Annotated in this window: 45 protein-coding genes and 1 pseudogene; 27 read left to right on the forward strand and 19 right to left on the reverse strand. The window is 38.5% G+C overall.

All coding sequences use genetic code 11. The annotated features are described in order from the left end of the window. Positions 1–561 (reverse strand): hypothetical protein (locus SGI74_03805; GenBank protein ID MDZ4676613.1); only part of this gene is annotated, 561 nt, incomplete at its 3' end. Here SGI74_03805 and SGI74_03810 point away from each other — a divergent pair. From SGI74_03810 to SGI74_03845, 8 genes are read left to right on the forward strand one after another with little or no spacing between them, the layout of a single operon-like run. Further along, positions 560–1,393, forward strand: a complete 834-nt coding sequence (locus SGI74_03810; protein ID MDZ4676614.1) for a glycosyltransferase family 2 protein — start codon at positions 560–562, stop codon at positions 1,391–1,393. The genes SGI74_03805 and SGI74_03810 overlap by 2 nt on opposite strands. A gap of 18 nt (positions 1,394–1,411) precedes the next feature. Further along, the gene (locus tag SGI74_03815; GenBank protein ID MDZ4676615.1) at positions 1,412–3,265 is read left to right on the forward strand and encodes a YgiQ family radical SAM protein; all 1,854 of its coding nucleotides are present in this window, start codon (positions 1,412–1,414) and stop codon (positions 3,263–3,265) included. Between the two features lie 25 nt (positions 3,266–3,290). Next, on the forward strand, positions 3,291–5,093 hold the full coding sequence (gene mutL / locus SGI74_03820; protein ID MDZ4676616.1) for a DNA mismatch repair endonuclease MutL: 1,803 nt from the start codon (positions 3,291–3,293) through the stop codon (positions 5,091–5,093). Beyond that, a complete protein-coding gene (gene miaA, locus SGI74_03825) occupies positions 5,090–6,010 on the forward strand; it encodes a tRNA (adenosine(37)-N6)-dimethylallyltransferase MiaA (GenBank protein ID MDZ4676617.1) in 921 nt (306 codons plus the stop codon). Before mutL ends, miaA begins: the two co-directional genes overlap by 4 nt. Before the next feature lie 38 nt (positions 6,011–6,048). After that, complete coding sequence (locus SGI74_03830) at positions 6,049–6,930, forward strand: YicC/YloC family endoribonuclease (protein ID MDZ4676618.1); 882 nt, start codon at positions 6,049–6,051, stop codon at positions 6,928–6,930. After that, the gene (gene gmk, locus SGI74_03835) at positions 6,931–7,545 is read left to right on the forward strand and encodes a guanylate kinase (GenBank protein ID MDZ4676619.1); all 615 of its coding nucleotides are present in this window, start codon (positions 6,931–6,933) and stop codon (positions 7,543–7,545) included. Positions 7,546–7,579: 34 nt separating this feature from the next. Then, positions 7,580–7,813 carry a DNA-directed RNA polymerase subunit omega gene (gene rpoZ / locus SGI74_03840; protein MDZ4676620.1) on the forward strand — a complete coding sequence of 78 codons (234 nt, stop codon included), beginning with the start codon at positions 7,580–7,582 and terminating at the stop codon, positions 7,811–7,813. Between the two features lie 38 nt (positions 7,814–7,851). Next, complete coding sequence (locus tag SGI74_03845) at positions 7,852–10,068, forward strand: bifunctional (p)ppGpp synthetase/guanosine-3',5'-bis(diphosphate) 3'-pyrophosphohydrolase (GenBank protein MDZ4676621.1); 2,217 nt, start codon at positions 7,852–7,854, stop codon at positions 10,066–10,068. Between the two features lie 13 nt (positions 10,069–10,081). Here the strand turns inward: SGI74_03845 and SGI74_03850 are convergent, their stop codons facing one another. Further along, on the reverse strand, positions 10,082–10,780 hold the full coding sequence (locus SGI74_03850; protein ID MDZ4676622.1) for a coenzyme F420-0:L-glutamate ligase: 699 nt from the start codon (positions 10,778–10,780) through the stop codon (positions 10,082–10,084). A gap of 78 nt (positions 10,781–10,858) precedes the next feature. Between SGI74_03850 and SGI74_03855 the strand changes: the two genes are divergently transcribed. Beyond that, positions 10,859–11,974: a hypothetical protein gene (locus tag SGI74_03855; GenBank protein ID MDZ4676623.1), complete on the forward strand. Its 1,116-nt coding sequence runs from the start codon at positions 10,859–10,861 to the stop codon at positions 11,972–11,974. Here SGI74_03855 and SGI74_03860 read toward each other — a convergent pair. The 14 genes from SGI74_03860 to SGI74_03925 all read right to left on the reverse strand — a co-directional run bounded on the left by SGI74_03860 (position 11,964) and on the right by SGI74_03925 (position 22,233). Further along, positions 11,964–12,314: a phage holin family protein gene (locus tag SGI74_03860; protein MDZ4676624.1), complete on the reverse strand. Its 351-nt coding sequence runs from the start codon at positions 12,312–12,314 to the stop codon at positions 11,964–11,966. The genes SGI74_03855 and SGI74_03860 overlap by 11 nt on opposite strands. A gap of 9 nt (positions 12,315–12,323) precedes the next feature. Continuing rightward, positions 12,324–13,154, reverse strand: coding sequence for a hypothetical protein (locus SGI74_03865; GenBank protein ID MDZ4676625.1), 831 nt, complete (start codon positions 13,152–13,154; stop codon positions 12,324–12,326). Next, the gene (locus SGI74_03870) at positions 13,151–13,639 is read right to left on the reverse strand and encodes a M23 family metallopeptidase (protein MDZ4676626.1); all 489 of its coding nucleotides are present in this window, start codon (positions 13,637–13,639) and stop codon (positions 13,151–13,153) included. Before SGI74_03870 ends, SGI74_03865 begins: the two co-directional genes overlap by 4 nt. Then, the gene (surE, locus tag SGI74_03875; GenBank protein MDZ4676627.1) at positions 13,615–14,382 is read right to left on the reverse strand and encodes a 5'/3'-nucleotidase SurE; all 768 of its coding nucleotides are present in this window, start codon (positions 14,380–14,382) and stop codon (positions 13,615–13,617) included. Before surE ends, SGI74_03870 begins: the two co-directional genes overlap by 25 nt. Before the next feature lie 148 nt (positions 14,383–14,530). Continuing rightward, positions 14,531–15,766 carry a serine hydroxymethyltransferase gene (glyA, locus tag SGI74_03880; GenBank protein MDZ4676628.1) on the reverse strand — a complete coding sequence of 412 codons (1,236 nt, stop codon included), beginning with the start codon at positions 15,764–15,766 and terminating at the stop codon, positions 14,531–14,533. A 2-nt stretch (positions 15,767–15,768) separates the two neighbouring features. Next, on the reverse strand, positions 15,769–16,200 hold the full coding sequence (gene rpiB, locus SGI74_03885) for a ribose 5-phosphate isomerase B (protein MDZ4676629.1): 432 nt from the start codon (positions 16,198–16,200) through the stop codon (positions 15,769–15,771). After that, entirely contained in the window at positions 16,201–17,448 is a 1,248-nt protein-coding gene (fabF, locus tag SGI74_03890) for a beta-ketoacyl-ACP synthase II (protein ID MDZ4676630.1), read from the reverse strand. Positions 17,449–17,456: 8 nt separating this feature from the next. Next, the gene (locus SGI74_03895; GenBank protein ID MDZ4676631.1) at positions 17,457–17,693 is read right to left on the reverse strand and encodes an acyl carrier protein; all 237 of its coding nucleotides are present in this window, start codon (positions 17,691–17,693) and stop codon (positions 17,457–17,459) included. A 45-nt stretch (positions 17,694–17,738) separates the two neighbouring features. Further along, positions 17,739–18,485 (reverse strand): 3-oxoacyl-[acyl-carrier-protein] reductase, encoded by a 747-nt coding sequence (gene fabG, locus SGI74_03900; protein MDZ4676632.1) that lies wholly within the window; start codon positions 18,483–18,485, stop codon positions 17,739–17,741. A gap of 3 nt (positions 18,486–18,488) precedes the next feature. Next, complete coding sequence (gene fabD / locus SGI74_03905) at positions 18,489–19,469, reverse strand: ACP S-malonyltransferase (protein ID MDZ4676633.1); 981 nt, start codon at positions 19,467–19,469, stop codon at positions 18,489–18,491. Position 19,470: 1 nt separating this feature from the next. Next, on the reverse strand, positions 19,471–20,460 hold the full coding sequence (locus SGI74_03910) for a beta-ketoacyl-ACP synthase III (protein ID MDZ4676634.1): 990 nt from the start codon (positions 20,458–20,460) through the stop codon (positions 19,471–19,473). Further along, the gene (gene plsX, locus SGI74_03915) at positions 20,457–21,488 is read right to left on the reverse strand and encodes a phosphate acyltransferase PlsX (protein ID MDZ4676635.1); all 1,032 of its coding nucleotides are present in this window, start codon (positions 21,486–21,488) and stop codon (positions 20,457–20,459) included. The genes SGI74_03910 and plsX overlap by 4 nt, the downstream gene beginning before the upstream one ends. Before the next feature lie 6 nt (positions 21,489–21,494). After that, positions 21,495–21,677, reverse strand: a complete 183-nt coding sequence (rpmF, locus tag SGI74_03920; GenBank protein ID MDZ4676636.1) for a 50S ribosomal protein L32 — start codon at positions 21,675–21,677, stop codon at positions 21,495–21,497. Between the two features lies 1 nt (position 21,678). Next, entirely contained in the window at positions 21,679–22,233 is a 555-nt protein-coding gene (locus tag SGI74_03925) for a DUF177 domain-containing protein (GenBank protein ID MDZ4676637.1), read from the reverse strand. 121 nt (positions 22,234–22,354) lie between these two features. Here SGI74_03925 and SGI74_03930 point away from each other — a divergent pair, with 121 nt between their 5' ends. Further along, positions 22,355–23,278 carry a hypothetical protein gene (locus SGI74_03930; GenBank protein MDZ4676638.1) on the forward strand — a complete coding sequence of 308 codons (924 nt, stop codon included), beginning with the start codon at positions 22,355–22,357 and terminating at the stop codon, positions 23,276–23,278. A 44-nt stretch (positions 23,279–23,322) separates the two neighbouring features. Next, positions 23,323–24,567, forward strand: coding sequence for a hypothetical protein (locus SGI74_03935; GenBank protein MDZ4676639.1), 1,245 nt, complete (start codon positions 23,323–23,325; stop codon positions 24,565–24,567). A gap of 25 nt (positions 24,568–24,592) precedes the next feature. Here SGI74_03935 and SGI74_03940 read toward each other — a convergent pair whose 3' ends face one another. Further along, the gene (locus SGI74_03940) at positions 24,593–25,867 is read right to left on the reverse strand and encodes a glycosyltransferase N-terminal domain-containing protein (protein MDZ4676640.1); all 1,275 of its coding nucleotides are present in this window, start codon (positions 25,865–25,867) and stop codon (positions 24,593–24,595) included. Continuing rightward, positions 25,864–26,877: a glycosyltransferase family 9 protein gene (locus tag SGI74_03945; protein MDZ4676641.1), complete on the reverse strand. Its 1,014-nt coding sequence runs from the start codon at positions 26,875–26,877 to the stop codon at positions 25,864–25,866. The genes SGI74_03940 and SGI74_03945 overlap by 4 nt, the downstream gene beginning before the upstream one ends. A gap of 526 nt (positions 26,878–27,403) precedes the next feature. On the opposite strand from SGI74_03945, the gene SGI74_03950 reads away from it, so the two are divergent. Beyond that, entirely contained in the window at positions 27,404–27,619 is a 216-nt protein-coding gene (locus tag SGI74_03950) for a hypothetical protein (GenBank protein ID MDZ4676642.1), read from the forward strand. Positions 27,620–27,719: 100 nt separating this feature from the next. Here SGI74_03950 and SGI74_03955 read toward each other — a convergent pair whose 3' ends face one another. Continuing rightward, positions 27,720–28,373, reverse strand: a complete 654-nt coding sequence (locus SGI74_03955) for an NAD-dependent epimerase/dehydratase family protein (protein ID MDZ4676643.1) — start codon at positions 28,371–28,373, stop codon at positions 27,720–27,722. 131 nt (positions 28,374–28,504) lie between these two features. Between SGI74_03955 and purM the strand changes: the two genes are divergently transcribed. The 15 genes and pseudogenes from purM (at position 28,505) to SGI74_04030 (ending at position 45,270) form a co-directional block, all read left to right on the forward strand. Further along, complete coding sequence (gene purM, locus SGI74_03960; protein MDZ4676644.1) at positions 28,505–29,521, forward strand: phosphoribosylformylglycinamidine cyclo-ligase; 1,017 nt, start codon at positions 28,505–28,507, stop codon at positions 29,519–29,521. After that, positions 29,518–30,120 carry a formyltransferase family protein gene (locus SGI74_03965; GenBank protein MDZ4676645.1) on the forward strand — a complete coding sequence of 201 codons (603 nt, stop codon included), beginning with the start codon at positions 29,518–29,520 and terminating at the stop codon, positions 30,118–30,120. Before purM ends, SGI74_03965 begins: the two co-directional genes overlap by 4 nt. Beyond that, the gene (locus SGI74_03970) at positions 30,096–31,490 is read left to right on the forward strand and encodes a hypothetical protein (protein MDZ4676646.1); all 1,395 of its coding nucleotides are present in this window, start codon (positions 30,096–30,098) and stop codon (positions 31,488–31,490) included. The genes SGI74_03965 and SGI74_03970 overlap by 25 nt, the downstream gene beginning before the upstream one ends. Continuing rightward, entirely contained in the window at positions 31,429–32,718 is a 1,290-nt protein-coding gene (purB, locus tag SGI74_03975) for an adenylosuccinate lyase (protein ID MDZ4676647.1), read from the forward strand. The genes SGI74_03970 and purB overlap by 62 nt, the downstream gene beginning before the upstream one ends. After that, positions 32,715–33,440, forward strand: coding sequence for a phosphoribosylaminoimidazolesuccinocarboxamide synthase (gene purC / locus SGI74_03980; protein ID MDZ4676648.1), 726 nt, complete (start codon positions 32,715–32,717; stop codon positions 33,438–33,440). Before purB ends, purC begins: the two co-directional genes overlap by 4 nt. 1 nt (position 33,441) lies before the next feature. Next, positions 33,442–33,678 carry a phosphoribosylformylglycinamidine synthase subunit PurS gene (gene purS / locus SGI74_03985; GenBank protein ID MDZ4676649.1) on the forward strand — a complete coding sequence of 79 codons (237 nt, stop codon included), beginning with the start codon at positions 33,442–33,444 and terminating at the stop codon, positions 33,676–33,678. Next, complete coding sequence (purQ, locus tag SGI74_03990) at positions 33,675–34,334, forward strand: phosphoribosylformylglycinamidine synthase subunit PurQ (GenBank protein MDZ4676650.1); 660 nt, start codon at positions 33,675–33,677, stop codon at positions 34,332–34,334. Before purS ends, purQ begins: the two co-directional genes overlap by 4 nt. Then, positions 34,331–36,526: a phosphoribosylformylglycinamidine synthase subunit PurL gene (purL, locus tag SGI74_03995; GenBank protein MDZ4676651.1), complete on the forward strand. Its 2,196-nt coding sequence runs from the start codon at positions 34,331–34,333 to the stop codon at positions 36,524–36,526. The genes purQ and purL overlap by 4 nt, the downstream gene beginning before the upstream one ends. Then, on the forward strand, positions 36,510–37,901 hold the full coding sequence (gene purF / locus SGI74_04000; protein MDZ4676652.1) for an amidophosphoribosyltransferase: 1,392 nt from the start codon (positions 36,510–36,512) through the stop codon (positions 37,899–37,901). Before purL ends, purF begins: the two co-directional genes overlap by 17 nt. 37 nt (positions 37,902–37,938) lie before the next feature. Further along, the gene (locus SGI74_04005; GenBank protein ID MDZ4676653.1) at positions 37,939–38,859 is read left to right on the forward strand and encodes an LD-carboxypeptidase; all 921 of its coding nucleotides are present in this window, start codon (positions 37,939–37,941) and stop codon (positions 38,857–38,859) included. Continuing rightward, positions 38,852–39,901 (forward strand): serine hydrolase, encoded by a 1,050-nt coding sequence (locus tag SGI74_04010; protein ID MDZ4676654.1) that lies wholly within the window; start codon positions 38,852–38,854, stop codon positions 39,899–39,901. The genes SGI74_04005 and SGI74_04010 overlap by 8 nt, the downstream gene beginning before the upstream one ends. Further along, on the forward strand, positions 39,888–41,297 hold the full coding sequence (gene mpl / locus SGI74_04015) for a UDP-N-acetylmuramate:L-alanyl-gamma-D-glutamyl-meso-diaminopimelate ligase (GenBank protein ID MDZ4676655.1): 1,410 nt from the start codon (positions 39,888–39,890) through the stop codon (positions 41,295–41,297). Before SGI74_04010 ends, mpl begins: the two co-directional genes overlap by 14 nt. Positions 41,298–41,336: 39 nt before the next feature. Next, positions 41,337–41,432: pseudogene (locus tag SGI74_04020) on the forward strand (DNA-3-methyladenine glycosylase). A gap of 11 nt (positions 41,433–41,443) precedes the next feature. Beyond that, the gene (gene mutS, locus SGI74_04025) at positions 41,444–44,068 is read left to right on the forward strand and encodes a DNA mismatch repair protein MutS (protein ID MDZ4676656.1); all 2,625 of its coding nucleotides are present in this window, start codon (positions 41,444–41,446) and stop codon (positions 44,066–44,068) included. Continuing rightward, a complete protein-coding gene (locus SGI74_04030; protein MDZ4676657.1) occupies positions 44,065–45,270 on the forward strand; it encodes a class I SAM-dependent rRNA methyltransferase in 1,206 nt (401 codons plus the stop codon). Before mutS ends, SGI74_04030 begins: the two co-directional genes overlap by 4 nt. Positions 45,271–45,549 lie beyond the last annotated feature (279 nt).

Raw genomic sequence — 45,549 nt, forward strand, 5'->3', positions numbered from 1 at the left:
CTCATGCTCATGCTCATGCTCATGCTCATGCTCATGCTCATGCTCATGCTCATGCTCATGCTCATGCTCATGCTCATGCTCATGCAGAGGTTGATCTTCTTTTAAAATCAAATTCCCGAAGTTTGAGATTTCATTTAGCTCCATTTTGTATGCACCAAATGCAGCGTGCGAAGTTTCAAGAGTTTTATCAAACCAATTCAATAATTTCTCAGAACTAATGATCAAAGTATCAGGAAGCAAAACAAGATTTTTTTCTTCCCACTTTTCATGTGAAGCTAAAAGTGTCATGGGCCATTCTTGTTTTTCGATTGGCTTATGAATAATAAAATCAATTCTAAAATCAGTTTTATTTTTTAATTCAAACCCATCTGCCCAAGTTTTAAGCCGCGCTAGTTTTTCTTCGCGCGTTATGATGGTGACCTTAAACTCTGTATTTGTTTCTAAAAGATGTGTAAAAGAATTCTCTATAAGAGCTTTGCCCTCATGAATCATTAATTCTTTAATGGGCCAATCAGAGTTTCGTTTGCCAAAACCAGCGGCTGGGATTAGTACATTTAGCATGAAAACAATTCCAGTAATTTTAAGTTTTAATCATATTGAATTGACCAAGAGATGCGTAAACTCAGTACTTGGTCATTTTACAACAAGGCCAATCTATCTTGTTCACAACGGATCACAAACTGAAATCGTAAATGAACTTAAAGCTGAATTCCCGCAAGTGGAACACCTCGTTTTAGAAGTGAACCAAGGCTTCTCTGGTGGGGCTAATCACGGTTTACGAACGGCATTTAGCAGTAACGTAGAGCGTGTCTTATTTGTGACAAACGATACGACACTTGAAAAGTTATCATTTGATGAATGGCCAGGTTATGTAAGTGATAGTTATATAATGGCCCCTCGAATTGAGAGAAGAAAAACAGGTACGATTGATTCTTTGGGTGCCAAAGTTGATTTTTTCAAAGGTAAACTCATTCATCATAATTTAGAAAATCAAGCTGACGTGAATGATCCTGGATTCTACGTTCCGGGTACTGCGTTTTTGATTTCTAAAAAAGCCTGGGATAAAATAGGGGAATTTGACGCAAGTCTTGGCACCTATTGGGATGATGTGGATTATAGCCTTCGAGCCAGGGCCCAAGGTGTTAGTTTAGATCTCTTGCCCTCAATTGTTTTAAATCACGGTATAGGTAAAACCTGTCATGGCAATCCGCTATACACTCTCTATCATTTTCACCGTAACAGGAGGCGAGTGACCTGGCGCCATGCTAAAAAGGGCCATAAGCTTGTGTTTGGAGCAGTCTACGGATACGATATGGCGCGAAAAATTTTCAAATTTACTCTTAATCATGATCCCATTCGCTTGAAATTCGTACTTCGCGCCCTTCTTTCATGATATGGTGCGCTCATATTTATGAGCGAAAAATCTGAATTATTGCCTACAACAAAAGATGAGATGAATAAGCGTGGTTGGAATGAATTAGACATTCTTCTCATCACGGGTGATGCGTACATTGATCATCCCACATTTGGCATTCCTTTACTTGGTCGGGTATTAGAAAAAAAAGGTTATAGAGTCGGTATCATCGCGCAACCTGATTGGCGCAATTTTGATGATATCACCCGCATGGGAACACCAAAACTTTTTTGCGGTGTGAGTGCTGGTTCAATGGATAGCATGATTAATAAATACACAGCCCTTAAGCGTCTTCGCGATTACGATGCCTATACACCCGGGGGAAGTCCTGATCTAAGACCTGAAAGAGCAACAATCGTATTTACAAATTTAGCTAGAAAAGCATTTCCGGGGCTGCCAGTTATTATCGGTGGTATTGAAGCAAGTTTACGACGATTTACCCATTTTGATTATTGGGATAATAAAATACGTAGAAGTATTCTTTTTGATTCACGTGCTGATCTTCTTTGTCACGGAATGAGTGAAAAAACAATTTTAGAAATTGCCCATCATTTTAAATCTGGAGGAACCGTTGATAACATTCCTCCTTTTCGTGGTACTGCTCGCATTCATAAAAATATTGATTCGATTCCTGAAGACAAACGCATTGTTATGGCGAGTTTTGAAGAAATTCAAGCCCCACTTAATGGCACAGTAGAAGAAATAAATCTTAGTCATGCAAAATTTAATAAATCAGCTGTAACAATTGAGCGTGAGAGTAATCCCCATAACGCAAAAATTCTTATCGAACCATGCCAAGGGCGTTATGTCGTAGCTCAACTTCCTGTATTGCCACTTTCAACAAAAGAGCTTGATGATATCTACGAGCTGCCTTTTACTAAACGGCCCCATCCAATGTATGTGCAGCCCATACCAGCATATGAAGTTATAAAATTCTCAGTGCAAACAAATCGTGGATGTTTTGGTGGCTGTAGCTTTTGTGCGATCACTTTACAACAGGGGCGAGAGATTCAATCTCGAAGCCCGGATAGTCTTAAAAAAGAAGTCGAAAAATTAAAAAATATTCCCGGATGGGCAGGCACAATTACAGATCTTGGTGGGCCGAGTGCAAATATGTACAAGCTCACTGGTAAAGATGAAAGCATTTGTAAGTTGTGTAAAAAAATGTCGTGTTTATTTCCAAAGCCTTGTTTTAATTTAGACACCGATCAAACACCACAAATTGAAATGATGCGGATGATTCGTAAAACTCCAGGTGTTAAACATGTCTTTATCGCAAGTGGTATTCGCTATGATTTAGCACTTCAAACGCCAGAATATATAAAAGAGGTGACTCAACACCACACAGGTGGAGTGATGAGTGTAGCGCCTGAACATACCGACCCCATGGTTTTAAAACTTATGAAAAAACCACCCATTGAAGAATACAATAAATTTGTAGAGTATTTTAATCAATACAGCAAAGAAGCTGGCAAAAAACAGATGCTCTCGCCCTATTTTATTTCAAGCTTTCCTGGTTCAGATTTAAATAAAACTTCAAAAATGAGTGAGTATTTCAAGGCTAATAAAATGCGCCCTGAACAGATTCAAGATTTTATCCCATCGCCTATGACCTTAGCGACTGCCATGTATTATACAGAAAAAAATCCTCACACCAATGAACCCATTTATATTGAAAAAGCCATGTCTAAAAGAAAGCTTCAAAAACGAACGCTTCAATCTTTTTTGCCTCAAAACAGATTTATTAAGGCTCGTGATTTGCGTAAAAAAGGAAAATTTCCTCGCACCTACATTGCTTCTGAAACAGAAACACTCGATGGGAATAATAGCCCTTTAGATATAAACGGTTAGTTTTATTACAAATTGGGGTTAACAGATGCGTCCGATTGAAATCTTAGATTCTGAGACCATTAATAAAATTGCAGCCGGTGAAGTTATTGAAAGACCAGCAAGTGCATTAAAAGAGCTACTTGAAAATAGTGCTGATAGCGGAGCCACGCGCGTTGAAATAGATTTTGACGAAGGTGGTAAAACTGAAATTCGAGTACTTGATGATGGTCACGGTATGGATCTTAATGAACTGCCATTGTCATTAGAGAGACATGCAACAAGTAAAATTAAATCAATTGATGATTTAATGAGTTTAAATACATTCGGTTTTCGCGGCGAAGCCCTGGCATCTTTGGCGGCTGTTAGTGAACTCTCACTTCATAGCGGTAAAAAAGAATCACCATCGGGTTCAAAAATTATTTCTTACGGAGGAAAAACCGAGGGGCCGGTTCCTGCTGCGCCATTGTGCGGAACCCAAGTTGTAGTTAAAAATCTTTTTTTTAATGTTCCAGCAAGACAGAAATTTCTAAAATCTGATGCTGGTGAAACAGCGGCAATTAAAAAAACTGTACGATCATTTGCTTTAAGTCATCCTGAATTACAAGTCACATTAAGGCAATCTGGTCGTGTTATTTATCAATGGGGTAAACAAGATTTTTTTAAACGCGCATGCCAAGTTTTAAATGTCGAGCCAAATCAAGCTTTACTCATTGAGGCAGTCGAGTCGGGGCTTAAGCTTCAAGCTGTACTTGTATTGCCACAATGGAATTTAGCCACCCAACAAGGTATTTGGCTTTTTGTACAATCAAGACCTGTGGTTGATCGCATAATTCAACAAGCACTTTTTGAAGGTTATCGAAATCTCATGATGCAGCATCAATACCCACAAGCGGTATTAAAACTCAATGTGGATCCAGGTTCTGTAGATGTGAATGTGCATCCTACAAAAGCACAAGTAAAATTTCTTAACCCCTCAGCTGTTTTTAGATTTATTAGTAGAACTGTTAAAGAGGCATTAGAGAAAAAATTAGGTGCTCAGCAAAATAAATCAAGTGATGTTATCTATGATACTCATACACAGCAAAATCTCGTGCGTGATGCCGTAGTTCAATACAATCAAAGAGCATACACAGCGGCTCAAGAAGACGCAGTTGAGACATCTCGATTTTTAGCTCAATCTTCATTTCAAAACAATGCGCCTAAAGATAATTCAACTGATTTACTAAATGCCGTTATGCCTGAAGCAAAACCAAAAGGTGCATGGTCATCACTTCAACTTATTGGTCAGTACTCAAATACATATCTTGTGACTCAATCTGCAAAAGCATTGGTACTTATTGATCAACATGCGGCACATGAGAGAGTATTATTTGAGGGGCTAAAAAATAATTTTCAAAAAAATAATGTTGAAAAACAAGCAGCCCTTTTAGAAGAACTCATTGAACTTCCGGCTGAAGCTATTGAGGCAATTACTGAAGCTCGATATGAGAAAATATTTAATGAACTTGGTTTTGACTTAGCCCAAAGAGGTCCCACTACATTAAGTATAATAGCTAGGCCCGCATTTTTAATTGATGTAGGTTTAGCTCCACTTTTTGAGCGTCTAGGTGAGCAAATACTTGATTGCGGATCCAAAGGGGTAATCGATGACCTTTTGGGTGAAATATGGGCCTCAATGGCTTGTCACGGCGCAATCAGAGCGGGGAGAGTACTTAGCCAATCTGAGATGCAATCACTTTTAAATCAAATGGATGATTATTCTTTTTCAAGTTTTTGCCCACATGGAAGGCCTGTAAGTGTTCAATTAGGGCTGCATGAACTTGAGAAAATGTTTAAGAGAATTGTGTGAAAGTTGTAAGTATTTGCGGCGCTACTGCTACCGGAAAAACCGCTATCGCATTTCAATTAGCTCAAAAATTAAATACAGAAATTATAAGTTTTGACAGCTTACAAATTTATCAAGAATTAAACATCGGTACTGCTAAACCCCCACCCGAAATGCTTAATGCCATCAGACATCACCTTATTGATGAAATTAAACCCACAGAAGTTTTCACTGCAGGTGATTTTAGAAAACAGGCACTCCAGATTTTAAAAACATTAAGTGATTCAAAAGATTTTGCAATCTTGGTTGGCGGAACGGGTTTTTATCTTCAAGCTCTTTTAAAAGGAATGCATGATATTCCTGAGGTTTCAACTGAAGTGAAACATAAGTTAAAGGCAGATTTAAAAGCTCTCGGCAGCACAGAACTTTATGAGGAGCTTCAAATTTCTGACCCTCAATATGCGACAAAGATTCATCCCAACGATACATATAGAATTTTAAGAGGACTTGAACTTATTCGTTCAGGTAAAGGGCCAACACAAATTCGAAATGATTTTAATCCGCAAAAATTTCCTTACACATTAGTACAATTGGGACTTCGTCGTAAAAAAGAAGTTCTTAAAAATGCTATTGAAGTTCGAACGAATAATATGTTTGAGCAAGGGATACTTAATGAAACGCAAACACTTGTAAAAAAATACTCTAAAGACTTACGCCCATTACAAAGTGTAGGGTATAAAGAATGTGTAATGCATCTTGATGGGCAAATTTCAATAAAGCAGGCTCAAGATTTAATTACCCAAAATACTATGGCCTTGGCTAAAAGACAGAGCACTTGGTTTAAACGAGATAATACCATTCATTGGTTTGACCCCGATGATACAAACCAAAACATCATGGATGAGATAAACAAGGTATTAGATAATCAATACACAGCGTAAAGCTTGACAAAATTCTATAAATTTCAAATACTTCGCTCATGATAAGTAGCATGACCGGGTTTGGGACGTCTGCTTTTAAGAATGAGAAGATTTCCCTAAATATCCAAATTAAAAGTGTGAATGGTCGTTTTTTAGAAACACGCTTTCGTATGCCTCGTGAGTACTCAAGTCTTGAAGGTGAAATTAAGAAAAAAATCTCAAAATATATTCAGCGTGGCACACTCGATATTTCTATTTATCGCACTATTGAAACAAAAGACGCCAATATCGTTGTCACTCCCAACATCTCATTAGCAAAAGCGTGGGTGAAGGCCTGTCAAGAGTTAGCGTCGTTTACTAATCTCAACGACGATACAACATTTGCCTCGCTCTTACGTGTTCCCGATATGATGCAAATTTCCGGTAATGAAGAACTTCAAGACTGGGAAAAATCAGCCGTCTATGAAACCGTAGAAAAAACATTAGAAGCTTGCTTGGGCGAAAAACGTAGAGAAGGCGAAGCCCAATTCAAAACGTTTTCAGATCTATTAGATACACTTGAAAAATTCATTACTGATATTAAGAAGAAAAAAAAGATCATTGATAGCCAGCTTCTAGCAAAACTGGGTGAGCGTCTTAAAGCACTTGCTGATGGGATAGCAATTGATCCTCAACGGCTTGCTCAAGAAGCTGTTTTTCTAATGGATAAAGCCGATATCGAAGAAGAGCTCATTCGTGCAGAAACCCACATCAAGGCCTATAGACTTGCGTTGAATGAAAAAGTAAGTGTGGGCAAGAAGCTTGAGTTTTACACTCAAGAGCTCCATCGAGAAATCAATACCATGGGTTCAAAAACTCAGGCTCTTGAAGTAACTTTAGATGTTATTGAGGCAAAAACCTGCATCGAAAGACTGCGCGAACAGGTGCAGAATGTGGAGTAAATGAAAGCATTCCGTCATGGACGCATATTAAAGTTTGAAGGTGAGTCACGGCTCAAGCCTTGCCTTATCATCGTTTCAGCACCCAGTGGTGCCGGGAAATCCACCCTTTGTGCCCGCCTTGTTGAGGAATACCCAGAAATCATTGAAAATGTGAGTTTTACGACACGCCCGCCACGTAATAAAGAAGACGATGGTGTTGATTACTTCTTTGTAGATATGGCGGAGTTTGAGGAGAAGAAAAACAGGAGCTTTTTTGTAGAACATGCCATGGTTCATGACCACTGCTATGGAGTAAGCTTTGCCCAGATCGAAACGGCAATTAAATCAGGAAGGCCCATTATTTTAGATATTGACGTTCAGGGAGCTAAAACTCTTCTCAATAAGTTCCCAGATGCCCTCACGATCTTTGTTTTACCTCCTTCTATCGAGGAGTTAGAGCGAAGGCTTAAATCAAGGGATCAAGGAAAAACCAATAACTACATGCTCAGAATCAAAAATGCGGCATCTGAAATGGCTCAAGCCGTTCACTTTAAACACCAGCTCATTAATGAGAATCTAGAAGAAGCCTATGCACAGTTTAAGAAAGTAGTTGAAACTGCGCTCAGAAATAGCTAATTTGATTAGCTAAAGTAAAATAAAGGAGTGCTTCGTGGCTCGTATTACGGTTGAAGATTGTCTTACAAATGTTGCTAATCGTTTTGCATTGGTAATGTTAGTTTCTAAACGTGCTAAACAAATTATGCGCGGTTCTAAACCTTTGGTAAGTGTAAAAGATAATAAAGCTATTGTTACTGCACTTCGCGAAGTTGCAGCGAATAAAGTTTGGTATGATGTAGGTGATGGCACTGCTGAAGATCAAATTGAACAAGACTTGAATCGTTAATGTGCTTGCCCTCTTAATTCTTATTGCACGGAACTCAAATGAGTGAGTCCTTTAAAGACATTTCGAAGGGCGAAAAAAATATCACACCCACAAAAGCTCTTGCCCAGCTCAAAGATAAAATTACGTCTTATTTTCCGCTCGCCGATCTCGCTTTAGTAGATAAAGCATATAAATTTTCAGAAAAAGCACATTCTGGTCAACTCCGTAGATCTGGAGATCCGTACATACTTCATCCATTGGGTGTTGCCACCGCCCTTGCTGAAATGCACATGGATCTCGACACGATCATCACTGGCCTTTTACACGACACAGTAGAAGACACAGTTGCCACATTAGAAGATATTGAAAAACTATTTGGGCCGACAATCGCTAGTCTTGTAGATGGTGTGACTAAAATTTCTCAAATGTCGTTTCGTAATACCCACGAAAAACAATCAGAAAATATACGTAAAATGATTATCGCTATGGGGCGAGATATTCGAGTGATTTTAGTAAAACTCGCTGATCGCCTCCACAATATGCGAACTCTGAATCATATGCCCATCGATCGACAAGTGATTATTTCTCAAGAAACCCTAGATATCTATGCACCGCTGGCAAATAGACTTGGTATCAGCTGGTTAAAGATAGAACTTGAAGATTTAAGTTTACGGTATTTAAAACCTGAAATTTATCAAAAGCTTTCTCAAAAAGTTTCTAAGAAAAAAAATGAACGGGAAAAATACATTCTTGAAGTTATCTCGGTTTTGAAAAAAGAATTAACAAAAGAAAGTGTTAAAGCTGAAGTGCACGGCAGACCAAAACATTTTTATTCAATTTATAAAAAAATGGAAGCTAGCAGCATTGATTATGAACAAGTTTATGACATCTTAGCGTTTCGAGTTTTGGTTGATACAATGGTTGAGTGTTATGAGGTTTTAGGTGTTATTCATAATATTTGGAAGCCTATCCCTGGGCGTTTTAAAGATTTTATAGCTATGCCTAAAGCCAATAACTATCAAAGTTTGCATACAACAGTTATTGGCCCGGGTGGTGAGCGTGTTGAAATTCAAATTAGAACCCATGAAATGCATTTGATTGCAGAGCGTGGAATTGCTGCCCACTGGAAATACAAGGAAGGTGGGGGCATCGATAAAGAAACAGAAAAACGTTTTGAATGGCTCCATCAACTTTTGCAATGGCATCAACAGCTCAAAGACCCATCAGAATTTTTAGAGACAATTAAAACCGATCTATTTGCAGGTGATATTTACGTTTTTACTCCCCATGGCGATGTCATGGAGTTTCCGTTCGGAGCCACTGCACTTGATTTTGCCTACAGTGTGCATACAGACGTTGGAAATCATTGTGTTGCTACAAAAGTGAATGGGAAGATTGTTCCTTTTAAACATAAACTTAAAAACGGGGATAGTATCGAAGTTGTTACATCACCGAATCAAAAGCCAACAAAAGATTGGCTCAAGATGGTTTATTTAAGTCGCGCTAAAAATAAAATCAGAGCTTATATTAAAAGTGAAGAGCGTGCTCGAGCGATTAGTTTGGGTACTGAGATGATTGAAAAATTATTTAAAAAATATGATCTCAATTTTAATAATTTTTTAAAACCCATTCATACCGAAAAACTTCTTAAAGAATTAGCACTATCAGAATTAAACGATGTCATCGCACAAGTGGGTTATGGCAAGATTGCACCATTAAAAATTGTTGAAATTTTAGCTCCAGAAAAAACAAAAGAGCCACTTAAAGAACCTCCAGAGCCTGATACTTTTTTAAGAAAAGTTTTTAAAGCAGCAATTCAAAAATCATCTAAATCTAGATCAGCAATTCAGATTCACGGGATGAGTGATATTTTAGTGCGTTTTGGAAAATGCTGTAGTCCGATTCCAGGTGATCCGATCGTGGGTTTTATTACGAGGGGGCGAGGTATAACGGTTCATCTTGCAATTTGCCCAAAAGTTTATGACATGGATCAAGATCGCAGAGTCGATGTTGCCTGGAACCTTGATATGCAAACAGAGCGTGTGGCTAAACTTCGCATCGTCTGTGTGGATGAACCTGGGTTACTGCAAAAAATGTCTGAAGCTTTTGCTGAACAAGGGGTGAATATTCATACCGCCCAAGTTAGAACAACAAAAGATCAAAAAGCCATTAGTCTCTTTGAAGTGAGTGTTCATGACATAGCCCATCTTCAAAAGGTTATGAAAGAGCTTGAAAAAGTAAAAGGCGTTATTTCAGTTGAGCGTATGAAGGCATGATTCAATTGAAAGCTTAATTCATTTTTATTACTGGGCCAAATATATCTTGATCCGGCGGCATGATTAATTCTTTAGGATCCACTTCATCACAAAATTCAGCTTCAAAATTTTCAATCAATGCCAGTGGTTTTTGTTCATTTGACTCACCCATGACCAGTACCCCAGCAGCTGCGAGACCATCAACTATATTGGTGGTACTCATAACAATCGGTCGATTAAAGATATCGGGTTTTCCGATATGGCTATCTACACCTTTGAATCCCCAATAAGAGATACCAACGCCACTCACACCTTTACGTAAAGGTGTGCATCTTGAATCTGTTAGAATTATGCCTAGTTTTTTAATCTGATAATGAGTTTTGGTTGTTAACCAAAGGTCTTTTGCACTTTGGTAAGGATCTTTTGGCCAGAGAATATAAAATTTTCCTTCAGCATTTGATTCATCGATTCCGGCTGCGGGGATTAAAATATTATTTTTTATGGTGAGATATGTTTTATATGATTCGCATAAAACAATATCGGCTTCTTTTTTAACGAGATCTTTTTTTGAAGTCTCAGAATGATTTACGATTTGACCTTCAGCTAATGAGATAATCTTAGAGGTAACCAGCAAAATTGACCCTTCAGGCAACGATTTCACATGAGTCGTGATAAAACTGACTAAATCTTCGTTTAAATGAAAAATACGGGTCGAAATTGCAGTGATTTTCATGGGTGAAACATACATTGCGTCATAAAGGTCTTGCAAGTTTTGAGATCTTCATCAAATATTTAGATAGGAGAACTTACAATGAAGCGACGCATCATAATCTGCGCTTTTTTGATCGCAGGTTGTGCACAAAATCAAATTGTTACTGAAGAGAATACTGAAATAAGACCTGTGAAGCGTTTTAGATCTACTTCACGCACACCTTCTTCAGAAAACGCTAAAAAAATTAAGCCCGTAGAAAGTACATTGGCGCAAAAAGTAAACCAAACTTTCAAGAGCATTCTTACTAACGATGATAAAAAAGCAAAACTAGCATATGGTCGAAATTATAGACACATGCCTGATTTTATTCAGTTCGCTGTTGATCTGCGATTTAAAAATTACGACCATGCCATTATACTTTTAGAAAAATTGGAAATTACTCCACCAGAAAAAGAATTCTGGTTAAAAATTCTTAATACAAAACCAGCTCGTTTAGTGTCCCCAATTTGTGAAGCACTTAAGGCCGATACATCTCTTAATTTTACTGAATCCCAAGAGCAGGTGAGATGGAACAATGAAACCGATAAACTCATTGAATCATTGATATCAGCACAAGCTAAAAATGCTGAGCCTTCTGAATTAGATAAAATTATTGAACAAATAAATTGTAAGCATGTTGGTGAAGCATTGAGTTGCGAGCCCATTGAGCCTGCTTTAAGAGAGAAATTATTAAATGATGTTTTCTTTGACAAAATTCATAATCTTCAAGTACGCGATACAAATTTTATTAAATGGAATAATAAAAATTATATAAAAATAACTGAATATCAAAGGCATGTGACAATAGATTCTCTGCATAAGTTTTTTCATGCAATTCAAGCGACCCCCTATGATCGACAAGTTAAATTTTTGAAACGATACCGAGGCATCGGTCGAGATTTAAGATCTGAGAATATTGTCGGTCGAATATTTGGTGATCTTGTTTTAGGCGATGAAAAAGATATGGTTTTAGCTGAGCATATTCAAAGTTTTTTACAGGCGTATCCGATATTAAATCTTACTTTGGGTTTAGAATTTGAATTGGCAACTTGTGGTTTGCCAACTGAAATACCAGCGTTTAAACCACCTAAGCCAAATGCTAACACTTCAAGCTCAGCAGGCAAAAACCCTTCAGCGACTGCAACAGTGAGTCCTTCGCCAGTACCTAAACAATAATCGTATGAAGAATGGCATTTAAGATAGCTAGTACCACTGCGCCTAAAAATGCTGTGGACCAATTTTTTATACTAAAGTTAGGTAAAACAGCTGCGCAAAATCTTAAAATAACTCCGTTGATGATGATCATAAACAAGCCAAGGGTTATGATATTTAGAGGTAATGTCAGTAAGACTAATATCGGCTTAATAAAAAAATTTGCAAAACCAATGACAACTGAGATAACGAGTGCAGATAAAAAACCACCTACTTGAAATCCAGATAAAAAATATGATGTCGCCATAAGTGCAATTGCTGAAACAGCCCACTGCACTAATGTGATGATGAGTCCGTGATCCATTTGTTTATCCTATTCAAGTAAAGTCAGGTTTAAAAAAATACTTCTAGCTAACTGAAATTGGCTATTACGTGCAAGAAAGTCTTTATCTTCTAAATTGTTTTCATTTCCCTGCTGCCAATAACTAACGCCCATACGAACAACTTTTCCGAAAATATCTAGTTGGTAGTATATTTCACCTTGAATTTCAAATCCATAACCATATTGTACAACTTTAAGGCGAGAGGGGGTTTGTGCAGAAAAAATCTGGAGCAGATCAAATGCTGCGAGTACTCCAAGCTTTCTTGTAATAGGGATGCTTCTTTCTATAGCAAAAGAAATTCCTTTGTATTGGGTGATGAAAAGTTTGTCAGTTGTGTCCATCAGTTTAAAATTTGAATCACTTTGGTGATATAAAATTTTAAAAGCTAGGTTGTCATCAAGACGAGTATTGTCAAAGTAAAATGTGTAACGAGGGCCAATGTCGAGCCACGTCATATAGGCATCAGCTTTATTAGTTGATGCGACATCAGGCACAATGTTTTGTGCGTATATTCCCCGTGCTTCAATACCAAGATTGCCCCAGAAATTACTTACTGCTTCGCCGCCAATTGCATAGAGATTTCCATTTTGGCCTAATTTTACAGTGTCAGCGGTATTGGTAATCATTTGAACAAGACCTGTTTTAATTTTAAAACGATAATTGCGTGGAGGGTTTTGCTCTCTGATTTCATCAATAATGCTATTTACTTCATCCCATTTAAATTGAGGAAGATCGGCCTCAAATGATTGGCTTTGTGCTGGTGTCGGCGTTTGTGCCAACGTAACTTGTGAAATAAATAATAGTAAAAATAAAAATTTCACGGAAGGTACTCCAGCGGATCAACTGGTTTTTTATTCACGCGAATTTCAAAATGAAGATGTGGTGCAGTGGCGCGTCCTGTTTTACCAACGAGTCCGATGAGACTTCCGCGTTTAATGAGTTCTCCGGATTTCACTAGTAATTTATGACAGTGGCCATAGAGGGTAGCGGTTTTTGAATTGTGCTCAATAATAATCATTTTGCCATAGCCCGAAAATTTTTGGCCTGCATAAACTACTCGCCCGTCGGCTGGAGCATAGATGCGTGTTCCTTTAGGGGCTGCGATATCGATACCATCATGATGTGAGCCATCGTCTTCGGCAATAAATTCTTGCGAGACTTTGGGTTTAGCAATGGGCCAAACAAGATAGAGACCGTTTTTTTTATTTGGAATAGACGCAGGTTTACGATGTGGTGTCGATGAACAGTTGAGGTTAAGCATCGCAAAAATTATGAGTAGTGTTACCCGCCAAAACCGATTTCCCACTTTTTAAACTCCTCCATGAGTTCATAATTGGTACAGTCTAATTTTAGCGGTGTGATGCTGACGTATCCTTCATCGATATGATTGCAATCGCTGCCTTTTATATCATCAAAACCTTTGTATTCTCCACCGAGCCAATAATAGGGGCGATTACGCGGATCAAGGCGTGTTTCAATTTCATCAGAGTAGTATCTGCGACCTTGTTTTGAAATCTTAACACCTTTTACTTGATTCATCGGAAGATTGGGAATGTTCACATTGATAACATGATTAAGTGGGTATTTTTCTTTTATAGCCATGGGAACAAAAATCTTTGCAAAGGCCACTGCGGTTTCCCAGTGCATAGAAACCTTTTCGAGGTGATGACCCAATGATAAACTAAATGCTAATGCTTTGACTCCGAAGTAAGCTCCTTCGCGGGCTGCTGCTACGGTACCAGAATAATAAATATCATTTCCTAAATTTGCTCCACGATTAACACCACTCACAATTATGTCAGGCTTTTTCTTCATGATGTGTCGAGTGGCCATGTAAACACAATCAGCAGGGCTTCCACTAATTGCGTAATAATTTTTTTTAGTTTCAACACAGCGTAATGGTTTATGAAGAGTGAGGCTATGGCCACTGGTTGAACGTTCACGATGTGGAGCCACAACTGTTATGTCACCGAGTTTTTCAAGTGCTTCTGCGAGTAATAAAATTCCTGGAGATTCAATACCATCATCATTGGCAATTAAGATATTCATAGGTCCCATCCATGGCTGAAGAAAACAGTAGTTACCTATAATTATGCCAGTCCCACGGCGTCAACGAAAGGTGAGCTGATATTTCTCGCCTTTGGTCAAGTCGGGGTCTAATGGAAAAATGTATTTCTGTGACTTAAATTACTTTTGATTATTCTTTGAAAACTGGAAATCCTTGGCAAAGTTCTTTGATTTGGCCACGAACGGTTGATGTGACTTTTGATTCACCACCAGCTTTTAACACTTCGTGAATCCAAGAACCTACGATTTTCATCTCAGTCACACCCATACCTCTAGTTGTAAGAGCAGGTGTTCCGATACGAATTCCGCTAGTAATAAAAGGGCTTTTTGTTTCAAAGGGAACAGTGTTTTTATTTACGGTGATGCCAGCTTGGTCTAACCAATGTTCAGCATCTTTACCGGTAATATTTTTATTTGTTAAATCAATAAGCATTAAATGATTGTCAGTTCCGCCAGTGACAAGATCATAACCATGACCCATGAGTACTTCGGCTAATGTTTTGGCATTATCAATAACTCGCCTAGCATATTTTTTAAAGTTAGGTTTAAGGGCTTCTCCAAATGCTACGGCCTTTGCCGCAATGACGTGTTCAAGTGGGCCACCTTGAATGCCAGGAAATATTTTTGAGTTCACAGCTTTTCCAAGGGCTTCACTGCAAAGAATCATTCCACCGCGAGGACCACGAAGTGTTTTATGTGTGGTTGTTGTAACGTAATCTGCGTAGGGGATTGGTGAAGGTGAAAGATCAGCGGCAATAAGGCCTGCGATATGTGCCATATCTACAAAAAGTTTTGCGCCTACTTCATCGGCAATTTCTCGAAATTTTGCAAAATCTAGGGTGCGTGGGTAAGCCGAAAAACCCGCGATGATCATTTTTGGTTTTTCTGCAATTGCACGTTCGCGAATAATTCCATAATCAAGGCGTTTATCTTTTTGGCTCACACCATAGTGAGTGGCTCGATATAATATTCCACTAAACGAAACAGGTGAGCCGTGGGTGAGATGCCCGCCATGAGAGAGATCCATTCCTAAAACCGTGTCACCAGGTTTGAGTACGGCCATGTAAACGGCCATGTTGGCTTGTGAACCTGAGTGGGGTTGAACATTGGCGTGTGAACATTTAAAAAGTTCTTTTGCGCGATCAATTGCTATTTGCTCAATTTGATCTATGAATTCACAACCACCATAATAGCGTTTACCTGGATAACCTTCAGCGTATTTGTTTGTGAGCACACTTCCTTGAGCTTCAAGAACTTCGTTTGATACGTAATTCTCAGAGGCGATCATTTCAAGGCCTTCGAGTTGTCGAAGTTTTTCTTTTTCAATATATTCAAAAATTTTAGGATCTTGTTCTTTAATGCTCATTTTTAGCACTCCATTTTTTCTGTGCGCAATTTATGACGTCCACCTGCAAAAGGTGTTGAAAGCCAGGTACGAGCAATTTCGATTGCTAATCCAAATGGAATCAAACGAGCTCCCAAGCAAAGTACATTGGCATTATTATGTTCTCTTGATAATTTAGCGGAAGGTATATCCCAACATAATGCAGCCCTAATATTTTTATGCCGATTTGCACTCATGGCCATTCCTTGACCGCTGCCACAAATTAAAATTCCATAATCTGCTTTTTTATTTATTACTTCTTGGCATAATTTTTTGGCGTAATCAGGATAATCTACGGATTTTTCATCATGTGTACCTAGATCAATAAATTCAAAATTTAGATGCGATAGCTCTGAGATTAATTGTTTTTTAAGGGAAATTCCCCCGTGGTCTGCAGCGATGAGAACTTTTGTCATTTAAGGTCCGCGTTTAAAGATCAGTGAAGCATTTGTTCCACCAAAGCCGAAGCTATTAGATAAAACAGCGGTGAGTCTTTTTTCTCTCGCCGTGTTTGGAACGTAATCAAGATCGCACTCAGGACTTGGGTTATCAAGATTTATTGTGGGAGGAACAACGTTGTCACGCAGTGCTAAAACGGCAAACACTGCCTCTAAGCTTCCAGCTGCACCGAGTAAATGACCTGTCATACTTTTTGTAGAGCTCACCCATACTTTTTTAGCATGTTCTCCAAAAGCTCTTTTAACTGCTTGAGTTTCTGCAATATCCCCTGGGCCTGTGCTTGTACCGTGGGCATTGATGTAATCAATGTCACTGGGGTTAAGCTCGGCATCTTTAAGAGCCATTTCCATGCATTTTGCTGCGCCAAGTCCGCCTTCTGATGGACTCGTCATATGATACGCATCGCAATTTAGACCGTAGCCAACAACTTCGCAATAAATGCGAGCACCACGTTTGAGTGCATGTTCGAGATCTTCAACAACCATAATGCCTGAGCCTTCGGCGAGTACAAACCCATCGCGAGCGTTATCCCATGGCCTTGAAGCTTTTGTGGGATCATCGTTACGTGTTGAAAGGGCTCGCATAGAAGAAAAACCTGCGATTGCTAAGGGGCAAATTGTTGATTCTGCTCCTCCGGCTAATGCCACATCACAAATTCCATCGCGTATATATCTCATGGCTTCGCCAATTGAGTGAGCACCAGTGCTGCAAGCAGTTGTAATGCAAATATTGGGGCCACGTGCACCGTAAGTAATTGCTAATTGGCCAGCTGCAAGATTTGGAATCACCATGGGAATAAAAAATGGAGAAACACGATTAGCACCGCGATCTCTTAAGATATTGTGTTGAACTTCAATACCAGGAAGTCCACCCATACCAGCTGATACAATAGTGCCAACTCTGTCGGCATTTTCATCAGTGATGGTGAAGCCTGAATCATCGAGTGCCATTTTGCCTGCAGCCATGGCGTATTGAATGAATAGATCCATTTTTTTTTGTTCTTTTTTATGAACCCATAGATCTGGCTGGAAGTTTTTTACTTCACCCGCAATTTGCGAGTCATAGGTAGACGCATCAAAGCGGGTGATTTTTGAAATGCCCGATTTGCCTTCTAAGATATTCTTCCAAGTTTCTTGTGACGTCATCCCCAGAGGTGAAACAACTCCCACTCCGGTGACGACAACACGGCGTTTACCTGATTTCATTTAAAATTTTAGGCTTTTCCTTTGGATTGAAGATATTTTGTAACATCACCAACTGTGCGGAGTTTTTCTGCCGCTTCATCGGGAATTTCAAGATCAAATTCTTCTTCCATAGCCATTACTAATTCTACGATGTCTAAGCTATCAGCCCCTAAGTCATCAATGAATGATGATTCGGCTTTTACTTTTTCAGCTTCAACACCAAGCTGTTCCACGATAATATTTTTTACTTTTGATTCTACGTTCATGTGTTCCTCCTCTTTAATAAGCGTGCAATTCCCAATTTAAAATTTTCAAATCATATTTAAGCCGCCGTTGACATCAAGTGTGTGACCCGTGATGTAACGAGCGTAGGGAGAAGTTAAAAACAAGCAAGCGTGTGCGATATCAGCTGCTTCTCCCATGGATCCAAGTGGTACGCGTTCTAAGATGCTTTTCTTTTGCGCGTCGGTCAATGACTCTGTCATATCTGACCCAATAAATCCAGGCGCAATGCAGTTTAAGCGTATTTGACGACTGGCGACTTCTGCCGCAATGGATTTGGTAAAACCAATGATGCCAGCTTTACTAGCAGCATAATTACTTTGACCAGCATTGCCAGTTTGTCCGATGACACTTGTGATGTTAACAACCGAACCTTCTTTGGCTCGCAGCATTATTTTTACTGCTGCTTTTGTGCAGGCATAAACACTTCTAAGATTGGTCTCTATAACTGCATTCCAATCTTCAGGTTTAAGTCTTAAGAGGAGTTGATCTTTAGCAATTCCAGCGTTGTTGATCAAAACGTGAAGACCACCAAGGTCTTCTTGAATTTGCCCAAAATAAGTATCTACAGCTTGGGGGTCAGAGACGTTGAATTTATAAAGTTTGTGCCCTTCGCCTTGCAACTCTGAAAGTGTTTTTTGAGCTGCTTCATCATTTGATTGATAGGTGATAGCTACTTTTGCGCCAACATGGGCATAGGCAAGAGCGATTCCACGGCCAATGCCACGACTTCCTCCTGTTACGACAACAACTTTATCTTTGTAATTAAAAGCCATTGATCAAGCTCCGTCTTCAAGATGTTGCATCGTGTTTTTTAAATTTTCAACAGTGTCGATATTAAAAGTATGAGCCGTTAAATCTGTTTTTTTGATAAGCCCTGCAAGTACACGACCTGCGCCAAATTCTAGATATTTATTTACTCCTGTGTGTCGCACAGAACTTGTCCATAAGACGGGTTTAGTCATTTGTTCAAATAAAAGAGTTTTGGCTAATGTGCCATCGTGATTTTTTTCAGCATTCACATTATGAATTACTGCAAACTTCATTTGTTTTTGCCACTGAACTTTTTCAAGTTGTGATTTTAATCTTTCAGCTGCTGGCTTCATGAGTGAGCAATGAAAAGGAGCACTCACAGAAAGTGGGATCATTTTTGCTCGGCTCGCACCATAGTCTGAAGCAATAAGATGTTCTTTCATGTAGTCTAAAGCTTTTTGATGGCCACTGACCACTACTTGGCCTGGGCTATTAAAATTTGCTGCTTCTAAAACACAGTTTTTTAAACCACCATCGGTTGCAGCTTTATTTTGCATATCGCTACACGCTTTAATTACTGAGGCGTCATCTAAACCTAAAACGGCCATCATAGCCCCAGTACCAACAGGTACGGCATCTTGCATGGCTTGACCACGAATGCGTACTGTTACTATGGCTTCATTTAATGTCATGGCTTCACTTGCAACAAGGGCTGAGTATTCACCTAAGCTATGCCCCAATGTTACTGTAGGTCTGAATTCACATTCTGAAGTAAACACTCTCCATGCTGCAATGCTTGTAACAAGAAGGGCGGGTTGAGTGTTAGCTGTAAGTTTTAGATCTTGATCTGAACCTTCAAAACAAAGTCTTTTCAGATCAAGTTTTAAACTATCAGATGCTTCTTCATAAGTTTGTTTTGCGATATTAAAATTTTCAAAAAAATCTTTTCCCATGCCCGTATGTTGACTGCCTTGACCTGGAAATACCGCTGCCCATGATTCACTCATCTTAATACCTCAATAAAAGTGCGCCTGATGTCAGGCCCGCACCAAATACAGTGATGAGAATGAGATCACCTCGTTTAACTTTACCTGCTCTTACGGCTTCATCAAGTGCAATGGGTACAGAGGCTGATGAAGTGTTTCCTGTTTTTTCTAAATTCATAATGATTTTATCCATGGAGATATCAAGTTGTTTTGCAATGGCTTCAATGATGCGTTGATTAGCTTGATGGGGGATTACCCACTGAATATCATTAATTGTCATTTTATTTGCGAGTAAAACTTCAGTTGAACAACGAGACATTGTTCGAGTCGCATTTTTAAAAATATCACGACCCTTCATAATCATGTGATGAGCACCACTCTCTAAAACTTCTTTAGTGATGGGCATTTTTGAACCACCGCCAGGAAGCATGAGAAGTTCTGCTAAATTTCCGTCTGCAAATAGACTCTCACCTAAAATTGCACTCGCACTATTTTCATCAGCGCGTCCTAAAACAACGGCTCCTGCGCCATCACCAAAAAGTATGCAAGTGTCACGATCTTTATAATTCACAATACGTGAAAGAGTTTCAGCTCCAACAACTAATATATTTTTAAACATTCCTGTGCGAATATATTGATTGGCAACGCTACAGGCGAAAAGAAATCCAGAGCAAGCAGCGTTAAGATCTAAGGCTCCACAAGTTCCTGCACCAAGTTTTGCTTGAAGCAGTGATGCAGTATTAGGAAGTGAATAATCGCCAGTACATGTTGCAAATAATATTAATTCAATATCTGTTGGTTTAAGGCCTGAGGCACCAATGGCTTCTTGGGCAGCGATTAAGCCTAAGTCACTAGTTGCATGTACAGGTGAGGCAATTCGTCGTTCTCTAATTCCTGTGCGTTCAACGATCCATTGGTCATCGGTTTCAACTAATTTTTCAAGATCTTGATTGGAAAGTATTTTTTCAGGAAGATAGCGACCTGTTCCTTTTATTTGTGTATTGAAATTCATGGTGTAGTTACCTCAGCACTTTGAGTGCTAACAGGTTTTATTACACTTAAATCTAAAGCTTCACGCAAGCGATCAACGAGGCCTTCTTTTGCTGTTTTTTCAGCCATATGGAGAGCATTTTTAATAGCTAAGGTTGATGAGCGTCCATGACATATTAAACTTAAGCCCCCAATTCCTAAGAGGGGTGCTGCGCCATACTCAGCATAATCTAATTTCTTTTTAAGCGGTCTAAGTGAACTTTTTGCGAGTAAATAACCAAGTTTTCCTGAGATACTTGAAGAGAAACTTTGTTTAAGGAGTTCCATGATGGCTTCTCCTAAACCTTCTGCAGTTTTTAAAATAACATTCCCTACAAACCCGTCACAGATGATTACATCATATTCGCCAGTAAAAATATCGCGACCCTCGCAATAACCTGCGTAATTGATAGATGGGATTTGTTTTAATAATGAATGTGTTTCTCGTGTGAGTTCGTTGCCTTTACTTTCTTCTTCACCGTTACTAATCAGGCCAATGCGAGGTTTTTTAATTCCACGCATGACTTGACCATAGGCATGCCCCATGAGTGCAAAATCAACTAAATGAGTTGCCTTGCAATCAACGTTGGCACCCATATCTAAACAATAAGTTGGAAATGGTTTTAAAGTTGGAACAGGTGTCACAAGTGCAGGGCGTTCTACGTCTTTAAGTCTTTTTAGGAGTAATAAACTTAGAGCCATAAAGGCTGCTGATGAACCAGCAGATAAACTGGCATTCGCTTCGCCTTGAACTACAAGGTCTACGCATTTATACATGCTTGTATTTTTTTTATTTCGTAACTGGGCAGAAGCTTTTTCAGCCATGTCGATAAGTTCTGGAGCGTGAACGATGGAAATACGAGGGTGTCCAGCGCCAAGTAAGGATTTTAATTTTCCTTCATCACCTGTGAGGATCACATGAGCTTGGGACTCGTTAACAAAATCAAGGGCACCGCGAATGTTTACTTCGGGGGCTAAATCGCCGCCGAAGGCGTCCAATGAGATTTTCACTTTTCGTTAGGAATTCATCCTTGGAGCAATAACTTCTTTGCCATTGTAATAACCGCATGTGCATACGCGATGGGGAACTTTAAGCTCACCGCATTGTTTACAGGTGCTGGTACTGGGTCTTGTCAAAGCATGATGACTTCTTCTTTTGTTGCGCTTTGACTTTGTTGTTTTATCTGCGGGAACTCCCATTTTATTCTCCTTTTAATTCTTTCAACTTAGCGAAAGGTGAAACTTTTTGATCAACTTCTTCATGTTTACATAAACATTGTGCAAGATTTAAATTCGAACCGCATTTTAGACATAGTCCTTTGCATTCTTCAGTACATAGAGGTTGAAAAGGTATTTCCAACGCTACCTGTTCATGTACGGCTTCTGCAAGGTTGATTTCATTACCTTCAAGAAATTCTAAATCAAAAGAACCATCAAGATCATCAATAGAATCAGTTAGGCCGCTGATATTGTCTTCTGATTTATAATAGTTTGTGACGAAATTTTTTGAAAACTGAGAACTAAAATCCTCAGCACACCTTGAGCATATGTGCCGAAGTTCACCTGTTAGTTTACCACGCACTTGAACTAAACTATCTGCAGGTGAGATATGAATATTAGCCTGATAAACTGGGTAATCACCTAAAAGATCAAAAAGAGTAGTGTTGAGTTCTCCTGTTTTTTGGGAAAAATCAAAGTCTAGACCCCCTTGAGGGATTTCATGAAATTTTAGCTTTAAATCTTTGGCAGCACTCATGAATATAACGTTCTCCAATATCATCGCAAAATGACTTCTTAAATAGTCTTGGGGTGTCAAAAAGTCAAGAAATCCTATTGTTTAGATTGATTTTCATAATTTAAAAACTCTACAATCAGGCATGGCACATGGCAGTGTTGGTTTGAATCATCTTACAAGAGTTCTCTTAACCATTGTATTCCTCTTTGGAGCACTTCTTTGGCCCTCTTTTGGGCATGCTGATTCTTTAGAGATCAACGTAGAGCAAGTAAAAGTTTATGGTGCGCCTGATGAAGAATCAGATGTTATTTTTACTCTATTTAAAGGCGATTCAGTCCCTTTGAGTAAAAAATCAGTTCCTAACTACAAAAAAGTGTTGATCCAAGATGGTGGGCAAAAGCGCGTTGGCTATATTAAAAATAGTGAGCTCACCCGTGGCGGAGCAAAAACAAAACCCCAAAAGAATCAGCCAAAATCAAAACTCAAAGGACTCGCTGGACACGTTGTACTTGGTCTTACGGGTGGAGGAAATTATCAATATCAAGGGGCTAGAACTTACACTGATACCGCAAGTGCCACTGCAAGTATAAGTGCCTTAAGCGGGTTTAGTACCCTTTTTGGTGCTTTTGTAGATTATCCATTTTCAGAGAGATTTAGTGTAAGTGGCTATTTTCAGTACAAAAAAGTATCTGTTACCGGTACCGCTTCTTATTCACTTACGACAATTCCAAATGTCGCCACCGACACATTTTTAAAAGAAACATTTCTGGTTTTTGGAGCTTTATTAAAATTTTATCCAAATCGTAACGGAAGCTGGTGGTTTGGTGGCGGGGCACAGGTAGATAAAGCTACTGCGGGGACACTTAAGTTTGGTGGGTTTCCTGAAGGCCCACTTGAGAATAAAGATCTTCCAACATTTACGTATGTCTACGCTGCGATTGGTGCGAATTTTCCGTTATTTGGAAAATTCTATTTTATGCCGGATCTTAGATTTGGTGTGCTCCTTGTTTCAAATCCATTAATTATAGAAGCTGATATTATCGGAAATATTGGTTATTCGTTTTAAACATGGCACATACTTTGCGAGGAGAATCTGCAAAGAGGTGATTGATGAAGCCAAAAACGATTTTAAGTTTTCTAGTACTCCTTATTTCGCTCTCACTAGCACAATCACTACAAACGGTTCATGCAGACACTGCATATGATGTAAACACTCCTGTAAAAAAGAAATACAAAAGAGCACTTGTTGTAGCAGGCGGTGGATTTCAAACAGCCATTTTTCTTGGCATCATCGAAGGTGCCTTAAAAAGTCCAAATCCACCAGACGTCATTGTTGCTACTTGCGGCGGTTCTGTTGCCGCAGCCATAACCAATGCATTTCCTAATGTTGAAGATCGCAGGAAATTTTTGGTTGAAGACTATTATGAATCATTTCGTGATGTGAAATTAGAAAATAATGGGTTTCGCTATTTAATAAAAAGTTTTTTTAGAGTTTTAGGTGCTGCTAAATCTGGTGTAAAAGAAAAAATTCCACCTATCTTTGAAGACTACATGGTGAATATTCCCATTGATCCTAAAATAATGCCCAAACTTAACATTCCATTTAACCCACAAGGGATTCCGATTATTATTATTGCTGGGGAATTAGATCCAGAATTTGGGCCTGATCATGTTGGTGAGCTTAGGCGCGGGAGAAAACTAGTAACACAGACATTTTTTACTGACCCGATGACGGCAACGTTGCTTGAGGGTTTTGAATCACCTGTTGCTTACCCCGAAAGTACTGTTAGAAAAGAAACTAAAACAATCATTGATAAAACACTTGTGCAAGCGTCGCGTGCATCTATTTCTGATTTTTATGGAACAAGCCTTCAAAATATCGATGGCACATTTTATGTAACGGGTGCGACAGATCTTTATGCAATTGAAGTAGGTGAGTATGTTGCTGATGAAGTCATCATGACTTACAAGAGGCCGTTTCCTAAAATGTTTCAAAAAGCTATGAAAAGTGTGTTTCGCTACGATAGTAATAAACGCCTTAAAGAAGTTAACGCAAAAGATGCTGCTTATTGGATCGATATTACCGACACAAATACAACACTCGCTAAAGAAGAATTTGGGCCTGCGATTAATTGGCTTACATGGAAAGTAAATCTTCGTATGGCTAAAACATTTGAAGAATACGATGCGCGAGTGACAAAGTTGTGGAACTATGGTGAAGAGCGAGCTTGGGAAGCACTTAATTTTTCTGTAAGAAACTGGAAATGCCATGTTCGTGAGAGAAACAAAGGAAACACAGATTTTAATCATCCCTCAGTTAAGTCTGAGCCATGCCCTGTTAAAAAACAAAAATAATGTTTTAAGTAAATTTTAATTGATTCTAGTGAGAATTGATCCAGGTGGCGATTTTTTTACTCACCCCGGTTTGTGATTTGATAAAATCAGTGATCTCTGATTTTCTTTTTTCTACTTCATTTGAATTTAATTTTGTTTCATTCATCAAGATTGATTCTAATTCAAATGAATCATCCACGACGCGGGCAAAGCCTTTTGTTTTTAAAGACAATGCTTCGCGATTGTTGTGGTGGTAGGGGCCAATAATAATAAGATTACCGCAAGCTGCGGGCTCCATCACACTATGTACAGACTTTTTAAAACTACCACCTACGAATGAAATCTGAGCTATTTTGTACAAATCAGCTAAAACTCCCACGACATCAACTAAAATAACTGGTGAGCTCGCTAAAGTTTTGCTGTCTGCCTTTTCAAGAGTATCGTTAAGTTTTGAGTAATATACAAATTCAAATCCTAATTTTGTGAGCTGAATTTCAAGATCTTTGAGATGTTGTTGTGTGGGCTCATGGGGTGCTATTAAAACTTTTAAGCCTAAGGTGACAGGTTTAATGAGTGCGGGAATAAGAATTTTTTCATCTTGGGGCCATGTACTTCCAGCTACGAAAATCGGAGTGTTTGGAGTTTGTGTTGATGATAAATTTTTTATCGGTCGATTTTCTTGAAGTCGAAAAAGAACTTGATCAAAACGGGTGTCGCCATCAATTGAAATTTTTATATCTGGATCAAGGCGAAGAAAATTACTTTTATCTTCTTCAGCTACACATGAAACATAAGTTAAATCTTCAACGATGCGACCATAGAGTAAGCGCCCCCAAAAACTTGCAGCACGACCACTATGACTTGGCAATGTTGCGGAAAACAAGATGCTGGGAATATTTTTCTTTTTTGTCTGCCAAATCATATTGGGCCAAGTGTCTGTACGTGCGATTGCTAAAACTTTTGGTTGATAGTGATTTAAAAACTCATTCCAGTGCCATGGTGTATCCCATGGCATGGGTACAAATAAATCTATCTCAGGAGTTTTTTCTAAAGCTTTCATCACTGATGGAGAAAAATAAGTTACTAAAATCTTATGAGTACTTATTTTTTTAAGTTCTCTAAGAACAGGCTTTGCGTATTCGAGCTCTCCACTGGCGACGTGAAACCATATCCACGATGTTGTTTCATCGCGAGGTTGGATCCAGCTTTTATGTTTTCTAATTTTTAAACCCAATTTTACTTTTTCATTCTTAAAGCTTAGGAGCCAGAATAAGAAATAGACCAAAGGATAAAGTATAAATGTGTAGATCGTTTGAATCATGAGGTTTCCAAAATGGTTTTAAGTTCCTCTAACACCATTTCAGGTGTGATAAGTTTCATGCATTTTTGATATGTGGGGTTAACGCAGGGGCCAGACCCATCTTTTGAACAGGGTTGACACCAAAGTTGTGTCTGAAGTGCTTTACTTGTTTTTCGATAAGGGTGGCCAAAGGGGGTGGGGCCTAAAATGCCGACAACATTTTTTTGAAGACATTCGGCCATATGCAAAATTCCTGTGTCAGCGGCGACTAGTGTGTGACAAAGTGAAACGGCAGCGGCACTTTCAAGTAAAGTGAGTTTACCTTGAAGTGATAATACCCGTTGTTGATTAATGATAAGGTCTTTGCAAAACCCGTCTTTTGGGCCACCTAATATAAGAACATTGTAATCAGTAAGTTTTAAAATCTTCGTAACGACTACTTTCCAATAATCTAAAGGCCACGTTTTTTTTGCCCAAGCTGTTGCTGGGGCGATGGCGATCCAGGGTTTTCCTTCCCATGCAATTTGCTGTTTTACTTTTGTGAGAATCCCTGGGGCAAGATGAAGTTCAGGGCCTTTATCGTCAATCATAATACCCCACCGTGCAAGTGGTGACAGGTAACTATCAACGGCACGATAGCGCTTACCAAAAAGATTTATTTTAAAAACAAAGAGTAAAAATCTTTTAATACGACTTTTAGATCGCCTTAAAAAAAACTTCGGCCTCAAATAAAAACTTAATATATGAGATCTTAAATTATTATGTGCATCATAGACATGTGTGTAGCCAGCATCTGCAAGTATTTTTGACTGCGCAAGCCAACCTTTAAAACCAAGAGCACGCTCAAATGAAATTACGCGTGAAACATAAGGGTTGTAAGCTACGAGTTCACGATTATCAGATCTGACGAGCCAATGAATCTCAGCGCGGGGAAATTTTTTGCGCAAATGTCTTGGTATTGCTGAGCATTGAATGATGTCTCCAATACTTGAGAGTCTGATGATGAGAATTTTCTCTGTTGTTGTGCTCATGTTTTTGAGCTTAGCTTGAAATATTGATTAGATCCAGAAAACCAGACATGCCCATATCATTGATGCAAAAGCGCCAGCGCGTGAGTCTTCGCAACTAACCATGAGCAGAGGTGAAATGAGAATCGCTAAAGTAGTCATGTAGTCTTAATTGAGCAAGAAGTAGTCCTTTTGGAAAATGGCTTAAGTGATTGAAATAACAGTGATTAAGAAATGCTAGGGGTATCTATCAATTCGACAAAGAGACGATTTTTGTAGCTTCACAGTGGGTCTCCGGCTGTGGTCTCCGGTTATGTGGAAGTTGGCAAAACTTGATTTGAATCATAATGTACTTCATTTTCTTAAGTCAGAATTCATCACCCTATAGAGTTGGGCATCTATTAGATGCCTAACTCTATAGGTGTAATCTTGTGGTACTCATTTCGCTTTGTATTTCGAAACAAACATCGGTCAGATACTATTTGATTCTTGATCGATTGGCATAAGTGGTATTACCATTTTCATAGTCTGAAAATGGTAGGAGGATCAAATGTTGAAGATAACTCTTTGTGGTCTAATTATGGTTTTAATGGTGGCAGGTCTGGCATATGCCGATAATGATGAGGTTCTTGTTGATACCAAAAAGGACAATACCGAAGCTACTAAACAAATAGACAAGGATATTAAAGAGTCTACGAGGCAAAAGGTAAGCCATGATAAGAAAACTAAAAAAGTGAAATTGAAAAAACCTTCAGAAAATAAATAGCCAGTAAACCACTATAATGAGTAGCAAAACTTGATTTGAATCATATGCACTTCATACCCTATGAAGTTAGGCATCTAATAGAAGCCTTGACTCATACGTTTCACAAAAATGACGCTAACTCTTGGTTTTCATAAACTTGTAAGCCCAAAACTGGTTTTTGGGCGGCTGTAATCATTGCCTTTGCGACTTTTTCACCTTCAATGGGGCTCCATTTTTTAAGGGGGCCTTTAAAAAACGGACCTAAAAATTTTAAAGATTTGATGGCGGCCTTTTCTCCCAATCTCAAATCTTCTCGGTCTCCTAAAAGTAATGAGGGTCTAAAAATATGAATACATTCATAAGCGAGTTTACCAAGGGCTAGTTCAAGATCTCCTTTAACGCGTGAATAAAAAACAGGTGAAACTGCATTAGCACCTAGGGATGAAACTATGAGAAATTGTTTTGCGCCATTTTTGAGCATGATTTCAGCAAGTTTCAAATTATAACTAAAGTCGATTTTATAGAACTCCACTTTACTCCCTGCTTTTTTAATAGTGGTGCCAAGGCATGAGAAAACATCGTCGGCACTAATGCCTGAGAGAATCTCTAAGTTATCGAAGCTCGTTTTTATGACTTTAAGTTTTGGGTGTTTGAATGAAAGATCTTTGCGCGTAACAGCAATTACTCTGTCGTAATATTCAGATTTTAAAAGAAGATTGAGGCAATTTTGGCCTACAAGGCCCGTGGATCCTGCAATTAAAGCTGTTTTACTCATTGTCGGCCCCTCACAATTTCTAAGTCACTTTTACTTCTCATAAATGTTCAAAGAAATCTCTTAAATAGTTGGAATCGCAAGAATTGAATGTTACTTAAATAACATCTATTTCATGAGCTATTTCTTTTTAAATGGAGATTGTTAAGGCTGTGGGAACTGTCATTGACTACAAGTCAAGTGGAGTTGACGTTGAAGCCGGTGACAAGCTTGTGGATTGGATCAAAGCTCAGCCTCCAACGGGTGCTTATAAAAACATTCGCGGTGGAATTGGTGGCTTCTCAGCGCTCTTCAAACTTGATCTCACAAAATATAAAAATCCATTACTCGTTTCATGTACTGATGGCGTTGGCACCAAGGTCAAATTAGCAGTTGAGCTTAATTGTATCGAACCCACAGGCATTGATCTTGTAGCTATGTGTGTCAATGACATGATCACCTGTGGTGCAGATCCGCTTTTTTTTCTCGATTATTATGCTTCAGGAAAACTTCAATTAAGCCAAGCTCAAGCACTTCTAAAAGGTATTATGGAGGGCTTAAAACAAAGTGACTGCACACTCGTTGGCGGTGAAACTGCAGAAATGCCCGGTGTATATGCAAAAGATGATTATGACTGTGCGGGTTTTTCAGTAGGAGTTGTTGACGAAGATAAAGTTATCGATGGAAAAAATTTAAATATCGGTGATGTAGCTATCGGAATTTCTTCAAGTGGTTTTCATTCTAATGGGTTTTCATTATTGCGAAAACTTTATGAAAAAGATTTTAAAGAACATGCAAACGTACTTATGACTCCTACAAGAATATATGTTGGTCTTGTTAAAACATTAAAAGAAAAAATAAAAATCAAAGCAATGGCTCACATTACAGGAGGCGGTGTTTTAGGAAATGTACCTAGAGTCATGCAAGAATTCACAGCACTTAAAACTCAACGTTGGCCATGGCCAGATACTTTTGCTGAAGTTCAAAGGCGAAGTGGTTTAAGTGCTAAACAAATGCTTGAAACTCTTAACTGCGGTATTGGGTATGTGATTTTTGTTTCAACGCAAGATGCAAAAACTGTGATTGAAGAATCTGAAAAACTTGGCTGGAGTGCATGGAATATTGGCTCAATTGTGAAACACTTGAAAGCTGAGCCCGAGGTGTTGATATGAGCTTAAAAGAAATTTCTTTTGGGCGTCAGCGTATCGGAGTTTTAATTTCTGGTAATGGAAGCACACTGCAATCAATTCTTGATTGTATGGATATGCTTGATGTTGCCGTCGTTATTGCCTCTAAGCCTTCAGCCTACGGAATTTTACGTGCGAGACGTATGGGTGTGCCTGTTGAGATAATTCCTCGTGAACTTCGTTTAAGTACACAAAAACTTGAAGCAGAAAAATGGATCTCATCTAAATTAGATGCATACAAAGCCCAGAAAATATTTCTAGCAGGCTTTATGCGTATTATTTCTGAAAATTTTATTAATAAATATCAAGACCGCATTTTTAATATTCACCCTTCATTATTACCTAAATACAAAGGCATGAGTGCATTTGAAGAAACATTAGCTTCAAGTGATCTTGTTGGAGGCGTGAGTATACATCACGTTGCGCCAGATGTTGATTCTGGTGAAATAATATTACAAAAAGATTTTGATATTCCAATTCATCGCGATGAAAAACTAAGTCAGCTGTTGTTGCACATCAATGAACAGCGAGCATTAAGAAATGCTCTGCAAAGGATCCTATGGCAAAAACAACTGATGTCGTAATTTGCGGCTCAGGCTTTCGAGGATTGTGGCTTGCGAGTGAACTGGTTAAGATTGGTTGGTCGGTTACTTGGATCCAACTTCATAGGACCCCAAGTAACAAACGCGAGGGTGGTTTTGTATTTGACGATTGGGCATGGCAAGTTGGGCCTGCACACCAAAATTCAAAACTTGTGAAGGCCACACAAGAATTTATTAATGACGTTATTAAACCAGAACTTCAAAACATAGCCGTTCAAATTATAACACCTCTTGGTCCTTTTGAATTTACAGGGGGCGCTCAGAAACGTTGTTTTAAGAAATTTTTTAAAGACACAGCTCTTGAACTTGAAGAATTTCTTCTTAATGTTGATTCAGCTCAAAAAATGGAGAGTGTGAAAGGTTCACAACTAATATTTGCATATGTTCATAAAGTATTTAAATTTCCACTAGGAAAACGCTGGGTTTTAGAATGGTTGGGGAGTCTGAGGCGTCCACGTACTGTTGGTACATTTGATTGGATTACTAAATGGGGCGGAGATATTTTAAATCCCAATCTTGGATTTTGGCTATTACAAGACAGTCTAACAGCCATTACTGAACGCGCAATGACATGGGCTGAACGTAAGGGTGTCACTGTTATGCGTAATGCTAAAATCGTCGACGTAGGTGTTGAAGGCAGATCAATTACCGGAGTTGAAATTCAAGGGGCTGAGGGTTACATGCCCTGTCGGTATCTAATTTTAAGTGCTTCTCATCAAACTATAAGTCAAAAATTAGATAACTTTTCAAAGAATATAAAATCTCAGCTTAAAGCAGGGGATGACAAATTTGTCTGGGCACGTTGTGGTTTTTTTATGAAGCCTCACTCAAAACCCGAGGGGCTCCTTGCATTTTCAAGTTATGTCATTGACCCAAACATGCCCCTTAAAGAAGCTAATATGGGTCTTTTAAAATGGCGTGTTACTAATGATGGTGATTATTTAACTGTATGGGTTTGTATTCCTAATAGTGAAATTATGCGTCGCAGTTATTTAAAGAATCTTTTATGTGAAATTCAAAAACATTTAGAAAGTTTATTTCCATGGTTTTCAAAACAACTTTCAGCTGTTTTGCCATTTGAAGAATATTTTCAAACCCAAGATCTCAGTCATGATGATTTAGCGGTGGTGTTTGATGAATCATGCGCGTTTGCAAAACATACTACACGACTTAAGAATGTTTGGTTAGGTGGGCCTGTGTATGATCGAGGTTTAGAACTTTTATCGCGCCTAGCTACTGAAATGCGATTACTTACTCAATTAAGTGAAGTGAAACAAAAGGAGTCAAAACGTGATCGAGCGCTATACGCTCCCCGAAATGGGCAAAATCTGGACAATTCAAAACAGATTTGAGCGTCTCTTAGATGTTGAAAAAGCAGTTGCACGTGCGCAAGCTCAGTTGAAAATTATTCCTGAGAAAGCAGCGCGTGTTATTAATGGTCTTAATAAGATAAATGTTGAGCGCATTTTAGAAATTGAGAAGACAACAAAACATGACGTTATCGCTTTTGTAACAAGCATGGCTGAAAAAGCTGGTCCTGAAGGTCGTTATATTCATTTTGGTTTAACTTCATCTGATGTTTTAGACACGGCTGTATCATTACAAATAGAAGAATCAAAAAATGTTTTACTTGAAAAACTAGATGTACTTGAAGAAGTCCTTAAAAGTTTTATCAAAAAACATAAAGACACACTTTGTGTTGGGCGCACACACGGAATGCATGCTGAACCTACTACATTGGGGTTAAAATTTGCAGGTTTTTTAGCCGAACTTAAAAGAAATAAAAAACGAGTGAGCGCTGCTTGCACCCAAGCCTCGGTGGTTAAACTCAGCGGCGCTGTAGGTACATATTCATCCCTTGGAATTGAAGTTGAACAACTCGTTGCTAAAAAATTAAAATTACCCACAGAAGATGTGGCAACTCAAGTAATACCGCGAGATCGTCATGCTGAGGTTTTCTCAAGTTTAGCGCTTTTAGGTGCGGGATTTGAAAGATTGGCTATTGAGGTTAGGCATCTTCAACGAACAGAAGTCGGTGAGCTTGAAGAGGGATTTCAAAAAGGACAAAAAGGTTCAAGTGCGATGCCGCATAAAAGAAACCCTATTGCTTCAGAGAATATTACAGGCCTTGCTAGACTATTGAGAGGGTATTTGGTCGCCGCAATTGAAAACGTAGCACTTTGGCATGAGAGAGATATAAGTCATTCATCAGTAGAGCGGGTGATATTCCCTGATGCTTTTATTCTTGCGCATTACGCAACAGATCGAATGATTCAGGTGGTAAAGAATTTGAGCGTGAATAAAAAGCGCATGAAAGAAAATCTTGATCTTACTCATGGGCAAGTTTTTAGTTCACATATTTTATTGGAACTTATTAAAAAGGGTATGAGTAGAGAAGATGCTTACGCACTTGTACAAAGACATTCTCATCAACTTACTCAGGGTTTAGATTTGGAAACTTCTTTACTTAAAGATGCTGAGTCAAAAAAACTTTTATCAAAAAAAGAATTAGCTCGAATTTTTTCAGGCGTTACACATCGCAAATCTATTCACAAAGTTATTGAAAGGGTACTCAAATGACCGTGGAAAAAAGAGATCTCCTTTATGAAGGAAAGGCGAAAAAAATATTTTCTACAACAACGCCTTCAACACTCATTCAAGAATTTAAAGATAGTCTCACAGCTTTTAATGCACAGAAAAAAGGGTCATTTCAAGGTAAAGGTGAGGTAAACTTAAAAATCACTACCTGCATTTTTAAACACCTGGCATCGTATGGAATACCTACACATTTCATAAGCAACATTGATGCTAAAAACATGGTTGTTGAAAAATTGACGATGATTCCACTTGAAGTTGTAGTGCGTAATCGAGCCGCGGGGTCTTTTAGTACAAGACTCGGAGTGCCTGAAGGCACACGCCTGGATGGGCCTTTTGTAGAATTTTATTATAAAAAAGATGAGCTTGCTGACCCCATTGTTACAGAAGATCATATTTTGGCGCTTAAGCTCTCAACACTTCCAGAAATCAAAATATTAAGAGATCGAGCATTAGAGATTAATATCCATCTTTTGAACATGTTTTCAGAGATTGGAATCGAACTCATCGATTTTAAATTAGAATTTGGTCGTAACAACGAAGGTCGAATTTTACTTGCTGATGAAATAAGTCCTGATTCATGTCGATTGTGGGATCTAAAAACCCAAGAAAAATTAGATAAAGATCGTTTTCGGCGGGATCTTGGGAAAGTCGAAGAGAGTTATAATTTAGTTTGCGATAAGCTCTTAAAAAAATGGAGTCACTAGGATGAAATTTTCAGTAGAAATTATGCCAAGACCTGAAGCATTGGACCCCCAAGGGCGAGCTGTTCAGGGGAGTCTTCAAAGACTTGGTTTCACAGTTGAAGATTGTAGAGTTGGAAAAGTTGTTATCGTAGATGTGAAAGAAGAAAATAAAACAAAAGCACTTGAGCAGGTTCACCAGATGGCAGAAAAAATATTGGCGAACCCACTTATAGAAACATTTGAGGTAAAAGCTCTTTGAAGCCAGTAGGGGTGTTGAGATTTTTAGGAACAAATTGTGATGCCGATGTTATAGCGGCTCTTGATGCCGTGGGCATTGCAAATAAATATATATGGTGGGCCAATCGTTTTGAGCCGTCGAGCTACTCAGCATTTGTTTTACCGGGTGGCTTTAGTTACGGTGATTATTTGCGGGCAGGTGCTCTTGCCGCACATGCACCAGCGATGGACGATCTTAGAAAAGCCGCAGAAATTGGAATGCCTGTTCTTGGAATATGCAATGGTTTTCAAATTCTTTGTGAAGCAAAACTTCTTGATGGGGCATTAACAAAAAATATTTCAAGGCAGTTTCAAGACGAATGGGTAGATTTAGAACAAAAATCAACTCAAGGGTTTTGGAATTCAAAAGTCAGAACACATTTTAGACTTCCCATTGCACATTCTATGGGGCGCTGGATTGCTCCAGCGGATATCGTAAAACGACTCGAAGATAATGATCAAATTTGGCTTAAGTATGCAAAAAATCCTAATGGTTCACTTCATGACATTGCTGGTATTTCAAATAAGGCAAAAAATGTTGCTGCCCTGATGCCTCATCCCGAACGGGCAATGGATGATTGGATGGGAAGCCCTGATGGTAAATTTCTTTTTGATTGTTTAAAAGCAGGTGGCTTATGACATTACACACACTTGAATCAAAGCTTAAACACTATAGGCTCTCAAAAGCTGAATATGATTTAATGAAACAATATATCGGTCATGAACCCAACATTATAGAATGGGCTTTATATTCAGCTCTATGGAGCGAACATTGTTCTTATAAAAGTTCAAAAGTTTTTTTAAGAAAACTCTTCACAACACATCCACGAGTTGTTCAAGGCCCTGGTGAAAATGCAGGTGTTATTGATTTAGGTGAAGGCGAACGTGTTGCCTTTAAAATGGAAAGTCATAATCATCCAAGTTTTATTGAACCCACTCAGGGTGCTGCAACAGGTGTTGGCGGAATTTTACGGGATATTTTTACAATGGGTGCAAGGCCAATTGCGTCTATGGATTACCTTTGTTTTGGGAGTGTCGATAATAATCATACTCCAAAACTTGTGCAAGGTGTGGTTAAGGGTATCGGTGGGTACGGTAATTGTGTTGGTGTACCTACAGTAAATGGGCAAACAACGTTTCATCCAAGTTATAATAATAATAATTTAGTAAACGCTTTTAGCTTAGGTTTATTTCGACCAGGTGAAGAAATATTTTATGGAAAAGCCAGCGGTGTTGGAAATCTCATCGTCTATGTTGGTGCTCGCACGGGGCGTGACGGTGTGCATGGCGCAGCCATGGCAAGTGAGAGTTTTGATTCTGATATAGAAAAGAAAAAACCAAATGTTCAAATAGGTGATCCATTTTTTGAAAAACTTCTAATCGAAGCTTGTCTTGAAGTGATGAAAGAAAATCTTGTGGTGGGCATTCAAGATATGGGTGCTGCAGGACTTACAAGTTCTACATTTGAAATGGCTTCTCGCGCAAATAGTGGTTTAAAAATGGATCTTAAAAGAGTTCCATTAAGGGAGCCCGATATATCACCTGAAGAAATATTATTAAGCGAAAGCCAAGAGCGCATGGTTTTAATTGTTGAGCCCTTAAAACTTCGAAAAGTTGAAGCCATCTTTAAGCGTTGGGATCTCGCTTGTAGCGTGATCGGTGAAATTACCTCAGGAGAAAAAGTTGAACTTTTTTGGGGTGAAGAATGTCTCGCCAGTGTTGATCATAAACCACTTGTAGATAAAGCCCCTGTTTATGAAAGACCCTATGAGTTGCCCACTTTGCCCATAACAACGAAGATCACAGCCGGTGAGCCTGAAAATTTAGAACAAACATTAGTAAGATTTATTTCTCGTCCTGAAATGGCTTCACGTGAATGGATCACAAAACAATACGATCAACGTGTGGGTGCTAAAACCATGAGTGCTTGCGAAGATGGGGTTGCATTAATAAGGCTTCCTGATTCAAAGCGAGTATTAGGGATGGCCACAGGGTGTCGCCCGTTATTGATGGCCTGGCATCCTGAAGTCGGTGCACAAGATGCAATTGCACTGCCTGTTTTACAAATGGCGGCTCGAGGTGTCAAAGCACTTGCTGTTACTGATTGTCTAAATTTTGGAAATCCTGAAAAACCAAAAATCATGGGTGAGTTTGTTTCAGCTTTGTCCGGGTTAGATAAAGCTTGTCGTGCTTTTGACACGCCCATCATTAGTGGCAATGTCAGTCTTTATAATGAAACCTTAGGTGTGAATATCGTAGGAACTCCTTCAACTGGAATTGTGGGAATAAGGCGCGATCTTTCGGGTCCAAAAAGTGTATTGCCTGAAGCGGGGCTAGATTTATTTCTTATTCGCACAAAAGATGAAAGTTTGTGGCTTGGTGAATACGCAAGCCTCATTGAAAATACAAAGCCACAAGGTGAGGCGCGCATAAATTTAGATGCACTTACTTCGCTTCAGCAAGTTTTTTTAGATAGCTCAGGCATTGCAGTGAGTTCACAAGTTGTTGGGCGTGGAGGACTCATCATGGCTCTTTATAAGCTGTGTCGCGATGGAATTGGTATTGCAATTGATTATTTTGAGCGTGATCGAAGTATTGTTGAATTTCTTTTTGCCGAGAGATTTTATGCCGGAGTTTTTGCGGTGCGGCCTGAAGATTCAGTGCGTCTTATCGATACATGTCGTCATTTAGAAAATTTTGTTGATATTAAAAAAATTGGAAAGTCCCAAAATGATGAATTACGTGTTAATCATTACTTAAACGTTCGAGTTGAATCTCTTAATAAGGCTTATCAAAAAGGTTTAGGGGGCATTGTTGAAAAAATGGCGTGAGGAATGCGGTGTCTTTGGCATCTGGAATCATCCCGAGGCTAGCCGTATCACTTACCTGGGTCTTTTTGCTCTTCAACATCGCGGCCAAGAATCATGTGGTATAGTCTCACTTGATAAAGAAAATCATATTCATCATAAAGGTCTTGGCTTAGTTGCAGATAATTTCACTGAACCCGAATTAGACAGACTCTCAGGAAGAACCGCCATCGGGCATGTTCGTTACGCTACCACCGGCGATAATCTTCTCACCAATGCTCAGCCACTCACGGCAAATTTGAAAGATGGTTTTGTTGCAGTCGCTCATAATGGGAACATTGTGAATGCAGGAAAACTTCGTGAAGAATTAAAAAATGATGGGGCGATTTTTCAAGGCAGTAACGATACGGAAGTCTTGATTCATCTCCTTGCTCGAGACAAAGCTGTAAAATTTGAAGACCGAGTAATGAATGCTCTTAAAAAATTAGAGGGGGCCTATAGTCTGGTTATTCTCACTTCAAAACAACTTTTTGCAGTACGGGACCCGATGGGTTTTAGACCCCTTTCAATCGGAAAACTCGATGGGGATATGAACGGGTTATCTTATAGTTCTTGGGTAGTTGCGAGCGAAACATGTGCTTTTGATTTAATCGGTGCAAAATTTGAGCGTGACATTTTGCCTGGTGAAATTCTTATTATTGAAAATGGCGGGGGTAAAACCCATAGTCTTCATTTGCCTGAAGCTCCTAAAAAAGCTCAATGTATATTTGAACACGTTTATTTTGCGCGTCCAGACAGTGTTGTTTTTGGTGAAGGAGTTTACGAAGCAAGAAAAAATCTTGGTAGATATCTTGCCCAAGAATGCCCCATTGATGCTGACATAGTTGTGCCTGTGCCAGATAGTGGAGTTGCCGCAGCATTAGGTTATGCAGAGGAAAGTAAAATCCCATTTGATATGGGCATAATTCGAAACCACTATGTGGGGCGTACTTTTATTGAACCGCGAAGTCATATTAGAAGTTTTGGTGTGAAAATTAAGCTTAATCCTATGGCTGCTTTACTTCGAGGAAAACGCGTTATTGTTATCGACGATAGTATTGTGCGAGGTACTACGTCTAAAAAAATTATAAGCCTTGTCAGAAATGCGGGCGCTAAAGAAATTCATTTACGAATTGCAGCACCTCCAACCACCGGGCCCTGCTATTACGGTGTAGATACGCCTACTAAAAAAGAATTAATAGCCGCTAATCAATCAGTTGATGAAATCAGAAAATTTGTAGGAGCTGACACCCTTGGTTATTTATCAGTAACGGGGCTACTTAAGGCGGTTCGAGCCAATTCTAATACATATTGCGCTGCTTGTTTTGATGGAAAATATCCAACGCCTATTTATGATTGAACTTGAATAAAACCCTGACTTTGGCCCACAATAAATCATGATTAAAAAACCACATATTCTCAATAAGGGAGACGCAGTTGCTATTGTTGCGCTGAGTTCCTTTTTTGATCGGGAGATGTTTAATAAAAGTTTGAAAGTTATTAAAAGTATGGGTTTAAAACCTATTTTTGATAAATCAGTATTTAACAAAGATTTTATCTTTGCCGGTTCTGCCAAAACGAGATTAAATAATTTGATCAAGGCTATGAAGAACCCAAAAGCTAAGGCAATCTGGTGCGTGCGTGGCGGTTATGGGGCCTATGATATAGCCCAAGAACTTGCGCTTAAAAAAATCAAGACTTCATCTAAAATATTAATTGGTTATAGCGATGTGAGTGCACTTCATTTTTATTTCAACCAAAAATTAAAATGGCCAACACTTCACGGGCCATTATTTACTAGATTAGGAAAACAAGAGTACCGGGGTTTAGAGAAAAAAGTTTTAGAAGAAACACTTTTTAATTTTAATTACAGACTTAAAGTGAATTTGGGGCTTAAAGTTCTAGGAGCTAAAAAAAATGTCACTGGAGTATTAACGGGCGGGAATTTAAGTCTAATTGCAGGCTCAATCGGAACACTTTGGGAAATTGACACAAAAAATAAAATTTTATTTATCGAAGAGATCGCAGAGTCAGGTAAAAAAATAGACAGACTCTTAGCGCAGCTTTGGCACGCAGGAAAATTTGATCATGTGAAGGCCGTTGTATTTGGAGATTTCACTGACTGTCTCGATGGCAGAGGGCAACTTTGGCTTGAGTCAGTGAAAAGGCGATTTTCAAAAGCCTCGTTCCCTGTGTTATTGGGTCTAAAAGCAGGTCACGATAAAATAAATTTAACATTGCCATTTGGGGTGAAGGTTAAAGTTTCAGCTGTGACTAGACCTTGTTTTGAAGTTATCGAAGGTTTTGCACGTGAATGAAAAAAATGATTTTCAAAATATCCTTAATAAAATTAAAAAAGAAAAATTCCCCGAAAACATTCAAATTACTGTTTATTCAAAAAACAAAACCGTTATTCGAGAAAACTTAGGAAAGCCCTATAAGTATTTTGATGTTTCAAGTCTTACAAAAATCATGGTGACCACACCCTTAATCATGAAACTAGTTAATGATAAAAAACTTAACTTAAATGATCGATTAGAAAAGTATTTGGGTTTTCTTCAAGGGCGTGCTCCTGGGCAAATTAAAATTATTGATTTATTAAGACATAAATCAGGGCTTGAGTGGTGGAGACCCTACTTTAAAGAACTCATGAAATGTCCTGTTACGTCACGCGTTGCCGTTTTAAAAAAAATATTTGCTGCTGAGAAAGTTGGGCGCTCAGAAAAATGTGTCTATTCTGATTTAGATTTTATTTTGCTTGGCTGGGTGATTGAAGAAATATTAAGTCTTTCACTTGATGAAGCAGCTCATGAATATATTTTTAAGCCATTAAAAATGGGAAATACTCGATTTTTACGTTGTGAATTTGGAAAAAAGTCACAATTTGCTCCCACTGGTAATGACAAAAGGCGTGGGTATATTTGTGGTGAAGTAGACGATGATAATTGCTGGGCAATGGGTGGAGTATCAGGGCACGCAGGTTTGTTTTCTACTATGGATGACACTTTGAAATTTGCTGTGAGTATTTGGAATGCTTATAATGGTAAATCAAATAAAATATTTAATGCAAAGCTTGTTAAAAAATTCGCTCAACGCTCAGTCTCTCAAAGTATTGGTGATTGGGCTTTAGGGTTTATGGTACCGAGTAGACCCGTGAGCACAGCGGGGACTAAAGTATCTTCTAATGCCTTTGGCCACGTTGGTTACACCGGCACCAGCATTTGGATAGATGTGAAACGTAAAGCCATAGTTACGGTATTAGCAAACGGAAGTTACCCTAATAGAGACAACACTCGTTTTGGAAAATTAAGAAAACAACTTCATGATGCCATATGGGAATTACTTGATGAACAAAAATAAAGAGACGATTTACATGATGGGTATTTGTGGTACGGCCATGGGTAGTCTTGCTGGATTACTTCGAGATATGGGCTACAATGTCAGAGGGAGTGATCAAAATGTTTATCCTCCCATGAGCACAAAATTAAAATCTTTAGGCATTGATATTATTGAAGGCTATAAGCCTGAGAATCTTAATCCACGCCCAGATAAAGTAATCGTTGGTAATGTTATGAGTAAAACTCATGCTGAAGTACAAGCACTTTTAGATAGTAAAATTCCCTACACAAGTCTCCCAAAGGCAATGGGTGAATTTCTTATTAAAGATCGTCACAGTGTTGTGATTTCAGGCACTCATGGAAAAACCACAACAACGGCAATTGCGGCATGGGTTTTAGAAAAAGCTGGGCTCAAGCCTGGTTTTATGATTGGTGGTGTACCGTTAAATTTTCCAAATACATTTTCAATTGGTAAGGGAAATTATTTTGTCATTGAAGGTGATGAATACGATACAGCTTTTTTTGATAAGGTTCCAAAATTTATTCATTATCGTCCTCGAAGTGTGATTTTAACGAGCATCGAATTTGATCACGCTGACATCTATCGAGATTTAGATCATGTTAAAGATGCCTTTAAAATGCTTTTAAAGCTTATTCCTGAAGACGGACATCTTATTTATCAATCTGAAGACGAGAATATTAAAAGTATTTTAGCAGAAACAAAATGTAAGAATGTTCAAGGATACGGGGTTAAATCAACAGATTGGCAACTTGGCGATATCAAATGGGAAGAAGCTTATTCTCAATTTGATGTAATCTATCAGGGTAAAAAAATAGATACGATAAAATCAAATCTATTTGGTGAATATAATTTGCTCAATGCTTTAAGTGTTTATGCTTTGGCTTATAATTTAAAGTTAGATCTAAATAAAGTACGAGAAGCATTTATGAGTTTTAAAGGAGTAAAAAGGCGACAAGAAATTATTGGTCAGCCCCGTCACATAACTATCATTGACGATTTTGCTCATCACCCCACAGCTGTTCGAGTGACCATTGGTGGAGTAAAGAAAAGATTTAAAAAATCACGCATTATTGGTGTTTTTGAACCACGTTCAGCCACTTCAAGGCGACGTATTTTTCAAGATGATTTTGCAAAAGCTCTGAGCACTGCAGATGAAGTGATTGTCTCTGTGCCCTATGATCAAAGTAAAATTTCTGAGACTCAGCGTTTTAATTCTGATGAGTTAATTAATGACATCAAAAAAATCAAAGGCGATGCTCATGCGACCCTTGGGCATTCACCTGATGAAATTATCAGCCATCTTAAAACCTTGGCCCAACCTGGGGATGTTATTTTATTAATGAGTAATGGTGGCTTTGGTGGAATTTATCAAAAGCTTCTTAAAGAATTGATCTGATGAAATTTCTTTTAAGCGGTACTTATACACATTATAGCCACTAAACGCATTGGAATAGATTACGCCCAAGAGGCAATTCATTGGCCCTTACGATTTTATATTAAAAATAATGATTTTGTGTCCAAAAAGGGCTAGAAACGAGCCCAATGGAAACCCCCAAATTAACACCTCTCATGCAGCAATACTGGGATATCAAAAACCAGCATACCGATAAGATTTTACTTTTTCGGATGGGGGATTTTTATGAAATGTTTTTTGATGATGCCATAAAAGCAGCTCCACTTCTTAATATCGCACTCACTTCACGAAATAAAACTCAAGGCAATGACACCCCCATGTGTGGTGTTCCTCATCATTCAATCGGCTCTCATATTAATAAGCTTTTAAGAGCAGGGCTCAAAGTTGCTATTTGTGATCAAGTTGAAGATGCAAAAGATGCAAAAACAATTGTCAAACGAGCTGTTACTCGAGTTGTTACACCCGGTATTGTCTATGACCCTGAGACTTTAGATAGTGCTTCTACTAATTTTGTAGCGACAATACTTAGTCATGGCGATGAGTTGTATTCGCTAGCCTGTGTTGATGCTTCAACTGGTGAGGTATTAGAAGGTGAGGGATTATCATTAGGGGAACTCTCTACCTGGATTCAAAAATTATCGCCTCAAGAATATTTAATTGATGAAAAAATAACTCTTCCATTTACATTAAGCGGTGTCATAACAAATAGAAGTCGCCTAAAGGGTCAGTCAGCGTCAGATTTTCTCATCCAATATGTTAAAGAAATGCAAGGGCCTGATGTCGTAAAAACTTTACGTGTACCTCAGCCTCTACAAAAAGATTTTTTAAAAATCTCTGCAACGACCATCAGGCATTTAGAATTATTTAAAACCAGTGAAGGTGAAAAAGAGGGCAGTCTTTTTTCAACTATTGATTGCACAAAGTCACCCATGGGGGCTCGGGTATTAAAGAAAAGACTGGCTTGCCCGTTTTTAAGTTCAAAAGAAATAAATACACAATTAGATCTTGTGAATTACTTTTATGAAAATGAAGTTGTCAGAAAAAATCTTAGGCAAAATCTAGCTCTGATTGGTGATTTAGAACGTAAGGTTGCAAAACTTAGCAATCCACTTTGTAATGCCCGTGATCTTCAAGCTTTAGCAAAAGCACTTACGCAAGTTATAAGTATTTTATCTGAAGAATATGCCAAGGAGTATTTATCGTGGAATTATTTAAATAAAAATTTAGATCAAGACCTTAAATTAGATAGTAATAGCTCATCGCAAGAAATTAAAGTTGCAAGTAATATTTCATCTCGCATTTTAGAAACACTTCAAGATGAACTTCCACATTCGACTAAAGAAGGTTCGCTGATTAAGCCGGGCATTAATTCAACACTTGATGAGTATGTGGTACTCTCAACTCATGCACAGACTTTACTTTCTGAGTTAGAAGCAAAAGAACGTAAAAACTCAGGAATTCAAAGTTTAAAAGTAAAGTATAATTCTGTGTTTGGTTATTCTCTTGAAATTACAAAGGCCAATCTTGAAAAAGTACCTGCTCATTTTGTGAGACGACAAACCCTTGCGCAAGCAGAGCGTTTTGTAACGACTGAATTGAGTGATTTAGAACAAAAGATATTAAGCAGCCAACAAAAGAGATGTGATCTTGAATATCAATTATTTTCTGATCTCAAACAGTTAGCATTATCTCAAGCCATTTCATTTTTAAATCTTTCAACTTTAATTGCTCAGATTGATCTAAGCCAAGGGTTTGCTCATCTTGCTTATGAAAGGCGTTACGTAAGACCGCAATTTATTGAGGGGCAACTCAAAATCATACAATCCAGGCACCCGGTGTTAGAGCAAATTATGAGTGAGCCTTTTATTCCAAATGATATTTATTTAAATCAAGGGCAATGTCTTTTACTTACTGGCCCTAATATGGCAGGTAAAAGCACACTCATGCGACAAACTGCTTTAACAGCAATTCTTGCTCAGTCAGGTTCTTTTGTTCCTGCGGCAAAAGCATTTATCCCTCTTTTTGATCATATTTTCACACGTATTGGAGCGAGTGATAATTTAAGTCGTGGTCTTTCAACATTTATGGTTGAGATGACTGAAACTGCAGAAATTATAAAAGATGCGACTCCAAAATCTTTGGTTATTTTAGATGAGATCGGTCGTGGCACCAGCACTTATGATGGAATGAGTTTGGCCCAATCTGTTTTAGAATATTTTTTAAGTAACATAAGTTGTTTTACATTTTTTGCTACCCATTATCATGAACTCACTGAGCTTGATAAAGATTTTAAAAATTTATTAAACGGGCATATGTCGATCCAAGAATTCAAAGGCCAATTGGTGTTCTTAAGAAAACTTGTTTCAGGTGCAGCAAATCGAAGTTACGGTATTGATGTGGCAAAACAAGCTGGGCTTCCAAAACAAGTCACCGATCGAGCTCAGATGATATTAAAAGGACTCGTTGTAAAATCTAAGCAGATTCATCAAACAAAGCAGCTCAATTTACTTGAACAGATGGATGTTCACGATAATGACAGCAGCAGCAGCAACAGCAGTAGCAACGACACCGGAATCTTGGCTGAGAATGAAATGCTCATCTTAAAAGTAAATGAACTTCAAAGACTTAATGAAAAATTTAAAGTGGTCATTAATTCTATGCATGAAACCAAAGTTGAAAGTTTAACTCCACTTGATGCGCTTAATCGATTTGCCCAAATTCAAAAAACTATAAACGCAAAAGATCTCTCATGAGTACTGTTTGGCCTATAGTTCTCATATCAGAGCGTGCCTGGGGGCAAATCAAGCGAGGAAGCCTCTGGATTTTCTCAAACGAATTTCAAACTAAAATGAAAGCCATAATACCTGGGCAATGGGTTGAGTTTTATTGTCGGTCAGAGTATGTGGGTTTTGGATATGTAAACCCACATTCACTAATTACGGGTCGCATTTGCTCACGGGAAAAAGTTACAGATATTAAACAAATGTTTACTCATCTCATCACTCAAAGCTTACAGCGTCGAAAACAATTTTTGGGAACCGGATCATTTCGTGCTGTTTTTTCGGAATGTGATTCTTTGCCGGGGCTAATCGTTGATGTCTATGAAGGTTCATGCTGTGTTGCTCTTTCAACAACGGCGGGAATGGATCAAGCAAGGTCTCATTGGGAAGCCGCATTACTTGAAGTTTTGGAACCTGAGGCTTTAGTTGTTCGAGGTGATAGTTCAATAAGACATCTGGAGAATATTAAAAATTTTAAAGATGTCGTTAAAGGTAAAGACATTGTTAAGAGTGAAGTTGATTCATTAAAAAATGGTCAGGTGAGAGAAGGGGATGTTCTCTTTGCCGCTGATTTTATTGATGGTCAAAAATCAGGATTTTTTCTTGATCAAAGAGAGAATCGCCAACATCTTAAGAAAAATTCAAGTGGTAAAACCGTTTTAGATCTTTGCTCGTACTCTGGTGGTTGGGGACTCTCAGCACTTAAAGGTGGTGCTGAGCATGTGACATTTGTAGATCAAAGTGCTGATGCTTTAAAACTAGTTCAAAAAGGTATGGAGCTTAACGGTTTTGATTTAAATCGAGCGACTTTTATAACTTCTGATGTATTTGACTATTTAGAAAAAACTCCAGTTAAAGGCAAATTTGATATTATTGTTGCTGACCCACCAGCATTTGTGAAATCTAAAAAGAATCTCCCTCAAGCAGTGAAAGCTTATATAAAACTAAATGCCCTAGCTATAAAGCGACTAAAATATGGAGGTGTACTTTATTCTTGTAGCTGTAGTTTTCATCTTCCAGAGCATGAGTTTTTACAAGTTTTAACAGAGAGCTTGCAAAAAGAGGGGCGCGTAGGGACTGTGATTTATCAAGGTGGCCAAGCTCCAGATCATCCGTGGATTCTAAATCGCCCTGAGAGTAAATATCTTAAATGTTTGGGCCTTCAGGTTTATTAAGAAAGCTTGGGCAAATAATAAAGCCTGGTTATTAAGAAAGTTTGCAATCTTGATTGAATGTTTGAAGCAAAGAAATCAAGTAATTAGTGTGTAGTTGTTTAATTATCGGGTGTTTGAAGCAAGCATTAGACCAAGCCTCAAAGCAAGTAAGTAAGTAAGCAAGTAAGTAAGTAAGCAAGTAAGTAAGTAAGCAAGTAAGTAAGCAAGTAAGTAAGCAAGTAAGTAAGCAAGTAAGTAAGCAAGTAAGTAAGCAAGTAAGTAAGCAAGTAAGTAAGCAAG

This window comes from Oligoflexia bacterium (genome assembly GCA_034439615.1).
Taxonomy (GTDB): domain Bacteria; phylum Bdellovibrionota; class Bdellovibrionia; order JABDDW01; family JABDDW01; genus JAWXAT01.

Excerpts from the sequence above, each read along its gene's own strand:
- SGI74_03810 (MDZ4676614.1), top strand. The coding sequence starts at position 560 with ATGAAAACAATTCCAGTAATTTTAAGTTTTAATCATATTGAATTGACC.
- SGI74_03815 (MDZ4676615.1), top strand. The coding sequence starts at position 1,412 with ATGAGCGAAAAATCTGAATTATTGCCTACAACAAAAGATGAGATGAAT.
- mutL (MDZ4676616.1), top strand. The coding sequence starts at position 3,291 with ATGCGTCCGATTGAAATCTTAGATTCTGAGACCATTAATAAAATTGCA.
- SGI74_03830 (MDZ4676618.1), top strand. The coding sequence starts at position 6,049 with ATGATAAGTAGCATGACCGGGTTTGGGACGTCTGCTTTTAAGAATGAG.
- gmk (MDZ4676619.1), top strand. The coding sequence starts at position 6,931 with ATGAAAGCATTCCGTCATGGACGCATATTAAAGTTTGAAGGTGAGTCA.
- SGI74_03845 (MDZ4676621.1), top strand. The coding sequence starts at position 7,852 with ATGAGTGAGTCCTTTAAAGACATTTCGAAGGGCGAAAAAAATATCACA.
- SGI74_03850 (MDZ4676622.1), bottom strand. The coding sequence starts at position 10,780 with ATGAAAATCACTGCAATTTCGACCCGTATTTTTCATTTAAACGAAGAT.
- SGI74_03855 (MDZ4676623.1), top strand. The coding sequence starts at position 10,859 with ATGAAGCGACGCATCATAATCTGCGCTTTTTTGATCGCAGGTTGTGCA.
- SGI74_03860 (MDZ4676624.1), bottom strand. The coding sequence starts at position 12,314 with ATGGATCACGGACTCATCATCACATTAGTGCAGTGGGCTGTTTCAGCA.
- surE (MDZ4676627.1), bottom strand. The coding sequence starts at position 14,382 with ATGAATATCTTAATTGCCAATGATGATGGTATTGAATCTCCAGGAATT.
- glyA (MDZ4676628.1), bottom strand. The coding sequence starts at position 15,766 with ATGAGCATTAAAGAACAAGATCCTAAAATTTTTGAATATATTGAAAAA.
- rpiB (MDZ4676629.1), bottom strand. The coding sequence starts at position 16,200 with ATGACAAAAGTTCTCATCGCTGCAGACCACGGGGGAATTTCCCTTAAA.
- fabF (MDZ4676630.1), bottom strand. The coding sequence starts at position 17,448 with ATGAAATCAGGTAAACGCCGTGTTGTCGTCACCGGAGTGGGAGTTGTT.
- SGI74_03895 (MDZ4676631.1), bottom strand. The coding sequence starts at position 17,693 with ATGAACGTAGAATCAAAAGTAAAAAATATTATCGTGGAACAGCTTGGT.
- fabG (MDZ4676632.1), bottom strand. The coding sequence starts at position 18,485 with ATGGCTTTTAATTACAAAGATAAAGTTGTTGTCGTAACAGGAGGAAGT.
- fabD (MDZ4676633.1), bottom strand. The coding sequence starts at position 19,469 with ATGAGTGAATCATGGGCAGCGGTATTTCCAGGTCAAGGCAGTCAACAT.
- SGI74_03910 (MDZ4676634.1), bottom strand. The coding sequence starts at position 20,460 with ATGAATTTCAATACACAAATAAAAGGAACAGGTCGCTATCTTCCTGAA.
- rpmF (MDZ4676636.1), bottom strand. The coding sequence starts at position 21,677 with ATGGGAGTTCCCGCAGATAAAACAACAAAGTCAAAGCGCAACAAAAGA.
- SGI74_03925 (MDZ4676637.1), bottom strand. The coding sequence starts at position 22,233 with ATGAGTGCTGCCAAAGATTTAAAGCTAAAATTTCATGAAATCCCTCAA.
- SGI74_03930 (MDZ4676638.1), top strand. The coding sequence starts at position 22,355 with ATGGCACATGGCAGTGTTGGTTTGAATCATCTTACAAGAGTTCTCTTA.
- SGI74_03935 (MDZ4676639.1), top strand. The coding sequence starts at position 23,323 with ATGAAGCCAAAAACGATTTTAAGTTTTCTAGTACTCCTTATTTCGCTC.
- SGI74_03940 (MDZ4676640.1), bottom strand. The coding sequence starts at position 25,867 with ATGATTCAAACGATCTACACATTTATACTTTATCCTTTGGTCTATTTC.
- SGI74_03945 (MDZ4676641.1), bottom strand. The coding sequence starts at position 26,877 with ATGAGCACAACAACAGAGAAAATTCTCATCATCAGACTCTCAAGTATT.
- SGI74_03950 (MDZ4676642.1), top strand. The coding sequence starts at position 27,404 with ATGTTGAAGATAACTCTTTGTGGTCTAATTATGGTTTTAATGGTGGCA.
- SGI74_03955 (MDZ4676643.1), bottom strand. The coding sequence starts at position 28,373 with ATGAGTAAAACAGCTTTAATTGCAGGATCCACGGGCCTTGTAGGCCAA.
- purM (MDZ4676644.1), top strand. The coding sequence starts at position 28,505 with ATGGAGATTGTTAAGGCTGTGGGAACTGTCATTGACTACAAGTCAAGT.
- SGI74_03965 (MDZ4676645.1), top strand. The coding sequence starts at position 29,518 with ATGAGCTTAAAAGAAATTTCTTTTGGGCGTCAGCGTATCGGAGTTTTA.
- SGI74_03970 (MDZ4676646.1), top strand. The coding sequence starts at position 30,096 with ATGGCAAAAACAACTGATGTCGTAATTTGCGGCTCAGGCTTTCGAGGA.
- purC (MDZ4676648.1), top strand. The coding sequence starts at position 32,715 with ATGACCGTGGAAAAAAGAGATCTCCTTTATGAAGGAAAGGCGAAAAAA.
- purS (MDZ4676649.1), top strand. The coding sequence starts at position 33,442 with ATGAAATTTTCAGTAGAAATTATGCCAAGACCTGAAGCATTGGACCCC.
- purL (MDZ4676651.1), top strand. The coding sequence starts at position 34,331 with ATGACATTACACACACTTGAATCAAAGCTTAAACACTATAGGCTCTCA.
- SGI74_04005 (MDZ4676653.1), top strand. The coding sequence starts at position 37,939 with ATGATTAAAAAACCACATATTCTCAATAAGGGAGACGCAGTTGCTATT.
- mpl (MDZ4676655.1), top strand. The coding sequence starts at position 39,888 with ATGAACAAAAATAAAGAGACGATTTACATGATGGGTATTTGTGGTACG.
- mutS (MDZ4676656.1), top strand. The coding sequence starts at position 41,444 with ATGGAAACCCCCAAATTAACACCTCTCATGCAGCAATACTGGGATATC.
- SGI74_04030 (MDZ4676657.1), top strand. The coding sequence starts at position 44,065 with ATGAGTACTGTTTGGCCTATAGTTCTCATATCAGAGCGTGCCTGGGGG.